Origin of the sequence: Paraburkholderia sp. J10-1 (assembly GCF_905220165.1) — a bacterium.
In the GTDB taxonomy this organism is placed as follows: Bacteria; Pseudomonadota; Gammaproteobacteria; order Burkholderiales; family Burkholderiaceae; genus Paraburkholderia.
Window position 1 is genome coordinate 1 of sequence record NZ_CAJMYW010000020.1, and the last position, 56,618, is coordinate 56,618.

Here is a 56,618-nt window from a genome sequence, read left to right on the forward strand (position 1 = left end):
TGCGAAGGGGGCGAATCTTAGCGCCCCCGCCGGCGCCGCGCAAGGGGTGGCGAAAAATAATTCCGACCGCCGCTCGCAGCGGTCGAATCCCGCCGCGTCGTTACTTGTTCTTGAACGCGGGCTTGCGCTTTTCGACAAATGCCGCCATCCCTTCTTTTTGATCTTCCGTTGCGAAGAGCGAATGAAACAGGCGACGCTCGAAATGCACGCCCTCTGCGAGCGTGGTTTCGTAGGCGCGGTTGACCGACTCCTTCGCCATCATGACGGCGGGCAGGGAGAATTCGCAGATGGTCGCCGCGGCCGCGAGCGTTTCATTCAGCAAATCCGCAGCCGGAATGACTCGAGATACAAGCCCGGCACGCTCCGCCTCTTCCGCACCCATCATCCGCGCGGTCAGGCACAGATCCATTGCCTTGGCTTTCGATACCGCGCGCGGCAGACGCTGCGTACCACCCGCCCCAGGAATCACGCCCAACTTGATCTCGGGCTGACCGAACTTCGCCGTATCGGCGGCGAAGATCATGTCGCACATCATGGCCAGCTCACAGCCGCCACCTAGCGCGAAGCCGGCAACCGCCGCAATGATCGGCTTGCGAATCGAGCGGATCGTCTCCCAGTTGCGCGTGATGTAGTCGCCTTTGTACACATCCATGAAGGTGTAGGTCGCCATCATCCCGATGTCCGCGCCGGCCGCAAACGCCTTTTCGCTACCCGTGATGACGATCGCACCCACGCCCTCATCGGCGTCGAACGCCTTGAGCGCTGCGCCCAGTTCGTCCATGAGCGCATCGTTAAGCGCATTGAGCGCCTTTGGCCGGTTCAGCGTGACCAGACCGACCTTGCCGCGCGTCTCGACCAGGATGTTTTCGTACCCCATAGCTCCTCCTTCCATCTAAAGAAAGTCCCCAAAAAAATTTTTTACGCCGAACTTTGACTAATGCTAACATTGCCCAACCAACCGGTCGGTCAATTAATTGATGCGGGCCCTGTCCACCCTCTCTACCAACGTTGAGCCATGACACATTCGCTGTTCGCCAAGCATGAGGGCGCGCTTCAAAAAGCGCTTGCCGCCATTGAGACCCGTGGCTACTGGAGCCCGTTCGCCGAAATGCCTAGCCCCAAAGTGTACGGGGAAACCGCTAGCGCAGATGGCGAAGCCGCGTTCAAGGCCCACCTGAATCGCGCCTTCGTACTCGACCAGCCGTCGACCGGCGAAACTGTCGGCAGCGAGGCCTCGCCGTTCGGTTTCGCGCTCGGCGCGCGCTATCCGAAATCGACGCCTGATCAGTTGATCGAAGCCGCCCAGAACGCCCAGCGCAACTGGCGTGCAGCGGGCCCGCAAGCATGGGCTGGCGTGAGCCTCGAAATTCTCGAGCGCCTTAACCGCGCAAGCTTCGAGATCGCCTTCAGCGTGATGCACACGACCGGCCAGGCGTTCATGATGGCGTTCCAGGCCGGCGGCCCGCACGCTCAGGACCGGGCGCTCGAAGCCGTCGCTTACGCATACGACCAGTTGCGCCGCATTCCCGCCGACGCGCACTGGGAAAAGCCGCAGGGCAAGAACCCGCCGCTCGCGATGCAAAAGCGCTTCACCATCGTGCCGCGTGGCACCGGCCTCGTGCTTGGCTGCTGCACGTTTCCGACCTGGAACGGCTACCCCGGCCTCTTTGCCGATCTCGCGACCGGCAACACCGTTATCGTCAAGCCGCACCCGGGCGCGATCCTGCCGCTCGCGATCACCGTGCGCATTGCGCGTGACGTCCTGCGTGAAGCCGGCTTCGATCCGAACATCGTGACCCTGCTCGCCACCGATCCCAACGACGGCGCGCTCGTGCAAGCGCTCGCGCTGCGCCCCGAGATCAAGCTGATCGACTTCACCGGCAGCACGCAAAACGGCGACTGGCTCGAGCGCAATGCGCACCAGGCGCAGGTCTACACAGAAAAGGCCGGCGTGAACCAGATCGTGATCGACTCCGTGGACGACCTGAAGGCCGCCGCCCGCAACATTGCCTTCTCGCTCTCGCTTTACTCGGGCCAGATGTGCACGGCTCCGCAGAACATCTATGTGCCGCGTGACGGCATCCGCACTGCTGAAGGCCAGGTGAGCTTCGAGGCCGTCGCTCAGGCAATTGCCGGCGCCGTGCAGAAGTTCGTGTCCGACCCGGCGCGCGCCGTCGAAGTGCTCGGCGCGATCCAGAATGAAGGTGTGACCGCTCGCATCGACGAGGCCCGCAAGCTCGGCACCGTGCTCGCCGACAGCCAAACGCTGGAACACCCGCAGTTCACCGGCGCTCGTGTACGCACGCCGCTCGTGCTTTCGCTCGACGCAGCCCGCGACGCCGCCCAGTTCACACGCGAGTGGTTCGGCCCGATCTCGTTCGTGATCGCCACGGATTCGACCGCCCAGTCGCTCAAGCTGGCCGGCGAGACCGCTCGCGACCACGGCGCGCTCACGCTCTCCGTCTACAGCACGGACGACGCCGTGATCGAAGCGGCTCACGAAGCCGCCATCACCGGCGGCGTGGCGCTCTCGATCAACCTGACGGGCGGCGTGTTCGTGAACCAGTCGGCTGCGTTCTCGGACTTCCACGGCACCGGCGCGAACCCCGCGGCGAACGCCGCACTCGCCGACGCCGCCTTCGTGGCGAACCGCTTCCGTGTGGTTCAGAGCCGCGTTCATGTTGAACCGAAAGCGGCCCCCGCGGTAGCCAGCTGAACGGTCTATGCCGTTCAGCCGAATAGCGCCCGCTTGCCCATCCCTCTAGCATGCAAGGCGTGAGTGCACTTCTGCGCTCGCGCCCCAGGAACCCGAGATGACCGAAGCCTATATCTGCGACGCGATTCGCACCCCGTTCGGCCGCTACGGCGGCGCCCTCAAAGACGTGCGCGCGGACGACCTCGCCGCCGTGCCCATCCGCGCACTCGTGGAGCGCAATCCCGGCGTGGACTGGAACGCGCTCGACGACGTGCTCTACGGCTGTGCCAACCAGGCCGGCGAGGACAATCGCAACGTCGCGCGCATGGCCGCGCTGCTCGCGGGCCTGCCCACCGACGCTCCGGGCGGCACGCTCAACCGCCTGTGCGGCTCGGGCCTCGACGCCGTGGGCAGTGCCGCACGCGCGATCAAGGCGGGCGAAGCGCGCCTCATGATCGCGGGCGGCGTGGAAAGCATGACGCGCGCGCCGTTCGTCATGGGCAAGGCTGCTTCGGCGTTCTCGCGTGAAGCGGCCATCTATGACACGACCATTGGCTGGCGCTTCGTCAACAAGCTGATGAAGCAACAGTACGGTGTCGATTCAATGCCGGAAACAGCGGAAAACGTCGCCGAGGAATTCAAGATCAATCGCGCCGATCAGGACGCGTTCGCGCTGCGCAGCCAGCAAAAAGCAGCGCGCGCGCAGAAGGACGGCACGCTCGCGCAGGAAATCGTAGCGGTCGAGATTGCGCAAAAGAAGGGTGACCCAGTTCGCGTGACGCTCGACGAACACCCGCGCGAGACTTCGCTCGAATCGCTCGCCAAACTCAAGGGCGTCGTGAAGCCGGACGGCACCGTCACGGCGGGCAACGCCTCGGGCGTCAACGACGGCGCCTGCGCCCTGCTGCTCGCCAATGAGGAAGCCGCAAAGCAATATGGCCTGCGTCGCCGCGCGCGCGTACTTGGCATGGCGACCGCTGGCGTCGCGCCGCGCATCATGGGCATCGGCCCCGCGCCCGCTACGCAAAAGCTGCTCAAGCAACTCGGCATGACGCTGGACCAGTTCGATGTGATCGAGCTCAATGAAGCATTCGCCTCGCAAGGTCTCGCCGTGCTGCGCGCACTCGGCATTGCCGACGACGATCCGCGCGTGAACCCGAATGGGGGCGCGATTGCACTGGGCCACCCGCTCGGCGCCTCGGGCGCACGGCTCGTTACAACGGCGCTCCATCAGCTGGAGCGCACGAATGGACGTTTCGCGCTTTGCACGATGTGCATCGGCGTCGGCCAGGGCATTGCCCTCGCGATCGAACGCATCGAGGCGTAACACGCGCAGTATCGACCGGCCGCCGGGCGATGCATTCGGCGGTCTCAGGCAGCAAACTGCTTTGCATTGAGCGGGACTCGGCGCTTAAGCGCCAGGCCCCGCCGACAGGAGACAACCGATGCCCTACGATGCGATCCGCGTCGAAATCGACGCATCCACCCGCGTGGCCACCATCACGCTCAACCGCCCCGACAAGCTCAACAGCTTCACGCGTGTCATGCACGCAGAGCTTGCCGCAGCACTCGACGAAGTCGTCGCAGCCGGCGCGCGCGCCCTTGTGCTGACAGGCGCGGGCCGCGGCTTCTGCGCGGGCCAGGATCTCGCCGATCTCGACTTCACACCGGGAGCGATGACCGACCTGGGCGACCTCATCGACGAGCATTTCAATCCGCTGATCAAGCGGCTGCAAGCGCTGCCGATGCCCGTGATCGCCGCTGTCAACGGCACCGCCGCCGGCGCAGGCGCAAATCTCGCCCTCGCCTGCGACCTCGTGCTCGCCGCACGCTCTGCCAGCTTCATCCAGGCGTTCGTGAAGATCGGCCTCGTGCCCGATTCCGGCGGTACGTGGTTCCTGCCCAAGCGCGTGGGCATGGCACGCGCACTCGGGCTCGCCATGACCGGCGAAAAACTCGGCGCGGAAAAGGCGGAGAGCTGGGGCCTCGTCTGGCAAGTGACCGACGATGCGGAACTCGCGCAAACGGCCGGCGCGCTCGCCGCACGCCTCGCGCAGCAACCTACGCGCGCCATCGTCGCCACGCGCGAAGCGCTGCGCGCATCGGCCACAAACACGCTCGACCAGCAACTCGATCTCGAACGCGATCTGCAGCGCGAACTCGGCGCGTCGTACGACTACGCGGAAGGCGTCCAGGCCTTCATCGAAAAACGCGCACCGCATTTCGAGGGCCGCTGAGATGTCCACGCAAGTCTCGCAACGGCCTGAGCACGACATGTCGCCCGACGAACTCGCCCGCGCGGCCGCGCTAGCGATGTACGAATCCGACGGCTGCACCCGCGCGCTCGGCATGGAACTCCTCGAAGTGCGCGCCGGTTACGCGCGCCTGCGCATGGCCGTGCGGCCCGAGTTCCTGAACGGCCATCAGACCTGCCACGGCGGGATGATTTTCTCGCTCGCGGATTCGGCGTTCGCCTTCGCGTGCAATTCATACAACATCAACACCGTAGCGGCCGGCTGCTCGATCGAGTTCCTGCGTCCCGTCCTGCGCGACGAGGTGTTGACCGCCGAAGCCGTCGAACAGGTGCTATCGGGACGTAACGGGGTCTACGACATCCGCGTGACGAACCGGGCAGGCGAAACCGTCGCGCTTTTCCGAGGCAAGTCCGCGCAGATTCGCGGCAATGTCATTCCAGTCGCAACGTGAAGCGGGTTTCCCCTTCTCGATTCCCTACGCGTCACGAGTAAAGTTCTTAAGATCCAGGAGACACCCATGAGTACCACGCTGCCGCTCGAATCCATCGAAAAGGCGAGCCGCGACGAGCTTGCTGCCCTGCAGCTCGAGCGCCTGAAATGGTCCCTGAACCATGCTTACGAGAATTCGCCGGTCTATCGCCGCAAATTCGACGAAGCAGGCGTGCATCCGTCTCAGGTGCAGTCGCTCGCCGATCTCGCGCGCTTCCCGTTCACCACGAAGAAGGATTTGCGCGATAACTACCCCTTCGGCATGTTCGCCGTGCCGCAAGACCAGATTTCGCGTATCCATGCGTCCTCGGGTACGACGGGCAAGCCGACCGTGGTTGCCTACACGGCGCGCGACATCGACACCTGGGCGAATCTCGTCGCGCGTTCGGTGCGCGCAGCGGGCGCACGGCGCGGCGATAAGGTACACATCAGCTACGGCTACGGACTCTTTACGGGTGGCCTTGGCGCGCACTACGGTGCCGAACGCGCGGGCCTCACGGTCATTCCGTTCGGTGGCGGTCAGACCGAGAAGCAAGTTCAGCTGATCCAGGACTTCCGTCCCGACATCATCATGGTCACGCCGAGCTATATGCTCGCGATCGCCGACGAAATGGAGCGCCAGGGCATCGATCCGCGCACCAGTTCGCTGCGCATCGGCATCTTCGGCGCGGAGCCGTGGACCAACGACATGCGCCGGGCGATCGAAGAACGCATGGGCATCACGGCGGTCGACATCTACGGTCTTTCGGAAGTGATGGGCCCGGGCGTTGCCTCGGAATGTGCGGAAACCAAGGACGGCCCGACGATCTGGGAAGACCACTTCTATCCCGAGATCATCAACCCGGAAACAGGCGAAGTGCTGCCTGACGGCGAATTCGGCGAACTCGTCTTCACCTCGCTCACCAAGGAAGCGCTGCCTATCATTCGTTACCGCACGCGTGACCTCACACGTCTGTTGCCGGGTACGGCGCGCACCATGCGCCGCATGGAGAAGATCACGGGCCGCTCTGACGACATGCTGATCATCCGCGGCGTGAACGTGTTCCCCACGCAGATCGAGGAACTGCTGCTCAAGCAGCCGGCGCTCGCGCCGCACTATCAGATCGTCCTGACGAAGGAAGGTCCGATGGACGTGATGGCGCTCAACTGCGAACCATGTCCGGAAACCGCGCCCGATTACGGCGCGCTCGACGCGGCAAGCAAGGCGCTCGCTTACGACATCAAGGCGCTGATCGGCGTGACGTGCAAGGTGAACGTGCTGGAGGTCAACGGCATCGAACGTTCGGTCGGCAAGGCGAAGCGCGTGATCGACAAGCGGCCGAAGTGAGCGCGGTTCGCAACGCGTAGCAAAAGAAAAAGCCGGCTGCCGCCGGCTTTTTCGCTTCACGCTACGTGCGCGCTGAAAACGCTGCGGCACTCACGAGTTCGGGAACAGTAGCCACATTCGGCCGCCCTGCTTCATCTTGCCGGCCAGATCGCCGGCGTCGTCGCCAAGACCCCAGAAGTAGTCGGCGCGCACGCCGCCCTTGATTGCCGAGCCCGTATCTTGCGCGAACACGAGCCGGTTGAGCGGCGTGTTCGTGAGTGGCCGCGTGGTCTGCAGAAACACCGGCGTGCCAAGCGGAATCGAAGACGGATCGACGGCAATCGAGCGTTCCGGCGTGAGCGGCACGCCGAGCGCACCGATCGGGCCATCCGACCCACCCTGCGCGTCGCCCTCGGAGCCGCCCATTTCGCGGAAAAACACGAAGCGCGGATTGGTGTCGAGGAGCGCGTCCACGCGCGTGGGGTTCGCGCGCGCCCACGCCTTGATGCCCTGCATGGTCGCCTGCGCGGGCGTGAGTTCACCGCGGTCGAGCAGCCAGCGCCCAATCGACTTGTACGGCTGGTTGTTGGTGCCGCCAAAACCCACGCGCATCACGCTGCCGTCTTCCATCACGACGCGCCCCGAGCCCTGCACCTGCAGGAAGAACGCTTCGATCGGATCGTCGACCCACACGAGCTCGTTGCCGTTGAGCACGCCCGAGCGTTCGAGTTGCGCGCGCGCCGGCATCGCGGCGCCCGGACGATAGGCGGACGGCCAGCGATACAGCGCGGTCTGGTAGATGCCGTGACGCGTGCGCGAACCATGCAGCAGCGGCTCGTAGTAGCCGGTCACGAGGCCGTCTAGCGTGCCGTCGGTGTTGGCGAACTGATAGGGGGTGAAATACGTTTCGAAGAATGCCCGAGCGCTCGATGCATCGAGGTCGTCGAGTTGCGAGGCGGCCGAGCACGCGCGCTGCCAGCGGGGATCGCGCGCGAGGCGCGTGCAGTTCGCGCGCAGCGCCGCGGTCACGCCGATCAGCGAGTCGTCCTGCCAGCCCGGCACCTGCTGCCACGCGACCGCCGTGAGACGCTGCGCGGCGAGTTGTGACGGCAGCGTGGGCGCACCCTTGGGCGGGGCGTTACGCACGTAGCTCGGGCCACCGCATGCGGCAAGCAAGGCCGCCAGCGAAACGGCACCCAACCAGCCGCCTAACCGGCCACCCAATCGGACCACTCCGCGCCGAAGCGCTGACCCCGCGCGATATTCCGCCTTTGTGAATCCCGGCATCACCGGGTCATTACGACCTGAATCGACGTCAAAATCACGCCTACAATACTGGCTCTCGATGGATGCCGCCATGTCAGAACTGCTCGACGAATACCCGATGCTCATGTTTGGTCTGGAAGCGCTCCTTGCGCTGTTCCTGCTGATTTTCATCGTTGTGTGGACCGCGTCGGGCAGGAAGAAACAAGCCTCGCTCGACGACCGGCGTCAGGACTAGCAGACCCCGAATTCGCGCCGCGGTTCAATGCAGCGTGCGCGGCATGCGCAACACGAACTCGGGCACGGGCGCCTCGAAACGCTCGGCGTCCTCGGCCACACAGAAGTACTCGCCGCGCATGGTGCCCACCGGGGTCGCGATCACGGCCCAGCTCGTGTACTCGAACTGCTCGCCCGGTTTCAAGAGCGGCTGATGGCCGACCACGCCGAGCCCCTTCACTTCCTGCACCTGATTTTCGCTGTCGGTGATCACCCAGTGGCGTGCAATGAGCTGGGCGCTCACCTGACCGGTATTGCGAATGGTCAGCGTGTACGCGAAGGCATATTGCCGGCGCTCCGGGTCCGATTCTTCGGGCAGGTAGCGCACCTGCGACGTCACGCTGAATTCGTACTGGCTCATCCTTGTTCCATTCGCCCGGGTGCGGCTGAGTGCGTTGACTGAGACGCCCGCGCAGCAAGGCGCTCGCGAGCGCGCCGCGAGGCGCGGCACATGGTTTGGCATTCTGCTTGATGCAACGGGCACCCGCAACCCGGCGCAGCCCGTGGCGGCCGCCGCGAACGGCTCTCCTACTGACGGTAAAATACGGTTTTTCCGACAGTTTTTCGATGGCCGCCATGACGCAATTCCGCATCGCCCCCAGCATTCTCTCCGCCGACTTCGCGCGTCTTGGCGAGGAAGTCCGCAATGTCGTCGCCGCCGGCGCCGACTGGATCCACTTCGACGTGATGGACAACCATTACGTGCCGAACCTCACTATCGGCCCGCTGGTGTGCGAGGCGATTCGCCCGCACGTGAACGTACCTATCGACGTGCATCTGATGGTGCGCCCGGTCGATCGCATCGTGCCCGACTTCGCCAAGGCCGGCGCGAACCTCATCAGCTTCCACCCGGAAGGCTCGGACCATATCGACCGCACGCTCTCGCTGATCCGCGACCACGGCTGCAAGGCGGGCCTCGTGTTCAACCCGGCCACGCCGCTGAACTATCTCGACCACGTGATGGACAAGGTCGACCTCGTGCTCATCATGTCGGTGAATCCTGGCTTCGGCGGCCAGTCGTTCATTCCGGAGGCGCTCAACAAGCTGCGTGAGGCCCGCGCGAAGATCGACGCCTACACGGCGCGCACGGGCCGCGAAATCCACCTCGAAGTGGACGGCGGCGTGAAGGTGGACAACATCGCCGAAATCGCGGCGGCAGGCGCAGACACCTTCGTGGCGGGCTCGGCGATCTTCGGCAAGCCGGACTACAAGGCCGTGATCGATCAGATGCGCGCGCAGCTCGCAAGCGTTGCCAACGCCGCAACCGCGAAATGAACGCCCCTGTCCGATTCACCGCGCCGCGCATCGAAGCGGCGCTGATCGACCTGGACGGCACGATGGTCGACACCGCCGACGACTTCGCCGCCGGCCTGAACGGCATGCTCGCGCAGCTCGACGCCGAGGAAACCACGCGCGAGGAAGTGATGGGCTACGTGGGCAAGGGCTCGGAGCACCTGATCCGCAGCGTGCTTGCGCCGCGCTTTGCGGCCGACAACGTGGAGGCACGCTTCGACGAAGCGCTCGCGCTCTACCAGGACGAGTACGCGAAGATCAACGGCCGCCATACGCATCTGTACCCGGAAGTCGTTGCGGGCCTCGCTGCGCTGCGCGACCAGGGCATCAAGCTCGCGTGCGTGACCAACAAGCCGCACCGCTTCGCCGTTGAGCTTTTGCAGCAATACGGCCTCGCGGCGTACTTCGAAGTGGTGATCGGCGGCGACAGCCTGGCGAAGAAAAAGCCGGACCCGCTGCCGATGCTCACGGCGTGCGAGCGCCTGGGCGTTGCGCCCGCAGCGGCGGTGGCGATCGGCGATTCGGAGAACGATGCGATTGCTGGCCGCGCGGCCGGTATGGCCACGCTCACGGTGCCCTACGGCTACAACCACGGCCAACCTGTACAAAAAATTGAATCGGATGGTATAGTTGCCTCGCTGCTCGACGCCGCCAAGGCGGTCGCAGCGCACAATGATCTGACTTAAGTTCTCAACTGAACGTCAACTATCCTCATGTTTCTGAATAAAAAACGGAGTCTGAGCACGATCGACCGGGGAGCCTGGCCCTGGCGTCGCTGGTCGCGCTAACCTCACCCGAGGTTCGCTGAAGTTGCGTATTCGTTCGTCTTCAGCACCGTTTTTTACTTCGCTGCGCACTCGCGCGTGTCTCGACTCTAAACTGTTGCAGTAACCCGTCGGCTGGTCTCGCCGTTGGCTTTCGTGGTCCTTGCGTATTGTTTCGCCGTTCGTGGCGAAGTGCGCGAGGCGCGAGCGGCTACGCCTCACCTTCCGTCGATGTACTGCACGCCGGCCCGGCAGGCGCTTTAATGCGCTTATCGGGCAGCACGAGCGAGCGCCAGCGGCCATCTAGCACTCAAAAACAAACGCCTCGCGCTCACCGCGCGCCCCGTTTTGAGCCGCACTGGGCCCGCACCCGCCGCGACCGGCAGCACGAACAGGATCGGAACATGACCGAACTCGAATTTCAGTCCCTCGCCAACGAGGGCTACAACCGCATCCCGCTGATCGCCGAAGCGCTCGCCGATCTCGAAACGCCGCTTTCGCTGTACCTCAAGCTCGCGCAACCCGAGCGCGGCGGCGCCAATTCTTTCCTGCTGGAGTCCGTGGTGGGCGGCGAGCGCTTTGGGCGCTACTCGTTCATCGGCCTGCCCGCGCGCTCGCTGATCCGCACGCGCAATGGCGTTTCGGAAGTCGTGCGCGACGGCCAGGTGATCGAGACGCATCACGAAGATCCGCTCGAATTCATCGCGAAGTACCAGGCGCGCTTCAAGGTCGCGCAGCGCCCGGGCTTGCCGCGCTTCTGCGGCGGCCTCGCGGGCTACTTCGGCTACGACGCGGTGCGCTACATCGAGAAAAAGCTCGCCGACACCTGCCCGACCGACGACCTCGGCCTGCCCGACATCCAGTTGCTGCTGACCGAAGAAGTCGCCGTGATCGACAATCTCGCGGGCAAGCTCTACCTGATCGTCTACGCCGACCCGCAAACGCCCGAGGCCTACACCAAGGCCAAGCATCGCCTGCGCGAACTCAAGCAGCGCCTGCGCACCACGGTTCAGCCACCGGTGACGAGCGCGAGCGTGCGCACCGAAACGTTCCGCGAATTCAAGAAGGACGACTACCTCGCCGCCGTGCGCAAGGCGAAGGAATACATCGCGGCGGGCGAACTGATGCAGGTTCAGGTGGGCCAGCGCCTCACGAAGCCGTATCGCGACAATCCGCTTTCGCTCTACCGCGCGCTGCGTTCGCTGAACCCGTCGCCGTACATGTACTACTACAACTTCGGCGAATTCCACGTGGTGGGCGCGTCGCCGGAAATTCTCGTGCGCCAGGAAAAGCGCGGCGAGGACCGCATCGTGACGATCCGGCCGCTCGCCGGCACTCGCCCGCGCGGCAACACGCCCGAGCGCGACGCCGAACTCGCGACCGAACTGCTCAACGACCCGAAGGAAATCGCCGAGCACGTCATGCTGATCGACCTCGCGCGCAACGACGTGGGCCGCATCGCCGAAATCGGCTCGGTGAGCGTGACCGACAAGATGATCATCGAAAAGTACTCGCACGTGCAGCACATCGTGAGTTCGGTGGAGGGCAAGCTCAAGCCCGGCATGAACAACTTCGACGTGCTGCGCGCCACCTTCCCGGCCGGCACGCTCTCGGGTGCGCCGAAGGTGCGCGCGATGGAACTCATCGACGAACTCGAACCGGTGAAGCGCGGCCTGTACGGTGGTGCCGTGGGCTATCTCTCGTTCAACGGCGAAATGGACCTCGCGATCGCGATCCGCACCGGCCTCATCCACAACGGCAATCTGTATGTGCAGGCCGCCGCGGGCGTGGTTGCGGATTCGGTGCCCGAGTCCGAATGGCAGGAAACCGAGAACAAGGCGCGCGCCGTGCTGCGCGCCGCCGAGCAGGTGCAGGACGGCCTCGACAGCGACTTCTGAGCGGAGAAAAGACCATGTTGCTCATGATCGACAACTACGATTCGTTTACCTACAACATCGTCCAGTACTTCGGCGAGCTTGGCGAAGACGTTCATACGTACCGTAACGACGAAATCACCATCGACGAAATCGCGAAGCTCAATCCTGCGCGCATCTGCCTCTCGCCGGGACCGAGCAACCCGCAGCACGCGGGCATCACGCTCGACGTGCTGCGCGAATTCGCGGGCAAGACGCCGATTCTCGGCGTGTGCCTCGGTCATCAGGCGATTGGCGAAGCGTTCGGCGGCCGTGTGGTGCGCGCGAAGACCATCATGCACGGCAAGGTGAGCCAGATCGAAACCGACTGCAAAGGCGTGTTCGCCGACCTGCCGAAGCACTTCAACGTCACGCGCTACCACTCGCTCGCCATCGAGCGCGAATCGCTGCCCGACTGCCTGGAAGTATCGGCGTGGACCGACGACGGCGAAATCATGGGCGTGCGTCACCGCGAACTTGCAGTGGAAGGCGTGCAGTTCCATCCGGAGTCGATTCTCTCGGAGCACGGCCACGCGCTGTTCGAGAACTTCCTGAAGCAAACCAAGAGCGCCTAACCCGGAGGCCACCCACATGATTACCCCGCAGGAAGCGCTCCAACGCACGATCGAGCATCGCGAGATTTTTCACGACGAGATGCTCCATCTCATGCGCCTCATCATGCGCGGCGAGCTTTCGCCCGTGCTTTCGGCCGCCATCATCACCGGCCTGCGCGTGAAGAAGGAAACGATCGGCGAGATCACCGCCGCCGCGACCGTGATGCGCGAGTTCGCGAATCACGTCGAGGTGAAGGACAACTCGAACTTCATCGACATCGTCGGCACGGGCGGCGATGGTTCGCACACCTTTAATATCTCCACGGCTTCGATGTTCGTCGTCGCCGCGGCGGGTGCAAAAGTCGCCAAGCACGGCAATCGTGGCGTATCGAGCAAGTCGGGCAGCGCGGATGTACTCGAGGCGCTCGGCGTGAACATCGACCTGCAGCCGGATCAGGTGGCCGCATCGATCGCCGAAACGGGCATGGGCTTCATGTTCGCGCCCAATCATCATCCTGCGATGAAGAACATCGCCGCCGTGCGCCGCGAGCTTGGCGTGCGCACGATCTTCAACATCCTCGGGCCGCTCACGAATCCGGCCGGCGCGCCGAATCAGCTGATGGGCGTGTTTCACCCGGACCTCGTCGGCATTCAGGTGCGCGTGATGGAGCGTCTGGGCGCCAAGCACGTGTGCGTCGTGTACGGCAAGGACGGCATGGACGAGGTGTCGCTCGGTGCGGCCACGCTCGTGGGCGAGTTGAAGGACGGCCAGATTCGCGAGTACGAGATCCACCCCGAAGACTTCGGCATGCAGATGGTCTCGAACCGTTCGCTCAAGGTCGAAAACGCCGACGAATCGAAAGCGATGCTGCTCGGCGCGCTCTCGAACGAAGCGGGCACCGCGCGCGAGATCGTCGCGTTGAACGCGGGCACGGCGCTCTACTCGGCGAACGTGGCCGACTCGATCGCCGAAGGCATCGCGCTGGCGCGTGAGACCCTCGCCAGCGGCCGCGCGCGCGCCAAAGTCGACGAACTGGTACGCTTCACGCAACAGTTCAAACGCTGATCCAGCACCGTTTTTTGCCTCCGAATATCATGAGTGACATCCTCGAAAAGATCATTGCGGTCAAGCGCGAAGAAGTGCGCGCCGCCGAGCAGAGCGCCCCGCTCGAAGAACTGCGTCTGCAGGCCAGCACGCGCGACTTGCGCGATTTCGTCGGCGCCTTGCGCGCGAAGCACGAGAACGGCCAGGCGGCCGTGATCGCCGAAGTGAAGAAGGCCAGTCCGTCGAAAGGCGTGCTGCGCGAAAACTTCCAGCCAGCCGAAATCGCGCGCTCGTACGCCGAAGGCGGCGCGGCCTGCCTCTCCGTGCTCACCGACGTGCAGTTCTTCCAGGGCAGCGTGGCGTACCTCGAAGCCGCGCGCGCCGCGTGCAATCTGCCGGTGCTGCGCAAGGACTTCATCGTCGATCCGTACCAGATCGTCGAAGCACGCGCGATGGGCGCCGATGCGATCCTGCTGATCGCCGCCGCGCTGCAGCCCGGCGAAATGCGCGACCTCGAGGCGCTTGCGCATTCGCTCGGTCTCGCGGTGCTGGTCGAGGTGCACGACCGCGAAGAACTCAAGCACGCGCTCACGCTGAAGACGCCGCTCATCGGCATCAACAACCGCAATCTGCGCACGTTCGAAACCACGCTGGATACGACCATCGGCATGCTCGACGACGTGCCCGAAGACCGAATCGTCGTGACCGAGTCGGGCATTCTCTCGCGCGCCGATGTCGAGAAGATGCGCTCACTCTCCGTGCACACGTTCCTCGTGGGCGAAGCGTTCATGCGCGCCGAACATCCGGGCGCGGAACTCGCCCGCATGTTCTTCTGATTGCGCTGCACGATGGGTATCGAACGCGAAATCAAGCTCGCGCTGCCGCGCGGCCAGGTGGACGCGGCGCTGCGTCTGTTCGAGACGCGCGCCGGTATGCCCGGTCGTGCCATCAGGCTCGAAAACGTCTACTTCGACACGCCGGCGCTCGCACTCGCGGGCGCAAAGAGCGCGCTGCGCCTGCGCCGCGCGCCCGAAGGCTGGCTGCAGACGTTCAAGACCGTGGGTGTAGCGCAAAACGGGCTGCACGCGCGGCACGAGTGGGAAATGCCGGTGGCGGGCGAAGCGCTCGAAATCGACCGGCTGCTGCATGAGTGCGATGAGGCCGGCGTGTCGACGGCGCTCTCGGATGCCGCCGCGAACCTGATCCCGCTCTTTCGCACCGACTTCACACGCACGCTGTGGACGCTCGACGTCGACGGCGCACAGGTGGAAGCGGCCATCGATCAGGGCGAAATCGTCGCGGACGTGAACGGCGAAACGCGCCGCGCGCCGATCTGCGAAATCGAGCTTGAACTGAAGGCGGGCGACGAAGCGGCATTGCACACGCTTGCTGCCGAACTTGCCAAGGCGCTGCCAGGCCTCGCGCCGGACGACATCAGCAAGGCCCAGCGCGGGTACAAGCTGCGCGAAGGCTGAGAACGACGCGGCGCAACCTCGAAGCGCCGCGCAAACACCCCAAAAAAAGAGCGCTGTTAGTTGCATCATCAGCGCCGAAGCCGCAAAATGCCGCGCCGCCGCGCCCGCGCCGGATTGAATCGCCGCGCAATTGCTGCGACACTTGCCGCCCATGACCTCCACGAAACGCCCGCGCGTCGCGATGCCGGTGCAAGCGTCGCTGTTCGACGACGATCTGACCGACACCGCGCAAGCCACGCTCGACGAGCCGCCGCTGCCCGAAGTCGATCCGCGTCAGATCACGATCTTCTCGCTGTTCGACGCCGACGAATTCCCCGCGCCCGCCCGCACGCACGCCGCGATGATTGCCAATACGTCCGCATTCGACATGTCCAACGAACCCGCCGCGCCGCAGGCCGGAATCGACACCACGCGACTCGAAGACCAGTTCGACGCGCTGCCCGCCGCCTGGCGCGAATTGCTCGCGCCGTTCATCGCGAGCGACGTCTACGCGCCGTTGTGCCGCTTCGTCGATGACGAGCGCGCCGCCGGCAAGACCGTCTATCCCGCCGACGTGTTCCGCGCGCTGCGCCTCACCTCGCCCGACGACGTGAAGGTCGTGATCCTCGGCCAGGACCCGTACCACGGCGACGATCGGGGCACGCCGCAGGCGCACGGCCTGGCGTTCTCGGTGCCGCCCTCGGTGCGCCCCCCGCCTTCGCTGCGCAACATCTTCAAGGAGATCGCGGCGAGCCTCGGCATTCAGGCGCCCGCGCACGGCTGTCTCGACGCCTGGGCGCGCCAGGGCGTGCTGCTGCTGAACACGGTGCTCACCGTCGAGCGCGCCAGCGCCGCGAGCCACGCGAAGCGCGGCTGGGAGCGCTGCACCGACACGCTGATCCAGCAACTCGCCGCACGCCACGAGCATCTCGTGTTCATGCTGTGGGGCGCGCACGCGCAGAACAAGCGTGCGCTGCTCTCGGGTGCGCATTGCGTGCTGGAAGCGCCGCATCCGTCGCCGCTTTCTGCGCATCGCGGCTTTCTCGGCTGCGGGCATTTTGCGCAGGCCAACGCATATCTGGAGGCGCAAGGCCGCCAGCCGATCGACTGGCGTTTGCCGGAGGAAGGCCTCGTGCTCGCTTGAGCGACGCGACACAACGCGACGCAACGCGACGCAACGCGAAGCGACACACAATGAAAAAACGCCACGAGATCGCTCTCGTGGCGTTTTTTCTTTTACAGCCGTCAAGCAGCCGTCAAGCGCGGACTTTACGCCGCAGCGATCGCCTCACGCGCGCCCGCGAGCGCTGCGCTGGCTGCGTCCGGGCCCATGTTCAGGCCTTCGGCGTAGATGAAGTTCACGTCGGTCATGCCGAGGAAGCCGAGGAACGACTTCAGGTACGGCGTCTGGCTGTCGTGCGGGGTGCCTTGATACTTGCCGCCGCGCGCCGAAACGATATGCACCTTCTTGCCGTTCACGAGACCTTCCGGGCCGTTCGCGGTGTAGCGGAACGTGATGCCGGCACGCGCGATCCAGTCGAAGTACGTCTTGAGCTGCGACGAGACGCCGAAGTTGTACATCGGCGCGCCGATCACGATGACGTCCGCTGCCTGCAGTTCTGCGATCAGCGCTTCGCTGCGTGCCGCGATAGCCTGCTGCTCCGGCGTGCGCTGCTCGGCCGGCGTGAAGAACGCGCCGAGCACGGCGTCGTCGAGGTGCGGCAGCGGATCGGCTTGCAGGTTACGCGTAACGACTTGCGCACCCGGATTCGCTTGTTGCAGCTTGGCCGTCAGTTCGTTGACGAGCAGCGTCGACTGGGCGCCTTGCGAGCGGGCGGCGGAATTGATTTGCAGGATCGTGGTCATGGTGGCTCCTTCGGGTCTCAGTTGCGCAACGTTGCGCGAGTGAAGGCATTGTGTTTTTTTACCGCCCCCCGAAAAAGTAGTCCGCCGATGACGGATTGTTGCAGCGATAGAACAATCCCCGGCATGAAAAAACGGCGTGGGGCCAGGCACCCACGCCGTTTCTGGCACTGCCGTGCGGCTTACGCCGCCAGCCAGCGGTCCCGCAAGCCGCGCGCTGGCGCGCGCTTGTCGGATGCGGCGAGCTTGTAGCGCGCGACTTCAGGCGCATCGAGGGTCAGACGCGCCACGCGAAGCTCGTCGCGGCGGAACGCGTGGATCTCGACCTTCGTGCCCGGCTGGTAGCGCGAGAGCAGCGCGTCGAGATTCGAGCCCGTCACGCGCAGGCCGTCGAGCGCGACGAGCGCGTCGCCGGCCGAAAGTCCCGCCTTCTGCGCCGCGCCGCCTTCGTAGACCACCGCGAGCGTTGCGTCCGCGCCGCCACGCAGCCGCGCGCCGAGCGAGGGCTTCGCGCCGCGCTCCGGCTCCCCTTCGAGCGTCACGCCGAACGGCTCGAACAGCGTCGCGAGCGGCAGGTCGCGCGTACCGCGCACGGCGTCGCTAAAGAGCACGCCCAGTTCCACGCCGGTCGCTTCGGCAATCAATGCCTCGACGTCGTCCTCGCCCACGCCCACCGGCTTGCCGCGATAGAAGTCGCGGCCATAGCGCTGCCACAAGAGGCGCATGACGTCGTCGAGCGATTTACGGCCATTCGTCTGCGCGCGAATCGACAAATCGAACGCCAAAGCCACGAGCGAGCCCTTCGTGTAGTAGCTCACGATCGCATTCGATGCGTTCTCGTCCTGGCGGTAGTACTTCACCCACGCGTCGAACGAGCTTTCCGCGACGCTCTGCTTCAGGCGCCCCGCGCCGCGCAGCACGCCAGCGATCGTCTTGCCGAGGAGACCGAAGTATTCATCCGAGGAAATGAGCCCGCTGCGCACGAGCATGAGGTCGTCGTAGTAGGACGTAAAGCCTTCGAATAGCCACAAGAGCGAGGTGTAGTCCTCACGCGTGAGGTCGTACGGCACGAATGCGGCCGGCTTGATGCGCTTCACGTTCCAGGTGTGGAAGTACTCGTGGCTGCACAGGCCGAGATAGGTGCGATAGCCGTCCGACGTCTCCGGCTTGCCCTTCACCGGCAGATCCGTGCGATTGCAGATGAGCGCCGTCGACGCGCGATGCTCGAGGCCGCCGTAACCGTCGCTCACGGCTTGCGTCATGAACACGTAGCGTTCCATCGGCGCGCGCTTCGTGCGCGGCTCGAACAGCGCGATTTGCGCCTCGCAGATCTTCTTCAGGTCGGCGGCGAGACGCTCGGTGTCGAGCGCGACCACGCGGCCCGCGATCACGATGTCGTGCGGCACGCCGTGCGCCTTGAAGCTCGCGAGCGTGAACTCGCCGAGCGTCACGGGATGATCGATCAGTTCGTCGTAATTCGCGGCGGTGTACTCGCCGAAGCCGTAACGCTTCGTGCCGCGCGCTTCCGTGAGCGCCGTGCCCACGCGCCAGTGGCGATACGCGTGACCGTCCGGACGCTGGATATCGACCGCGTGCTGCGCGTCCTCATGGCCGAGCGCCGCGAGAAACACGCTCGTGCCGTTGAAGAAACCCACCGTGTCGTCGAGGTGCGCCGCACGCACCGACATATCCCATGCGTAGACCTCGTAGCGCAGCGTGAGCGCGCCCTTCACCGGCGCGGCCTGCCACGAGTGCTTGTCGGTCTTCGTCACGCGCACCTTGCGGCCTGCGTCGTTGAAGGCGCGCAGCGTGACGATGTTGCGCGCGAACTCGCGCACCATGTAGCTGCCCGGAATCCATACGGGCAGCATGAAGCGTTGACCGTCCGGCGCGGGGTCTTCCACGGTAAGCGTCACCTCGAACAGATGCGCGGCGGGATTCTTCGGGACGATGGTGTATCGGATCGGCTTCATCGGTGGGATCGGTGAGAGATTCGGTCAGCAGACGCTGCAATGCAATTTCAGTATGCCCGGCGCGCAAGAGCGGACAAAAAGCGCCGGGCAAAAAAAGCACCGGCCGCGAAAGCGGCCGGCGGGTTCGGGCGAGGCGTCAGTGCGCGCCGTTCAGTCCGCGTTCGAGCCGGTCGGCGCTGACCGCGCCGGGCAGGCGCGTACCGTCGGCGAGGATCACGGTGGGCGTGCCGGTCACGTTCATCTTCTGGCCGAGCGCGAGATTGCTGTCGATAGCGGCCGTGTCGCACGTGCCGGCAGCCGTGGGCGCCTTGCGGTCGACCATCCACGACTCCCACGCCTTCGCGCGGTCAGACGAGCACCAGATCTGCTTGGCCTTCGCCGTCGAATCCGGCGAGAGCACCGGATACAGGAAGGTGTAGACCGTCACGTTGTCCACGGCCTTCAGCGTGTTTTCGAGTTGATGGCAGTACGGGCAATTCGGGTCGGAGAACACGGCCATCTTGCGCTTGCCGTCGCCCTTCACGACCTTGACCGCGTTTTCGAACGGCAGCTTCGCGAAATCGACCTTGTTGATTTCGTTCAGGCGCGCCTCGGTGAGATTGCGGTGCGCCTTGGTGTCGATGAGTTCGCCGTTGAGCACGTAGTCGCCAGTGGCGTCGCTGTAGACGATTTGCGTGCCGAGGTTGATCTCATAGAGGCCCGGCATCGGCGCCTTCGTGATGCCCTTGATGTCGCTGGCGTCGATGCCGAGGCGCGTCTGCAGCGCCGACCGGATCTTGTCGGTAGTCTGGTCGGCCTGAGCCGAGCAGCCGAGCGCCGAGGTGGCTACCGCGATCACGAGCGCGGCAATTCGAATACGCGTTTGCATGGGATGCATTCCTGATTCGCCCGCGCCGCGAGAGGGGCGACGCGCGCTGAGTTCCGTTGAGTGGCCGGGGCGGCATGCGCTGCGGCCGCGGCCAATACGGCCATTCTAAGCTGCACGGGCCTCAAGCAACCGAAATGCCTGCTCGAGGGGTCAATGAGCGCTAAAGCCTGAGAATATTAGCCGAGCGCCGAGGCCACGAGCCAGCGCTTGAGCAGCGGCTGCGCGCCCACGAACGCCATGCCCGTGTTGCGCACCGCGCGCGCCAGCGTGCCGGGGAACGAGAAGAGCCGCTGCAGGCCGTCGGTGGCGACGACGAGCTTCTGGATGTCCTCGCGGCGGCTGCGTTCGTAGCGGCGCAGCAGCACGATGTCGCCGAGATCGCGGAACGCCTCTTTCTTCGTGACGACGTCGACGAGCGCGGCAACGTCGCGCAAACCGAGGTTCACGCCCTGGCCCGCAAGCGGGTGAATCAGATGCGCGGCGTCCCCGACCAGGGCAACGCGCGGCGCCACGAGCCGATCCACGGTTTGCAGCGAAAGCGGAAACCCGCGCGCAGCCGTGACGCACTCGAGCTCACCGAGCTGGCTTTGCGAAACGCGCTCGACTTCAGCGGCAAGCTGCTCCGGCTCGAGCTTGAGCAGCGCGTCGGCGTGTTCGGTCTGTGCCGACCAGACGAGCGAGACGTGCTGATCCGGCAGCGGCAGCAAGGCGACGATCTCGCCCTCGCGGAACCACTGGTACGCCGTTTCGCAGTGCGGCTTTTGCGCGCGGAAATTGGCGACCACGCCGGTTTGGCGGTATTCGCGCCGCTCGACCTTCGAGCCGATCTGCGCGCGCACCCACGAATGCGCGCCATCCGCGCCGATTGCGAGGTCGGCTTCGATCGTGCGGCCATTGGCGAGGCCGATCACGGCCGCGTCGGATTTCACGTCCAGCGTCTCGGCGCGCGTGTCGATCCACGCGAGATTGGGCTGGAAGTTCAGCGCGGCGTCGAGCGCGCGCTCGATGACCGACGACTCGGCAATCCACGCGAGTTGCGCAACCGACGCCTGATACGCCGAGAAGTGCAGCTCCGCCGCAGCGTCGCCGAACACGCGCATGTCGTAGACGGGCGTGAGGCGCGCGGCGTCGGCGGCCTGCCAGACCCGCAGCCGCTCGAACAGCGCCTGCGAACTGCGCGAGAAGGCGTACACGCGCGCGTCGAACACGGCGCCCGCGGGCAGCGGCGCGCACGGCTGCGCGAGCAGCGCCACGCGCAGGCCGCCCTGGGTCAGCGCGAGCGCCGCCGACTTGCCGACGAGCCCGCCGCCGATCACGGCGACATCAAAGGTCTGGTTGCTTGCTGTCATGCGCGCATTATAGCCGCGGGTGCTTGTCTGACAGGGCCGGAAGGGCACGGATGTTGCGGCGCAGCAAGTCGTCGCAGGACGCCATCCCACGGGCACGGCGACGCCTGCGGCTAACCCTCACCCGGACGAGGTTACAATTACGGTTTTCGTGACTCCGCGCGAGCCGGCGTCACGCCCCCCGACGTGCCCCCTGCGCCGCCCCGCCCGCCGCTCCCGCTTTCGCGAGACGCCCGGCCCCGAGCCCTTCGCGCGCGGCGAGCCGCACGTCACCACCCTGACATGCAGAGATTTTCATGAGCCTCCAATGCGGCATCGTCGGCTTGCCTAACGTCGGCAAGTCCACCCTTTTCAACGCGCTGACCAAGGCGGGCATCGCGGCCGAGAACTACCCGTTCTGCACGATCGAGCCGAATGTCGGCGTGGTCGAAGTGCCGGATCCGCGTCTGAAGGCGCTCTCGGAAATCGTCAAGCCAGAGCGCGTCGTGCCGGCCGTGGTCGAGTTCGTCGACATCGCGGGTCTGGTCGCGGGCGCGAGCAAGGGTGAAGGCCTGGGCAACCAGTTCCTCGCCAACATCCGCGAAACCGATGCGATCACGCACGTCGTGCGCTGCTTCGAGGACGAAAACGTGATCCACGTGGCGGGCAAGGTCGACCCGATCTCCGACATCGAAGTCATCAACACCGAACTCGCACTCGCCGACCTCGCTACCGTCGAAAAGTCGCTTACGCGCTACTCGAAGGCCGCGAAGTCGGGTAACGACAAGGAAGCCGCGAAGCTCGTCGCCGTGCTGGAAAAAGTGCGCGCGCAGCTCGACCAGGCCAAGCCCGTGCGAGGGCTCGACCTGAACGAAGACGAGCAGGCGCTCCTCAAGCCGTTCTGCCTCATCACCGCGAAGAAGACGATGTACGTCGCGAACGTGAAGGACGACGGCTTCGAGAACAACCCGTACCTCGACGCCGTGCGCAAGCACGCCGAAGCCGAGGGCGCGCCGGTCGTGGCCGTGTGCGCGGCGATCGAAGCCGAAATCGCCGACCTCGACGACGAAGACAAGATCGCCTTCCTCGCCGACATGGGCATGAACGAGCCCGGCCTCGACCGCGTGATCCGCGCGGGCTTCAAGCTGCTCGGCCTGCAAACGTATTTCACGGCTGGCGTGAAGGAAGTGCGCGCGTGGACGATCCATGTCGGCGACACGGCACCGCAGGCCGCCGGCGCGATCCACACCGACTTCGAGCGCGGCTTCATCCGCGCGCAGACCATCGCGTTCGACGACTACATCCAGTACAAGGGCGAAACCGGCGCGAAGGAAGCCGGCAAGATGCGCGCCGAAGGCAAGGAATACGTCGTGCACGACGGCGACGTGATGAACTTCCTGTTCAACGTCTAAGCGCAGTTGCGAGGCAATGCCAAAAAAGCCCGCTCGTGAGCGGGCTTTTTTACGGCTGAGCGCGCGAGAGCGCGGCGGCAGGCAAGCGTCACTCCCCCGCCGCCCACGCCCCGTACAATAGCGCTTTGCGCGTCACCCCAATTCGCGGTTCCGACGCGGCGTACGCCGCGTTCGAGACATACTTCCGCCCCTTTTTCCCGTTTCCAAAGACACTCTCATGGCCCAATACGTCTTCACCATGAACCGGGTCGGCAAGATCGTGCCGCCCAAGCGCCAGATCCTGAAGGACATCTCGCTGTCGTTCTTCCCCGGCGCGAAGATCGGCCTGCTCGGCCTGAACGGCTCGGGCAAGTCCACGCTCATCAAGATCATGGCCGGCGTCGACAAGGACATCGAAGGCGAAGCCACGCCGATGCCCAACCTCAACATCGGCTACCTGCCGCAGGAGCCGCAGCTCGACCCGGAAAAGACCGTGCGCGAAGCGGTCGAAGAAGGTCTCGGCGACGTGTTCAACGCGCAGAAGAAGCTCGACGAAATCTACGCGGCCTACGCGGAGCCGGACGCCGACTTCGACGCACTCGCCGCCGAGCAGGCAAAGTACGAGGCGATTCTCGCGACGACCGACGGCAGCGCGGAGCAACAGATCGAAATCGCGGCAGACGCCCTGCGCCTGCCGGCCTGGGACGCGAAGATCGGCAACCTCTCGGGCGGTGAAAAGCGCCGCGTGGCGCTGTGCAAGCTGCTGCTCGAAAAGCCCGACATGCTGCTGCTCGACGAACCGACCAACCACCTCGACGCCGAATCGGTCGAGTGGCTCGAGCAGTTCCTCACGCGCTTCCCGGGCACCGTGGTCGCCGTGACCCACGACCGCTACTTCCTCGATAACGCCGCCGAGTGGATTCTCGAACTCGACCGCGGCCACGGCATTCCCTGGAAGGGCAACTACTCCAGCTGGCTCGACCAGAAGGAAGAGCGCCTGAAGCAGGAAGAAGCGACGGAATCCGCGCGCCAGAAGGCGATCAAGAAGGAACTGGAGTGGGTGCGCCAGAACCCGAAGGGACGTCAGGCGAAGTCGAAGGCGCGTATCGCCCGCTTCGAGGAACTGTCGAGCTCGGATTACCAGAAGCGCAACGAAACGCAGGAAATCTTCATTCCGGCGGGCGAGCGTCTGGGCAACGAAGTCATCGAGTTCAAGAACGTCAGCAAGTCTTACGGCGACCGTCTGCTGATCGACGACCTGAGCTTCAAGATTCCGGCGGGCGCGATCGTCGGCATCATCGGCCCGAACGGCGCCGGTAAGTCGACGCTCTTCCGCATGCTCACGGGCAAGGAACAGCCGGATTCGGGCGAGATCGTGCAAGGCCCGACGGTCAAGCTCGCGTATGTCGACCAGAGCCGCGACGCGCTGGCCGCCAACAAGACCGTGTTCGAAGAGATCTCGGGCGGCGCGGACGTGCTGACGGTGGGCAAGTACGAAACGCCTTCGCGCGCGTACATCGGCCGCTTCAATTTCAAGGGCGGCGATCAGCAGAAGATTGTTGGCAACCTCTCGGGCGGTGAGCGTGGTCGCCTGCATCTGGCCAAGACGCTCATTTCGGGCGGCAACGTTCTGCTGCTCGACGAGCCGTCGAACGACCTCGACGTCGAAACGCTGCGCGCGCTCGAAGACGCCCTGCTCGAATTCGCGGGCTCGGTCATGGTGATTTCGCACGATCGCTGGTTCCTCGACCGTATCGCCACGCACATCCTCGCTTTCGAAGGCGACTCGCAGGTCACGTTCTTCGACGGCAACTATCAGGAGTACGAGGCCGACAAGATCAAGCGTCTCGGCGAAGAAGCCGCGCGTCCGAAGCGTCTGCGCTACAAGCCGATCAGCCGCTAAGCGTGCTGGATCGATAGCAAACAACGGCGGCCCGCGGGCCGCCGTTGTCATTCTGGCGGCGCGCGCGGCATGGCGGTTGCTCGAAAGCCGCTACGCTTGGGGTCACTTCGCGTCACTCAAGGCCTGAACTCCGGTCCTCCCCCGAAAGGAATTCCGTATGGCGACGCCGCTGCGCAACCGTGTTCTCCTGATCGTCGCGATCGTCGTCGCGCTGCTCGTGCTCGCGGCGCTCGGCACGCTCTACGCACTGCAGCGCGAGGCAAAGGCGTACGTGGAGCGCGCGCTCGCGCCCGTCGGCTCGGCAGCGAGCGTGAATGTGGCGTTCGATCTCTCGTCCGTCGAACTCACCGACGTGCGCCTGAAGCCCCCGCCCAACTGGCCCACCGCCGACACGCTGCGCGCCGCGCGAATCACGATCACGCCCGACCTGCGCGCGCTGCTCTCGCACCGCGTGCACATTCGCGACGTGAGCGTGAGCGACTTCACGATGACGGTGCTGCGCCAGCAAAACGGCTCGATCCAGATCCTGCCGAATCTGCGCGAAGAAATGACGCAAAGCGACGCGAGCGCCGCGCAGGGAGGCATCAGCCTGCCTCAGGAAAAGGTCATCGACCATATCGGCTTCGAAAACGGCACGTTCGACTTCTACGATCGCTCGGTGAGCAATCCGCCGTGGCGCGTCACGGTGAACCGCGCGCAAGCGAGCGTCGACAATGTCCATCTGCCCGCGCTGAGCGAGCCCACGCGCGTTTCGGTGACGGGCAATGTCGTCGGCCCGGAGCACACCGGACGCATGACGTTCAACGGCTGGATGCAGATTGCGAGCAAGGACTCGCAACTCCATACGACGTTGCGCGGCATGGATGTGCGCACGATCGATCCCTACCTGCTGAAAAAGGCTGGCGCGAAGGCTAACGTGACGGGCGGCACGCTCGACCTCGACCTGAATTCGACCGTGCGGGGCTATCACCTGCACGCGCCGGGCACGCTCACGTTGCATAACCTGCAACTCGCGGAAAGCGGCGACGCCGTGGACACCTTCTTGTCGATTCCGACGCGCGCCGCCGTGGCGGCACTGAAGGCGCACAACGGTGAGATCACGCTGCACTTCGTGCTCGAAGGCAACCTGCGCGACCCGAAATTCAAGCTCAACGAAAACCTGATGACGGAGTTGCGCGCAGGCTTCGCACAGGCGCTCGGCGTGAGCGCAGAAGGGGTGGCGAAGGGCGCCGGGCAAACCGCGAAGGGGATCGCCGACGCGCTGCGCAGCTTGCTGCAGCCGGTGGCGCCGGCGCCTGCATCGAAATAACGCGCAGGGGCGCGGACGCTAGCGCGGTTAGACCGGCAGGCCGAGTTCGCGCAGTTTCGCGTCGGTGGCGGCGTTGCTCGTGTGATGCACGCCATGCCAGCCGAGCGCGGTGGCGGCTTTGGCGTTGTGCGCGTTGTCGTCGATGAAAACGAGTTCCTCGGGCTTCACGCCAGGCAACTGCACGTCGATACGGCGAAACATCTCGTGGAAGATCGCCGGATCGGGCTTCACGAGCTTCACGCGGCCCGACACGACGATATCGCGGCAGCGGCGCAGGATGCCGAAGCGCTCCCACGCCCACGGAAACGTCTCGGCCGACCAGTTGGTGAGACCGAAGATCGGCACGCCCGCCGCTTCCAGGCGCTCGAAGGTGGCGACGCCGCCCTCCAGCAGCCCGGCGACCATCTCGTGCCAGCGATCGTAGAACGCCCGAATGAGCGCCTCGTGCTCGGGAAACTTCGCGACCAGTTCCTCGGTGCCGACGGCGATGGGCTCGCCGCCGTCCTGGCGGATCACCCAGTCCATCTTGCAGACGTTCGTGAGGAACCAGCGGCGCTCGTCGTCGTTGGGAATGAGCTTGCGATAGAGATGCTCGGGACTCCAGTCCACCAGCACCCCGCCGAAATCGAACACCACTGCCTTGATCGTCATGCGTTTGCGCTCCGCTTGAACACCCATTGATTACCAGAGGAAATCAGATCGGCTGCGTGCGCTTTTCGAGCCACGCGAGCGCATCGCCGCTCACGTGCGGCGCCACGCGCACACGCACCGTCTGGTGGTACGCATTGAGCCATTCACGCTCGTCCGCGCGCAAGAGCGCCAGATCAATGCAGCGCGTGTCGATCGGACAAAGCGTGAGCGTCTCGAAGTCGAGGAAGTCGCCGAATTCGGTCGTTTCGGCGCGCTGGTTCAGCACGAGATTCTCGATGCGCACGCCCCACTTGCCCGGCCGGTAGATGCCCGGCTCGACCGAAGTGATCATGCCCTCTTCCATCGCGGTCCAGGGCTCGGCCGGCGCGTAGTGCGATATGACCTGCGGACCTTCGTGCACGTTCAGGAAGTAGCCCACACCGTGGCCGGTGCCGTGGCCGTAGTCCGCACCCGCTTCCCAGATCGGCGCGCGCGCGATGGCGTCGAGCATCGGCGAGCGGATGCCGCGCGGGAACTTCGCGCGCGAGAGCGCCATCATGCCCTTGAGCACGAGCGTGAAGTCGCGCTTTTGCTCCGCGCTCGGTGTGCCCACCGGCACGACACGCGTGATGTCGGTGGTGCCGTCGAGGTACTGGCCGCCCGAGTCGATGAGCAGCAGGCCATTGCCTTCGATCACGCTGTGCGATTCGGGCGTGGCGCGGTAGTGCGGCATCGCGCCGTTCGCGTTGAAGCCCGCGATCGTCGCGAACGAGAGCGACTTGAAGCCCGCACGGCGCGCACGCGCGGCGGAAAGCTTTTCGTCGATGGTCAGTTCGGTGATGGTCTCGCGGCCAAGCGCGGCCTCGAACCACGCGAAGAATTCGGCGAGCGCCGCGCCGTCCTGCTCCATGGTCGCGCGCACGTGATCCGCTTCGGCGGCCGTCTTGCGCGATTTGAAGAACGTGCTCGGATTGACCGACTCCACGAGCTTCACCGCCGACGACACCGCCTGCAGCAAGCCGTACGTCACGCGGCGCGGATCGACGAGCAGCGCGGCCTTCGCGGGCAGCGCCGCGAGCGCGGCGGCGGCCTCGGCATAGGGCGCGACGCGCACCTTGTCTTTCGCGAGCGACTGCACGAGCGCCTCGCTCACCTTGCCGTCGGCGACGAAAAGCGTCGCCTCGTCCGGCCCGATCAGCGCGTGCGCGACGAACACCGGGTTGTAGTTGACGTCCGCGCCGCGCAGGTTGAAGAGCCAGGCGAGGTCGTCGAGCGTGGAGACGAAATGCCACTGCGCGCCCTTCTCCTGCATCGCGCGGCGCACCTGGTCGAGCTTGCCGGCGCGGCTCGTGTCGGCGTGCGGCGCGACGTGCTCGTACACGGGCTCGAGCGGCAGCGACGGGCGGCCCTGCCAGACGTCGTCGAGCAGATCGAGGTCCGTGCGCAGCGCGACGTCGCGCGCCTTGAGCGCATCGGCCAGCGCGCGCGCCGAGGCCACGCCGAGCACCGCGCCGTCCACGGCCACCGCGCCGCCCGCGCTCACGTTCTGCGCGAGCCAGTCGATGTGCGGTGCGCTCTGCTGGCCGCCCATCATCTTCATGAGCTGAATGCCGGTGCCGGCCAGTTGCTGCTCGGCTTGCACCCAGTAACGGCTGTCGACCCAGACGCCCGCAAAATCCTTCGTCACCACGAGCGTGCCTACCGAGCCCGTGAAGCCCGAGAGCCATTCGCGCCCCTGCCAGCGGCGCGGCAGGTATTCGGACAGATGCGGATCGGCGGACGGCACGAGCGCGGCATCCACGCCAGCGCGCGCCATCGCGGCGCGCAGGGCGGCAATGCGTTCAGGAATCGAGGAGGTTTCGGGGAGTCGGGCGTTCATGTTTTCACCTGCGAAGAATTCGAAGCGGAAGATCTGGGTTTGGCCTAAGGCGGCTGCGCGCGGCTAGCTGCGCCGCGCGCGCAGCGCCACGCACACACCCACGAAAACGAGCGCGAGTGCCGTGCAAAGCGGCCACTGGAGCAACTCGCCATCGTAGAAAAGACCGGTTGCACTGCCGGCCGCGTTCGCGAGCGCCGCACCGAGCACGCCGGCCACGACCGCCAGTGCGAGCGAGTGGCGTGCGGCACGGCGCTGGGGATGGAGCCACCATCCCGCACAGCCCACCACCAGACCAAGAATGACAATACCGGTCCAGCCCATTAAAGACTTGTCCTATAGGTTTTCGGATAAGTCTGATAGGACTGCCGAAGCACGAGAGCTAGCATTTGCAACTTGGTTAGTCTCTTTTAAAACTGGAAAACGGTCGGCTCGGCGCTTCCCGCGTAGCGGTTGAGTGTAGGGGGCAGGATGGCGCAAGGCAAGCGCATCCGGGCCGCTCCAGCCGCACTCTCTCGTATGCGAATCGCCCTTGTCGAACCAGACGCCGGTCAGGCCGAAACCCTCGTCCGCCTGCTCATTGCGGGCGGGCACGCATGCCAGCACTTCCCGCTTGGCGCCCAGCTCTTCGAAACCCTCGAAGACGAAACCTTCGACCTGTTGATCGCGGCATGGTGGTGCGGCGACGTCGGCGCTGACGACGTCATCCCCCAGGCGCGCAGGTTACTCCCCGGTCTGCCCGCCATCGCCCTGATGCTCGCGCCCCATGAAAGCGAGATCGTCGCGAGCCTGCAGGCCGGTGCGGACGATTGCATCGCCAAGCCCGTGCGCGGCCCTGAAATGCTCGCGCGCATCGACGCGCTCCTGCGCCGCGCCGGCGTACGCCGGCCACGCAACCGCGCCCGTCATGGCTTTGGGGACTACCTCTTCGATTCCGGGCGTTACGAAGTATCGTTTCGGGGTCACACTGTCACGCTCACGCCCAAGGAATACCGCTTCGCGCTGCTGCTCTTCACCAACGCATCGCGCCCCGTTTCGCGAGCGCGCATCCTCGAAACCGTGTGGAATTTGAACCGCGACGTTCGGTCGCGCACGCTCGACACACACGCCTCTCGCCTGCGCAGCAAATTGCAGCTCGGGCCCGAGTACGGCTGGCGTTTGACCACTTTGTACGGCTTTGGCTACCAGCTCGAAAGACTCCCCATATCACCTGCCGGAGTGTCGGACTCTGTCGACGCGAATGTCGGAAGCGAGGAAAAGTTATAATATCCGCCTAAATCTCGCCCCCATGGTATGCAGCTTCTAACGATCGGAATCAATCACCACACCGCGCCCGTCGCCTTGCGCGAACGCGTGGCGTTTCCGCTCGAACAGATCAAGCCCGCGCTCGCCCTGTTCAAGGAAGCGTGGTCCGGCAAGCGTTCGCTGAGCGCGCCGGAAGCCGCCATTCTCTCCACCTGCAACCGCACCGAGCTTTACTGCGCGACCGACGCGCAAAGCTCGCGCGACGCCGCCGTGAGCTGGCTTTCGCATTACCACGGCATCCGCGAAGAGGAACTTGCGCCGCACGTCTACACGCTGCCGCAGTCCGAAGCGGTGCGTCACGCGTTCCGGGTGGCTTCGGGGCTCGATTCGATGGTGCTGGGCGAAACGCAGATCGTCGGCCAGATGAAGACCGCGGTGCGCACCGCGACCGAAGCGGGCGCGCTCGGCACCTATTTGAACCAGTTGTTCCAGCGCACCTTCGCCGTGGCGAAGGAAGTGCGCAGCACGACCGAAATTGGCGCGCAATCGGTCTCCATGGCCGCCGCCGCCGTGCGCCTCGCGCAGCGCATCTTCGACAAGATCGCCAATCAGCGCGTGCTCTTCATCGGCGCGGGCGAGATGATCGAACTGTGCGCCGCGCACTTCGCCGCGCAGCAGCCGCGCGAACTGGTCGTCGCAAACCGCACCGCCGAGCGCGGGCGCTATGTTGCCGAACGTTTCGGCGGGCGCGCCATTCCGCTCTCCGACCTGCCTACGCGCATGCACGAGTTCGACATCATCGTCTCGTGCACGGCGTCCACGCTGCCTATCATCGGTTTGGGTGCCGTGGAGCGCGCGGTGAAGGCGCGTCGTCACCGCCCCATTTTCATGGTCGATCTCGCGGTGCCCCGCGACATCGAGCCCGAAGTCGCCCAGCTCGAAGACGTGTTCCTCTATACCGTCGACGATCTCGGCACGATCGTGCGCGAAGGCAATGCCTCGCGCCAGGCCGCCGTCGCGCAAGCGGAGACGATCATCGAGTCGCGCGTGGCGAACTTCATGCAGTGGCTCGACTCGCGCAGTATCGTGCCGGTCATCCGCCACATGCACACGCAGGCCGACGCGCTGCGTCGCACCGAGCTCGAACGCGCCCGCAAGATGCTTGCGCGCGGCGACGACCCGTCCGCCGTGCTCGAAGCGCTGTCGCAGTCGCTCACCAACAAGCTGATCCACGGTCCGACGCATGCGCTCAACACGTCGAGCGGCGATCAGCGCGACTCGCTCATCGAGCTGATGGGCGGCTTTTATCGCCACGGCCAACCGGCCAAGGCAACCGAAGTCTCGCAAAGCGCAACGGATGTCACGGGCGCCTCGCGCTCCGCCGACTCCTCTGATTCGTCCGGTTCCTCCGACCGTTAGCGACGCCCGGGCTCGGGCGCGCGCCATGCGCACCCTGCACAACCGGGCCGCACGCCCGCCTCTTCTCTCTCGCAGTCCTATCCGGAGTTCGCTCCGCACCGCCCGATGAAAACGAGCATGCAATCGAAGCTCGACCAGCTGACTACACGCCTGGCCGAGCTAAACGACCTGTTGAGCCGCCCCGACGTGACCTCGAACCGCGATCAGTACCGCAAGCTCACGCGCGAGCACGCGGAACTGGGGCCGGTGGTCGAGCACTACGGCCAATGGCGACAGGCCAAAGACGACGAGGCCGCGGCGAAAGACCTGCTCTCCGACGCCTCGATGCGCGACTTCGCCGAAGAAGAGGTGAAAGCCGCACGCGAGCGCATGGCGCAGCTCCAGCACGAATTGCAGATGATGCTGCTGCCGAAAGACCCCAACGATGACCGCAACGTGTTCCTCGAAATCCGCGCGGGCACGGGCGGCGACGAGTCGGCCCTCTTCGCGGGCGACCTGCTGCGTATGTATCTGCGCTACGCGGAGCGCAACCGCTGGCAGATCGAGATGATGTCGGCGAGCGAGTCGGATCTCGGCGGCTACAAGGAAGTGATCGTGCGCATTGCCGGCGAGGCGGCGTATTCGAAGCTCAAGTTCGAGTCGGGCGGCCATCGCGTACAGCGCGTGCCCGCCACCGAAACGCAGGGCCGCATCCACACGTCGGCCTGCACGGTTGCGGTGATGCCGGAAGCCGACGAGATCGGCGAAGTCGAGATCAATCCCACCGACCTGCGCATCGACACGTTCCGCGCCTCGGGCGCGGGCGGCCAGCACATCAACAAGACCGACTCGGCCGTGCGCGTGACGCACCTTCCGACCGGCATCGTCGTGGAGTGCCAGGACGACCGCTCGCAGCACAAGAACAAGGATCGCGCGCTCAAGGTGCTCGCCGCGCGCATCAAGGACAAGCAGTACCAGGAGCAGCACGCGAAGGAAGCGGCCACGCGCAAGAGCCTCGTGGGCTCGGGCGACCGCTCGGAGCGCATCCGCACCTACAACTTTCCGCAGGGGCGGCTCACCGATCACCGTATCAACCTCACGCTCTATCGCCTCGAAGCAATCATGGACGGCGACCTCGGCGAACTGATCGGCGCGCTCGTTTCCGAACATCAGGCCGAGCAGCTCGCGTCGCTGGGCGACGCGGATTGAGCGTGCATCAAACATGAGCGAAGCCGTTACCGCTGAGGCGCTGCTGCGCGCCTCGCCGCTGCCCGCGCTGGAGACGCGCATTCTGCTGATGCACGTGCTCGGGTGGCGCCGCACCGAACTCATCACGCGCGGCGACGAGGCGCTTGAAACGAGCGCCGTCGCGGCCTACCGCGACCTCGAAGCTCGCCGCGCGCACGGCGAGCCGATTGCGCAGCTCGTGGGCGCACGCGAGTTCTACGGCCTCGACTTCGACGTGACACCCGATGTGCTGATTCCGCGCCCCGATACCGAGGTGCTCGTGGAAACCGCGCTTGCGGCGCTCGAAGGCATCGCACAGCCGCGCGTGCTCGACCTCGGCACCGGCAGCGGCGCGATTGCGGTGGCGCTCGCCTCGGCAAGGCCCGATGCGCGCGTCTGGGCCGTCGACCGTTCGGCGGCCGCGCTCGACGTGGCGTCGCGCAACGCCGCGAAGCTGCTCGACGCGGGGCGCCCCGGCGGCCCGCTCGCGTTCGTCGCGGGCAGCTGGTACGACACGCTCGATCCGGCGCTGCGCTTCGAGGCGATCGTGAGCAATCCGCCCTATATCGCAAGCGGCGACCCGCATCTGGAGCAAGGCGACCTGCGCTTCGAGCCGCGCGGCGCGCTCACCGACGAAGCCGACGGCCTCACCGCCTTGCGCGCGATCGTCGCGGGCGCACCGGCCCGGCTCGCGCCGGGTGGCGTGCTCTGGATGGAACACGGCTACGACCAGGCGGCCGCTGTGCGGGCGTTGCTCGAAAGCGCCGGTTTCACGGACGTGCGCTCCGAGCGCGATCTCGCCGGGATCGAGCGCATCAGCGGCGGGCGTCTTCCGTTGCCGGCTGGCTGAGCGTAACCAGGCGCATCTGAGCACAACGCTGGCCACGCCCGGCCCGCTCAGGCGAAATCCGCTATCATTTCATCCTGCATTCCAACGTATTCAGCATCAATTCAATCGCAAGGTCAGTCATGGACACCCAACAACGCATCAAGCAGATCGTCGACGAAAACGCCGTCGTCCTCTTCATGAAGGGCAACGCGCAGTTCCCGATGTGCGGCTTCTCCGGTCGCGCGGTGCAGATCCTGAAAGCCTGCGGCGTCGATCAGTTCAAGACCGTCAACGTGCTCGAGGACGACGCGGTCCGCCAGGGCATCAAGGAATTCTCGAACTGGCCGACCATTCCGCAGCTCTACGTGAAGGGCGAGTTCATCGGCGGCTCGGACATCATGATGGAGATGTACCAGAACGGCGAGCTGCAGCAGCTCTTCGCCGCGGCGTAATTGCCGGCAACGGGGCGGCATCGGGCGCATTGCGTGGCGCCCGCGCCGTCCCGAGCGCACGGCGCGCTACGCCGGCGCTAGTCTTGAGGCGCCTTCGCCTCGACCTCACCTCGCCTTCGCTTCGACTCCCGCCTGACCGCCTGACGTGAATACTGCCTCCCAAGCCTCGCCTGCTATCGCACAACTGCCGCAACGCCGGCTGATCGTCGCGATCACGGGGGCCACGGGCGCGATTTACGGCGTTCGCATGCTCGACATGCTGCGGCAGCTGGGCGGCGTCGAAACGCACCTGCTCGTTTCCGCCGCGGGCTGGCTCAACATTCAGCACGAGCTGCAGCTCACGAAAGACGACCTGCACGCGCGAGCCGATGTCGTGCATTCAGTACGCGATGTCGGCGCGACCATCGCTTCGGGTTCGTTCGCGACCGACGGCATGATCGTCGCGCCCTGCTCGATGAAAACGCTCGCGAGCGTCGCCCATGGCCTCTCCGACAATCTGATTGCGCGCGCCGCCGACGTCACGCTCAAGGAACGCCGCCGTCTCGTGCTGCTCGTACGCGAAACGCCGTTCAACCTCGCGCATCTGCGCAACATGACGGCAGTGACCGAAATGGGCGGCGTGATCTTCCCGCCGCTGCCGGCCTTCTACAACCAGCCGGCTTCGATCGACGAGATGGTCGATCACACGGTCGCGCGCGTGCTCGACCTGTTCGCGCTCGGGCCCGCACTCTCGCCCGCCTGGCCGGGGCTGCGCGGCGGCGACGAGTAAGCGCCCGCCGCATCTTTCTGCGCCGCTTCGATTATCAATATCGGCGACACAATCAATTCCCTTTCGCCCCGTTTAATTCGCGACGGTTGGGTCTTATATTGATCGCAATACGATACTTTCGGACCGCCCCGGCGCGGCCAGCTCACGATCATGACCACCCGCACGCCTTCCCTTTTCCTCTCGCACGGTGCGCCTACGCTGCCGATCGACCCGTCGCTGCCTTCTGGCGGCTTTACCGCGCTCTCGCAGCATTTGCCGCGTCCGCAGTCGGTGCTCATGCTTTCCGCGCATTGGGGCACGATGCGCCCCGCGGTGAGCACCGCCTCGCAGCCTGAAACCATCCACGACTTCTACGGCTTTCCGCGCGCGCTGTACGAAATCCAGTACCCCGCGCCGGGCGCGCCCGAGATGGCGCAGCGCGCAGCGGCGCTGCTGCGCGAGCAAGGCATTCCTGTCGATGAGCAAGCGCATGGCCTCGACCATGGCGCGTGGGTGCCCATGCTGCTGATGTTCCCCGACGCCGACGTGCCCGTCGCGCAGCTTTCGGTGCAGCCACGCGCCAACGCCGCGCATCACTTTGCGCTGGGCCGCGCGCTGCGCTCGCTGCGCGACGAAGGCGTGATGGTGATCGGCTCGGGCCAGATCACGCATAACCTGCGCGAGGCGGACTTCTCGGCGCGCCCGGAAGATGCCGATCCGCGCGTGGCCGAGTTCACGCAGTGGTTCGAGAATCACCTCGCCGCGCGCGACATCGACGCATTGCTCGACTACCGCCAGCGTGCACCGCACGCCGTGCTCATGCACCCGACCGACGAGCATCTGCTGCCCGTGTTCGCGGCGCTAGGCGCAGCCGACGACGACTACACACTCGGTGTGCAGTCGCTCGGCACCTACCAGCGCGCGCTCGCGATGACGAACTACGTGTTCGGCAGCGCGGTGCAATAACGCCGCGGCGAGCCGCCACGCAGGCTCGCGTTTGCTCAAAAGGCAAAAAAGCCCGCCTGAATCGCTTCAGGCGGGCTTTTTGTATTGCGCGACGCTTGCTTTGATACTTAGTGCGCGCCGATACCTTCGAGGACTTCGTCGTGCTCCTCGCGTTCCGCAAGGTACGGCGAGCGGTAGCCCGAATTCACGCCCCAGTAATAGAACACGAGCGAGATCAGCGCGACGACGAGCATGTCCCAACCGTAGGGAAGCAGACCGCTGCCGCCGAACTGCTTGCTGCCGAGCAGCGAGAGGAGCGCCATGATCGGCAGGTACGCGCACAGCCACCATGCAGCCTTCAGATCCTGGCCCCAGCCTTCATAGCCCTGCTTGCCCTGGAAGTAGAAGTACACCGGCAGCGCGACGACCATCAGCAGAATGATTTCGCCGGTCAGCGGCCACTTCGCCCAGTACAGGATCATCGAAGCGCAGACGAACGCGAACGGCGCGATCACCTTCATGAACGGCACGTTCAGCGGGCGCTCGATGTCCGTGGCGGCGCGCTTGAGCGCCATCAGGCTGATCGGGCCGGTCAGGTACGAAATCACCGTCGCCACCGAGATCACTGCCGCGAGCGAGCTCCAGCCGCGGAAGAAGAACATGAAGATGAACGAGACGAGCAGGTTGAACCACATCGCGTTGCGCGGCACGCCGTAGAACGGGTGCACGTTGCCGAACATCTTCGGCATCGTGTTGTTGCGCTCCATCGCGTAGATCATGCGCGAGGTCGTCGCCATGTAGGTCGTACCGGTGCCGCTCGGGCTCACGAACGCGTCCACATACAGCAGGATCGCGAGCCAGTTCAGGTTCAGCGCGATCGCGAGTTCCGCGAACGGCGACTTGAAGTTGAACGTGTTCCAGCCCTTCGCGACGTCAGCCGGATTGACCGCGCCGATATACGCGATCTGCAGCAGCACGTAGATCACGAGCGCGCAGAGGATCGAGCCAATGACCGCAAACGGCACGCTCTTGGCCGGGTTGCGCGCTTCGCCCGCGAGGTTGATCGGGCTCTGGAAGCCGTTGAACGCGAACACGATGCCGCTGGTGGCAACCGCCGTGAACACCGCCGACCAGCCATACGGCGCGAACGTGGTCGTCTGGCCGAAATTCTCGTGGTGGAAGCTTCCAGCCATCAGGCCAATGATCGTCAGACCCGGGATGATGAACTTGAAGATCGTGATCGCGCTGTTGGCACGTGCGAACAGCTTCACACCCCAATAGTTGAGCATGAAGTAGATGATCACGAGAATCGCCGAAAGGCCGAGCCCTGAATGTGTCAATGACCCGTCGACGAAGAGCGCGTGCGCCCAGTCATAGGGCCAGGTACTCATGTACTGGATCGAGGCTTCGGCTTCGATCGGGATGACCGAGACAATGGCGATCCAGTTGGCCCACGCGCTGATGAAGCCCACCAGTGCGCCGTGCGAGTAGCGGGCGTAACGGACCATACCGCCCGACTCCGGGAACATCGCACCGAGTTCGGCGTAGGTGAGCGCGATGGCCAGAATGACCACGGCGCCGATGATCCAGGCGCAAACGGCCGCCGGGCCTGCAATCTTCGCCGCCTTCCACGCGCCGAACAGCCAGCCCGAACCGATAATCGACCCGAGGCCGGTGAACATCAGCGCGAACGGGCCGATGTTCCGTTGAATAGAACTTTTCACGTCTTCTCCTGTTTCAAGAGCAGCTCGACAACGCGTTTATCCCGTCTGTTGTGCGGGCGGGTTTCCCGCAGTTGTCGTACCTCCACACGAAAGATTGCGCCTGTAGGCGCAACTTCAGCGCGGCGCGTAGTTTAACCGGTTGCACCACGGAAGGGCGCCAAAAACGACGGCCTAATACAAAAAAGTCATTTGCTTATCAAGGTTTGTAAGGGTCAGTTTCGACCCTGTAGCAAAAAAATACGAACTTTCCCGGGGACCTAGTTGACCTTCCTGGCGTTTAGCCGTATAAAGTTCGGGCAGGATTTCAAGCGGCGAGTGTGAATAGGTCTTTCGTAGTTCGCCCATCAACGGTACTCCGGCTGGTCCCATACCCCTTCCTTGATTTTCGTGCACCTCTCGGGCTTCGGCCTTCATTCATTTTTAGGAAAGTAATATGGAAACCGGTACCGTCAAGTGGTTCAATGACGCTAAGGGCTTTGGCTTTATCACTCCGGACGGCGGCGGCGAAGACCTGTTCGCGCACTTCTCGGAAATCAAGGTTGACGGCTTCAAGACGCTGCAAGAGAACCAAAAGGTTCAATTCGAAGTCCGCACGGGCCCGAAGGGCAAGCAAGCTGCCAACATCAAGCCGGTCTAAGTACTGCGCTTATTGGTCTGCTAAGGCATTTAGGATCTGAACGCAGCTTCTGCGAAGTTCCTGACTAGCAAGCTTACCGAAAAACCCCACGCTTCTTCTCGAAGGTGGGGTTTTTTCTTGCCCGCGTTTTTCAGAACGGATTTTCAACGGGGATTAGCTTCCCCGCGCGTTCAGCCGTGCATTGAGACGCGCATTCAGCCGCACATTCAGCCGCGCATTCAGCCGAACAGGCGCTGCGCGTGAATGCCCAGGCCCGTCGCCACGCTGGCAAGACGGTCGCCGAACACGGCCTGCGACTGCGGAAACGCCTCCGCCAGCGCCTGCGTGAGGAATACGAGGCCGGTGGAGCCGCCCGTGAAGTAAAGCGCGCTCACCTGCCCGGGCGCCACACCCGCCGCCTGCACCGTTTCACGTGCGGCCTGCACGATGCGCCGCGTCTCCTCGCGGCCCGCCTCGACGAGTTGCGCGTCGCCGAATGCAAGGCGCAGATCCGTCTCGACCGCCTCGAGGTCGATCATCGTCTCCCCGCCCGCGGAAACGCCGATCTTCGCCTCCTCGGCGCGCGCCGTGAGCGCGTGCCCCAGCCGCTCGTCGACCACGCGCATCAGCCGGTCGTGTTGACGCGTGTTCGGGTACAGATGGCGCATGAGCTTCAGCTCGGTCGCGCGCTTGGGAGTGTAGATCGTGTTGATGAGGTGCCAGGTCGCCAGATCGAAATAGATGCGGTTCGGCACTTCGCGGCCCTCGGGGTCGAGCGACTGGTAGCCCAGTTCGCGCAGGATGGTCGCGAGTTCGACGCGGCGGTCGAAGTCGGTGCCCGCCACGTGCACGCCGTGGTGCGCGAGCACGTCGTCCTTGCGCTCGAGGCGCGACATACGATCCGGCCCCACACGCACGAGCGAGAAGTCCGACGTACCCCCGCCAATGTCGGCCACGAGCACGAGCCCTTCTTGCGCGAGGCGCGACTCGTAGTCGAACGCCGCCGCGATCGGCTCGTACTGGAACTCGATTTCCCGAAAGCCCACGCGGCGCGCCGCCGCTTCGAGCTGGTCCTGGGCGAGCCGGTCGGCGCGCGGGTCTTCGTCGACAAAGAAGACGGGGCGGCCCAGCACAGCACGCGTGATGGGCGCACCCGAGCAGCGCTCGGCACTGCGCTTCAGGTGCTCCAGGAAGATCGTGATGATCTCGGTATAAGGAATCGCGCTGCCGTCGCCGAGATCGGTCGTGCTCTCGGCGAGCGGCGAGCCGAGGATGCTCTTCATCGAGCGCATCAGCCGGCCGTCGAAGCCGTCGATATAGGACGCAAGCGCCGCACGCCCGAATTCGCGCGTGTGTTCGTCGACGTTGAAGAACACCGCCGTGGGCAAGGTGGTGTGCGCGCCTTCCACCGGCGCGAGGCGCATCGCGCCGTCGGCCGCTGCCGGGAGCGCCACCGCCGAATTGGAAGTTCCGAAGTCAATCGCGCAGAAGCTGGTCATGGCAAGAGCGCGCCGCAGCGAATGCGCGCGCAAGAGAGGAAAGGTCGGGGGGATCGGCTTTGTAGCACGAAAGCGCGGCGCGCGGCAACCGCAGGCCCATGATGCGGCCCCGGGAAGTAAAAAACGCGCGGCCCGCGCCGCGCGTTTTTGCTCGGTTCGATAACCCGCTGCCCGCATGGGCGTTGGGCTATGTCCGGCTCAGCCCTTGAAGGGGTGCTTCCAGCCGTTTTCGTAGGCGATCTCGCCCACCGCCGAACGCGTGCGCTCCGCCTTCTCGCGATCGCGCAGCACCGGTTCCAGCTTCTCGGCTTCGCCGTAGTGGCCGATCGAGATGATCGACAGCGGCTCAACGTCGTTCGGCAGCGCAAATTCCTTGCGGAACGCCTGCACGTCGAAACCGCTCATCTGGTGCGCAGCGAGGCCCAGCGCGTGCGCCTGGAGTACGAGCGACATCGCCGCCGCGCCTGCGTCGTATTGCGCTGTGCGGTTCACTTCCCCCTTCGCGTTGAGCGTCTGCGCCGTCACGGCGATCAGCACCGGCGCCGGCGCGTTCCACTGCTGGTTGAACGGCACGAGCGTCGAGAACGCGCGCTTGAACGCGATTTCGTCGGCGCTACGGTCGAACACGATAAAGCGCCACGGCTGCAGGTTGTAGCCCGAGGGCGCCCAGCGCGCCGCCTCGATCACCGCGTGCAGCGCCTCGCGGCTCACCGGCTCGCTCGAATAGGCGCGCGGGCTCCAGCGGCCGGCGATGAGTTCGTGAATGGGCACGGCTGTCGGTGCGGGTTTGTGCTTCGTCATGCCTTGTGTGTCCTTGGGGTGGCGGGCGGCTTGCCCGGGGGTCACTAGAATAACCGCAGCGCGTGAAATACGCTCAAACGCAACGGGCGACGCTCATGCGTCGCCCGTTGGAATACGTCGAAGTGCGAACCGGCGCGTTCAAGTCGCGGTGCGCGTGCGCCTCGTCAGGCCGTTTGCACGCCCACGGCGCGCGGCCCGCGGTTGATGCGCAGCACGAGGAACGACGCGACGAGACACAGGCCCCCCGAAATCATTGACGCCACCGTGTAGGTGCCGAGACTCGCGCGCAACAGGCCCGCGCCGAACGCCGCGAATGCCGCGCCTAGCTGATGACCCGCCACGACCCAGCCGAACACGATCGGCGCGCGCTCCTTGCCGAAAACGTCGGTGGCGAGGCGCACCGTAGGCGGCACCGTCGCGATCCAGTCGAGGCCGTAGAACACAGCGAAAATCGGCAGCCCGAAGAAGTCGATGCCGAAGGCATGCGGCAGATAGATCAACGAAAGTCCGCGCAGCCCGTAGTACCAGAACAGCAGCACGCGGCTGTTGAAGCGGTCCGAGAGCCAGCCCGAGAGCGTCGTGCCGAACAGGTCGAAAATGCCCATCGTGGCGAGCAGCGAGGCGCCCTGCACTTCGGTCATGCCATAGTCGCCGCACATGGCGATGAGGTGCGTGCCCACATAGCCGTTCGTGCTCGCGCCGCAAATGAAGAAGCTGAAGAAGAGCAGCCAGAAGTCGCGCGTGCGGCTCGCCGAAAAGAGCGCGTCGAACGCGATCTTCAGCGGATTTTGATGCGGCGCCGGCGGCGCGACGGGGGTGCTTTCGTCCTCGCCGAACGGACGCAGATTCACGCTCGCGGGCCGCTCGGGCAGCAGGAACAGCACGAGCGGCAGCACCGCGGCGGCGGCCACGGCAACCACGAGCACCACCGACTGCCAGCCGTGCTTCTCCACGATCGCCGCGAGGAGCGGCAGGAACACGAGTTGGCCCGTGGCCGAGCTCGCCGTGAGGATGCCCATGGCAAGCCCGCGGTGCGAGTGGAACCAGCGCGTGACGACCGTGGCCGAAAGCGAAAGCGCCGCTACGCCGGTGGCGCCGCCTACCATCACGCCCCAGATCAGGATCATCTGCCACGGATGCGTCATCAGCGCGGAAAGCGCCACGCCCGCCGCCATCGTGCCGAGCGCCGCGAGCAGCGTGGGACGCACGCCGAAACGCTGCATGGCCGCCGCCGCAAACGGGCCCATGAGGCCATAGAGCGCGATGTTCACCGAGATGGCGAGCGAGATGGTCGCCCGGCTCCAGCCGAATTGATGCTCGAGCGGCACCATCATCACGCTGGGCGTCGCACGCGTGCCGGCCGCCGCCAGCAGCACCAGAAACACCACTGCCACGACGAGCCATCCGTAGTGGAAACGCCCGCCTATTCGCTTCGCTGCCCAGTTCATTGGTGCTCCTGTCACGGCGCGCCGGGTTTCGACATGCCTATGTTTTCGTTGGTATGACCGCTAGCTGCGACGATTCGCCATCGTTCGATTGTTACCGATCGGTCACAAGTGTGTTGCGATAGTAGTTACCGCTCGGTAACATGTCAAGCAATCACCCTGATCGCGAGATGCCCTCATGAAACACGAAGGCCACGCCGAAACGTCAACCGCCTCTGCGCGCAAGCCCCGCCCCCGCGCGCAAACGACCGGGGCGCGCGCCCACGAGCACCTGCTGCGCGCCGCCGACGAGCTGTTCTACCGCGAGGGCGTGCGCGCGGTCGGCATCGAGGCTGTGGTCGAGCGCGCCGGCGTCAACAAGATGAGCTTGTACCGGCAGTTTTCGTCGAAGGACGATCTCGTCGTCGCCTACCTGCAGCGCTGCGATGTGCGCTTTTTCGAGCGCTTCGACGCCAGTCTCGCGAAGCATCCGGGCGAGCCAGCGAAGCAGTTGATGCAGTATTTCGAGGACCTCACGCGCCGCGCCTCGGCGCCGGGCTATCGCGGTTGCCCGTTCGTGAACGTTGCGACCGAATTCCCCGAGGCCACGCATCCCGCGCGGCGCAGCGTCGACAACAACAAGACGAAGCTCATGGCGCGGCTCACCACGCTTGCGCAGGAAGCTGGCGCCAGCGATCCGGCCGCGCTTGCGGAGGAACTCGCGCTGCTCGTCGAAGGCATCTACGCCGCAAGCCAGACTTACGGCCCCGGCTGCGGCCCGATTCTCGCGGCGCCGCGCATGGCAAAGCTGTTGATCGAAGCGGCATGTCCACAGCGCTAGCCGCCCGTAAAATGACACGATGAACGAACCCGCTGCCCTGTCCCCCGACCACGCCGCCATTCTCGAAGCGACCCGCCACTGGCTCACGCGCGCTGTGATTGGCTTGAATCTCTGCCCGTTCGCGAAGAGCGTGTACGTGAAAAACCAGATTCGCTACGTGATTAGCGAGGCGACCGATCTCGAAGGTGTCCTCATCGATCTCGAGCGCGAGCTGCAAACACTCGCCCAAGCCGACGCCGCGGAGATCGACACGACACTGCTGATCCTGCCCCGTGCGCTCGCCGACTTCGCCGATTTCAACGACGCAACCTGGTTCGCCGAGCGCCTCGTGCAACAGTTGCGGCTGGAAGGCACGCTGCAGGTCGCAAGCTTTCACCCGCAATTCCAGTTCGAGGGCACCGAGCCCGACGACATCGAGAACTACACGAACCGCGCGCCGTATCCGATCCTGCATTTGCTGCGGGAGGCGAGCATCGAGCGCGCGGTCGAGGCATTCCCCGACGCCGCCGACATCTACGAACGCAACCAGGAAACGCTGCGCAAGCTCGGCTTCGACGGTTGGCAAGACTGGATGAACAAGCGCGACTGACGCCGCGCCGCCCACACGCTCAACCCTCGGTTGCCGCCTCCGGGGCCGCCTCGCCTTCGTCGGCGAAAAAGCGCTCGCGCAGGTCCGCGAGCCCAAAGGTATCGAGAATCTCGTTCAGCCGCTGCGCCGGACGGCGCCGCGGCAAATCCTTGTACTGGGCGATGATGAGTTCGTTCTTCATCGAGTGCTCCCAGCCCACCAGTTCCGTCACGCTCACCTGATAGCCGTGCGCCTCGAGCTGCAGGCAGCGCAGCACGTTGGTGATCTGGCTCCCGAATTCGCGCGTATGCAGCGGATGACGCCAGATCTCCGTGAGCGCCTGCCCGAGCGACTTGCCCTTATTGCGGCGCAGCACGCCCGCCACCTCGGCCTGGCAGCACGGCACGACCACGATGTAGCGCGCACGCTTCTTCAGTGCGAAGCGCAGGGCGTCGTCGGTGGCCGTATCGCAGGCGTGCAGCGCTGTGACAATGTCGATGGTGTCAGGCAGTTGCGGCGACGTAATCGAGTCGGCTACCGAAAGGTTCAGGAACGACATGCCGCCGAAGCCCAGCCGTTTGGCCAGCTCCTGCGAATGCTGCACGAGTTCGTCGCGCGTTTCGATTCCATAAATGTGTGACCTGTCGCGCTGATCCTTGAAGAACAGGTCGTAGAGAATAAAGCCCAGATAGGACTTGCCCGCACCGTGATCGACGAGGGTCACGTCGCGGCCATCCTGCTTGAGATCCTTGAGCAGCGGCTCGATGAACTGGAACAGGTGATAGACCTGCTTCAGCTTGCGGCGGCTGTCCTGGTTCATTTTCCCGTCGCGCGTCAGGATGTGGAGCTCCTTGAGGAGTTCGACAGACTGGTTCGGACGGACTTCGTAGGTCTTGCTGGACATCGGCGTGGTCACAGGAAAGGCGTGGCATGTCGCGAAACGTGCGACAGGCGACAGAAGGGTTGCGGTATTCCTGTCATTTTACGAAAAAAGCTAGTCAAGGCTGCCGAACCCATAAGAGCAGCGAGTGTCGTAATAGCGTCCAGGCACGCTGACCCACGTGCGGACAGGAGGGAGGGGTTGAGTAGAAGAGACACGAGGATTTTCGTCCCCGATGCCCAAAAAAGGACCAAAACGTAGCGCGACCAGCCGGCAACGAATCGACAGGCGCGCATTGGGAGGTCGCTCCGGGAGTGCCGGTTGCGATGAATCAGGCTGGCGCAGTCCTCGCTGCGCGAAGAGCGCACGACGCTGTATGGCCTTGCATGGGGCATGCAATGAATACGATACCTGACGGAAACGCAGAGCAAAAATTCCAGGAACTGCTTACGAAACTCATCACGGTTCCCGACTGGACGGAAAAGCAGCAACTGGAACTGGAAATGGCGCGCGACATCTCGGTGGAGATGCTGCGCGTTGCGGAAAGCATGCGCGACGGCCCATCGGATCTCGAAACCTGCCTGATCCTGCTGAAGTACGCGAAGGTGCTCGATTTCGTGATGTCGGCGTTGGCGTCGCGCCGCGATATCAAGCCGCAAACGCTGCGCGTGATTTTCAAGCTGGCAGGCCTCAAGGTCGACGAGGCCTATCCCGGGTGAAGCCGATGTGAACCTGACGTCAATCCGGCGCGGCGGCCTAACGCCGCCGACGCCGATGCTCGACTCCCATACGGGCCGTTAGCGGCCCGTACTCTTCTTTTTTGCCAACGATTTTGCCCGCCGCCGGCTCACTGCGCGCGCACCTTGAGGCGCCACAGCGAAGTCAGCTCGGCCACGCGCGCGCGATACAGCGCATCGCTGGGATCCGAGGCTTTCGGGTGCCGCGGACGAATGTCCTCCCGGCCCACCACTTCGAGTCCAGCCTCCACGATCATCTCGACGAGCGATTCGCGCGTGCGCAGCCCGAGATGTTCCGCGAAATCGGACAGGATCAACCACCCCTCGCCGCCCGGCTCGAGATGGTCCTTGAGACCGCCGAGAAAACCGCGCAGCATGCGGCTCTCCGGATCGAACACGGCGTATTCGATGGGCGACGCGGGACGCGCCGGCACCCACGGCGGATTGCAGACGACGAGCGGCGCGCGCCCCGGCGGAAACAGGTCTGCCTCGACGACCTCGACCTGGGCGGCATAGCCGAGGCGCTCGAGGTTCTCGCGCGCGCACGCCAGCGCGCGCGCGTCCTGATCGGTGGCGACGACGCGCTTCACACCGCGCGAGGCGAGCACGGCGGAGAGCACGCCCGTGCCCGTGCCGATATCGAAGGCCTTTTCGAGCGACGGCAGCGCCGTGCGCGCGACGAGATCGACATATTCGCCGCGCACCGGCGAAAACACACCGTAGTACGGATGAATGCGCTCGCCATTCAGCGCAGCGATCTCGACGCCCTTCTTGCGCCATTCGTGCGCGCCAACGAGACCGAGGATTTCACGCAACGACACCGCAGAAGCTTCACCATCGGGCGCGCCCCACGCCTCTTCGCACGCAAGGCGAACGTCGGGCGCGCGGCGCAGGTTGATGCCGTAATCGCCCTCGAGCGGAATCAGCACCATGGCGAGCGTGCGGGCGCGCTGCGCCTGCGCCTGGCGGTGCAAATGAAACGCTTCGAGCGGTGAGGCGGGCGCCTTGGGCGGCGCAGCCTTGCGAGGCTTGCGCTCCGCGCGGCGTGCCATGGCCAGCAGCAACTGACGCGCGTTCTGGAAGTCGCCGCGCCACAACAGGGCGGTGCCTTCGCAGGCGAGGCGGTACGCGGTGTCCGCGGTCGTGCGATCGTCGGCGATGACCACGCGTTTGGGCGCCGGCACGCCCGCCTCGGAGCGCCAGCGCACCGTGCGCGGGCCTTCGGTGTCGGGCCAGGTGAGAGTGGGATGTTCGGTCATAGGTCGGATAGTCGATGCGGCGGGCCAGTTCGTCGATGCGTTGCCGGACCGCCGGTTGGCGCCCCGGGGCGCCTTACGCGGCGCCATCATATAGCACGGCGACGCGGCACGTTCCGCCGCATCGCCTTTGCACCGATCATCGCTCAGACGTGCGGGCGCGTCGACTCGGCCAGACGGCATAGGACGAAACGCACGCGGGCGGCAGTAAAATGTGCGCCGACCGCGCCTCGCCACGCCACGCCCACCCGCTCGAGACCATGCCAGAAACCACCCAGCCGACACGCCGCGCGCGCAAACCGCGCACGCGCCGCGCCAGCGCCGGAGGTGGGCTCGACGAGGGGTTTTACGCCGAACTGCTGCATATCGTGGGACTGCGGGAGAACGTTTCCGGCGCAGGGCGCACCGTGACGCGACTCGCGCCGGACGCGCGATTGCGTGGCGCACTGATCGAACTCGCGCTAGCGCGTCTTGCCGCGCGCGAGGTCGAGAGCCAGAACGAACGGACGGAGGCCGACCGCTTCGAACTTGCGCTGCGGCTTTGCATCGCCTGGATCAGCCGCCTGGTTTTTCTCAAGGTACTCGAAACACGTCTGCTAACGCTCCACGGCGGCGATGCGCCGTACGCGTTTCTGAACGTGCGGCACATCCGCTCGTTCAGCGATCTCGACGCACTGTGCGACGCCGTACTCCATGGCGATGAAGCCGCGCCCCCCGCTCGCTTCGCTCACCTCCCCCGCTTCGACGGTTCGCTTTTCGAGCCGCAAGACCTGGACCCAAGCCTGCTCGGCATGGGCGCGCTCGACGAGAGCGCCGCGCTACCGCTTTTCGCCACAACCGTGCTCACCGATGCGGGCGGCGAGCGGCACGTGCTCGGGTATCTGCTCGATTTTCTTGGCGCGTTCGACTTCTCCGCCGGTTTGCTCGCGCACGAGCCAGCCGCGGCGAACGCGCGTTGCCTCGACGGCTCTTCGCTCGGGCTCGTCTTCGAAAAGCTCAATGGCTACCGCGATGGCGCGTGGTACACGCCAGGCAGCGTCGCGATGCAACTCGCCCGTCCCGCCATCACGAATGCGGCGCTGAATCGACTGAATCGCGCCAACGGCTGGCACTGCACGAACATCGATCAGCTATCCGAATTGATCGACGACCGAGACGAAGCTCGGGCGATTCTGGACTCGCTGCGCATCTGCGATCCCGCCGTGGGCTCAGGGCATCTGCTCGTTTCAGCGCTCAACGAGTTGCTCGTGCTGAAAGTCCGCCTTGGCTTGCTGAACGCGTGTGACCTCGAAGCGCTTAGCGCCTGCCGCATCGACGTAACTGCGGACCGGCTTTGCGTCACGCACGCGAACGGCGAGCCGCTCACACACGAGCGCGATGGCGAGGCCATCCGCAAGATCGAAGCCGCGCTCTTTCGTGTCAAGCGGGACATCGTAGAGCGCTCGCTCTTTGGTGTGGACATCCATGCCGATTCGGTCGGCATGGCGCGTTTGCGGCTGTGGATCGAACTGCTCGAACACGCGGACTTCACCGCTTCGCTGCCAAACCTCGAGACCAACCTCAAGCAAGGCAACGCCACGCTCAGCCGTTTTGACTTCGATACGCCCATTCGCGAGTACGCAGCGCTAATCGCGAACTATCGTGCGAGTGCAGCAAAACTGCGGACGACCAACACACGCGCCGCAAGACGCGCCGAAGCCGCTCGATTCGCCCAACTGCGCGACACGTTGCGCAACGCGCTTGCAAATATCCCGGCCCAAACGCCGCCCAAAGAGGCCACGGCGTTCGAATGGCGCATCGAGTTCGCCGAGCTACTCACCGACGAAGGCCACTTCGAGCGTTTCGACGCCGTTATTGCGAATCCGCCCTATATCGATTCCGAGCGCATGATCAACCAGGGCCAGCGCGCGCTGCGCGAGCGCCTCGCGCAGCGCTGGCCGAGCGCGAGGGGCAACTGGGACCTGTACATCGTGTTCATGGAGCTAGGCCTCGCGCTCCTCAAGCCTGGTGGCGCAATGGCGTATCTCACGCCCGACAAGTGGCTCTCGAAGCCCTTCGGCAACGCGCTGCGCGCGCGGCATCTGGACAAGATCGAACGCATCGTCGGGCTCGGGCGCGGTGTGTTCGAACAGGCGCGCGTAGATTCGATCATCACAGTCTTTCGCGAGTCGGGCACGCCCGCCATCGCGACTGCGCGCATCGAGGGCGAAACGCTTCGCGAGCTGGCGCAAACCGACAAACGCACGCTAGAGGCGCCGTGGCCGCTCGACGCGCTGCTCTCGCCACATGCCGCGTTCGTGCAGCGGATCGGCCGCGCGCACCCCACGCTCGGCGGTTTGCTGCCCTGCGAAAACGCATGCGCGACATCGGACGCCTACCGGCTCGCGCCCCTCGTCGAAGAGGCCGAAGAGCATGCGCTCGCTGACCATCACTACCGCGTGGTGAACACCGGCACGCTCGGGCGCTACGTCTCGCGCTGGGGCAGCAAGCCGATGACCTACCTCGGGCGACGCTACAACGCACCCGTGGTCGAGCGCGAGCGTTTCGCCTCAACGTTCTCGAACGGCTACGGCGCGAAAGCCCATGCGAAAAAAGTGATCGTGAAAGGCCTCACGCGGCTCGACGCGACACTCGATCTCGCCGGCGACACCATCCCCGGCAAAACTACGCTTATCCTGCGCTCAGACGACGAGCCCGTGCTCAAGCTCACGGCGGCGCTCCTCAACTGCCCGCTCTCGATTTTCCTGATTCGCGCGAAGTACGGATCGTCAAGCTACAACGGCGGCGTGGCATTCACGAAAGCGATGATCGACGCGTTGCCCGTGCCAGGCTGCGCTTCGGTGCGCGACGAGATCGCCGACTGCGTAACCCGGTTGCTGCGCGCTCACGAGTCCGGATGCGGCGCCCCGGAAGTGGAAGACATCGCGCGCGAGATAGATCGACGCCTTTACGCGGCTTTTGGCTTGTCGGGGCAGGAGATCGACCTCGTGGAAGGCCGCACCGGCCCGATCGCGCACGAAGCAAGCTGACCGGGCAGCCGCACGACGGCGTCACGGCGAGTCGGCTAGTCTTGCTCATCCTCGCGCGAGAGCAGACATCATGGAACGGCTACGATTCTTCAGTCCCTCCGACGAGAGCAGCGTGCTGACGTTATCAATCGCCACGACGTTGGTGATCGCCCTCATCGGCATCCTGTTCGGCCTGATCTCCGGCTCGTTTTCCATTGTGTTCGACGGCGTGTATTCGCTCGTCGACGCGAGCATGAGCGCGCTCGCACTCGCCGTCGTGCGGCTCATCACCTCCTACGCGGTCAACGTCGACCTGCCGCGTAAATGGCGCGAGCGCTTCACCATGGGCTTCTGGCATCTCGAACCCATGGTGCTCGGCCTGAACAGCACGCTGCTCGTGGGCGTGGCCGTCTATGCGCTGATCAACGGCGTGACGAACCTGCTCTCCGGCGGCCACGAACTGCACTTCGGCCCGGCGCTCGTCTACGCCGTGCTCACCGTGAGCGCATGCGCAGCGATGGCGGTGTTCGAATCACGCGCGAACCGTCGAATCCACTCGGATTTCGTGCGCCTCGACATCAAGTCGTGGATCATGTCCGCGGGCATCACGGCCGCGCTGCTGATCGCGTTCAGCGTCGGCTATGCGATTCAGGGAACGGCGTGGGAGCACCTCACGCCCTACGTCGACCCGGCGGCGCTCGTGGTGGTATGCGCGGTGATTATTCCGATTCCGCTCGCGGAAATCCGCCAGGCCCTGCTGGACGTGCTGCTCGTCGCGCCCGCGGATCTCAAGCAGCATGTCGATGCCGTCGCGAAACGCTTCGTCGAGCGCTACGCCTTTGAGTATTACCGCGCCTACGTCGCGAAAGTGGGGCGTTCGCGCGAGATCGAGTTGTATTTCGTCGTGCCGCCCGACATGCCGCCAAAGCGCATTGCCGAGTGGGATGCGATCCGCGACGAAATTGGCCGGGCCATAGGCGGAGACGAGTCGCACCGCTGGCTCACGATCATGTTCACGAGCGACCCCGAATGGGCGGAGTGAGCCCAGAAAGCACAAAGGGTTACGTGAATTTCACGTAACCCTTTGTCTTGACGCTTTACTTCGAATTTGGTGCCGGCTGCAGGACTCGAACCCGCCACCTGATGATTACAAATCAACTGCTCTACCAGATGAGCTAAGCCGGCATAGCCCGCTATTCTACTTCATTTCACGATCTTGAGGTGACCCTTGCCGCCCTTGTTGCCGCCTTCGTCATCTTTGTCGGCAGCGCGCGACGCGACGGGCGCGAGCGGTGCGGCAGATTCCTCGGCAGGCTCGTCGCGCACTTCGTGCGCTTCGGCTTCTTCGTGGTCCTCGGAGGACAGCACGTCGTCGGCGTCGCCCGCCGGCGACTCGACCGGGAACGCCATGCCCTGGCCGTTCTCGCGCGCGTAGATCGCGAGAACGTTCGACACCGGCACCTCGATCTTGTGCGACTTGCCCGAGAAGCGCGCGTGGAACTCGATCATCTCGTTGCCCATCTGCAGCTGGCTCGTCGCCTCGAAGCTGATGTTCAGCACGATCTCGCCGTCACGCACGAACTGGCGCGGCACGCGCGTGCGGTTGTCGACCCGCACCGCGATATGCGGCGTGAAGCCGTTATCGGTGCACCACTCGTACAGCGCGCGCAGCAGATACGGCTTGGTGGAAATCTCTTGCATCAACAATCCTTTCACGAGGCGGCATCCACACGCACGCTGTGCACGCCGCCTCTGTTACCTGCTACCGCCAGGATACTACTTAACGACGCATGACCTTTTCAGACGGCGTGAGCGCTTCGATGTACGCCGGACGGCTGAAAATGCGCTCGGCGTACTTCATGAGCGGCGCGGCGTTCTTCGACAGTTCGATGCCATAGTGGTCGAGGCGCCACAGCAGCGGCGCGATCGCGACGTCGAGCATCGAGAACTCTTCGCCCAGCATGTACTTGTTCTTCAGGAAGATCGGCGCGAGCTGCGTGAGGCGGTCGCGGATCGCGAGGCGCGCCTTCTCGTGATTCTTCTCGGCGGCCTTGCCCTTCTCGTTCTCGAGCGTGCTCACGTGCACGAACAGTTCCTTCTCGAAGTTGAGCAGGAACAGACGCGCGCGGGCGCGCTGGACGGGGTCGGCCGGCATCAGCTGCGGATGCGGGAAGCGCTCGTCGATGTACTCGTTGATGATGTTCGATTCGTACAGGATCAGGTCGCGCTCGACCAGAATCGGCACCTGACCGTACGGATTCATCACGGCGATGTCTTCCGGTTTGTTGAACAGGTCGACGTCGCGGATTTCGAAGTCCATGCCCTTTTCGAACAACACCAGCCGGCAGCGCTGGGAGAACGGGCAGGTAGTGCCGGAGTACAGAACCATCATGATTTACATTTCCTCAATAAACCCAAAAGGCCAGCGGGCGAAAAAACCGCCTGACGGTCCCTGAACCGTCAGACGGCATCTCGTCGCACCGGCCCCACGTCGGTCAGGACGTGCCTATTTGATATCTTTCCAGTACGCGGCGTTCAATCGCCACGCGAAAAAGCTCAAGACGCCGAGGAACAGAAGCACCCACACGCCAAGCTGCCTGCGGGTTTTCTGCTCGGGTTCGGCCATCCAGCCGAGGTAGGCCACCAGGTCGGCCACGTCGGCATCATAATCCACAGGCGTTAGCGTTCCGGGCGTGACCTGCTGGAACCCGGCAAAGCGACGGACTTTTTCCCCGGTTTCCTCATCAGTCGTGTCCTCGAACTTCGCCGTGCGTATGCCCTGCAACTGCCACAGCACGTGCGGCATGCTCACGTTTTCGAACACCAGGTTGTTCCAGCCAGTCGGCCGCGTGTCGTCGCGGTAGAAGGTGCGCAGGTACGTGTACAGCCAGTCGCGCCCTTTCGCCCGCGCTTCCACGGAGAGGTCCGGCGGCGCCACGCCGAACCACGCCTTTGCGTCGTCCGGGCGCATCGCGATGGACATCGTGTTGCCGACCTTGTCGGTCGTAAACAACAGATTATCTTCGATTTGCTTCTGCGGAATGCCGAGATCCTGCAACCGGCTGTAGCGCATCAAGTTCGCACTATGGCAATTCAGGCAATAGTTTACAAACAATTTGGCGCCGTGTTGCAGCGAAGCAAGATTTTCGCCGTTATCGGGAGCGCGGTCGAGCGGAAAGTTTTCCTGCGCCGCCACAGATCCGACCCCGAATACACATGAGAGCGCCAGCGCGGCCAAGCCGGCCCGGACGCCGGCAGCCCGTATGCTCACCTTCGCGAGCGTCGAAAAAAGAGATTTTCTCGTCATATCTTCCTCGCTCGTCATTTAATGGGGCTTGAACCGCACGCGTTCGGGCGGCTGCTTGAACGTGCCAAGCGGCGTCCAGAACGGCATGCCGAGGAAGAAGGCGAAATAGACGAGCGCGCAGATCTGGGCGATCAGCGTGGCCGCCGGCGATGGCGGTTTCGTGCCGAGGAACGCGAGCGTCAGGAACGCCAGCACGAAGATGCCGAGAAACACCTTGTGGAAGAACGGCCGGTAGCGGATCGATTTCACCGGCGAGCGATCGAGCCACGGCAGGAAGAAGAGCGAGACTACCGCCGTGCCCATGACCACCACACCCCAGAACTTCGACTCGGTGAAGTACATGGCGAGGATCACGAGCACCGCCAGCACCGGCAGCCCGGCGCGCCATTTGCCGCGGGCGCGCACGAGCGCGAGCAGGCCGAGCAGCGCGATCACGATCATCAGCACGATCTTGAACGGGTCGGTGGTGGCACGCAGCATCGCGTAGAACGCCGTGAAGTACCAGACCGGCGCGATTTCGGGCGGCGTTTGCAGCGAGTTGGCCGGCACGAAGTTATTCGCCTCGAGGAAGTAGCCGCCCATTTCCGGCGCGAAGAACACGATCGCCGCGAAGATCATCAGGAAGATGCACACGCCCATGAAGTCGTGCACCGAGTAGTACGGATGAAACGGAATGCCATCGAGCGGCACGCCGTTCGCGTCCTTCTTCTCCTTGATCTCGATGCCATCCGGGTTGTTCGAGCCCACTTCGTGCAGCGCGATGATGTGGCAGATCACGAGCCCGACCAGCACGAGCGGAATGGCGATCACGTGGAACGCGAAGAAGCGGTTGAGCGTGACGTCCGACACCACGTAATCGCCGCGAATCCACAGCGAGAGATCCGGCCCGATGAAGGGGATCGCCGAGAACAGGTTCACGATCACCTGCGCGCCCCAGAACGACATCTGGCCCCACGGCAGCAGGTAGCCGAAGAACGCCTCGGCCATCAGGCACAGGAAAATCGCGCAGCCGAAAATCCACACGAGTTCGCGCGGCTTGCGGTACGAGCCGTAAAGCAGCCCGCGGAACATGTGCAGATACACGACCACGAAGAACATGGAAGCGCCCGTGGAGTGCATGTAGCGGATCAGCCAGCCCCACGGCACCTCGCGCATGATGTACTCGACCGAGGCGAACGCGAGCGTCGCATCGGGCTTGTAGTTCATGGTGAGGAAAATGCCGGTGATGATCTGGTTCACCAGCACGAGCAGCGCAAGCGAGCCGAAGAAGTACCAGAAGTTGAAGTTCTTCGGCGCGTAGTACTCGGTCAGGTGCGCTTTCCAGGTCGAGGTCATCGGAAAGCGCTTGTCGATCCAGCCCTGCAGGCCGGCCGTCTCCCCCGCATCCTTTTCGGTTCCCGTCGTCATCACGCTTCTCCTTTTTCGTCCTTGCCGATCACGATCTGCGTCGGGGACGCGAACATGTAGCGCGGAATGTCGAGGTTTTGCGGTGCCGGCTTGTTCTTGAACACGCGGCCGGAGAGATCGTAGGTGGAGCCGTGGCACGGGCACAGGAAGCCGCCCGGCCAGCTGTCGGGCAGGTTCGGCTGCGGGCCTTCCTGGAAGCGCGGCGTCGGCGTGCAGCCCAGATGGGTGCAGACGGCAACCGCCACGAGAATGTTCTGATGCTCGGCGCGCGAACGGAATTCGTTCATGCAGTACTCCGGCATCGGCATCGAGAACGGATGCTCGGAGTTCGGATCGGCCAGGTCGGGATCGGCCTTCTTCACGTCGGCCATCATGCGATCCGTGCGGTACAGGATCCACACGGGCTTGCCGCGCCAGGCCACGGTCATCATCGAGCCGGGCTGCAGATTCGTGATATCGGCTACGACGGGCGCGCCGGCGGCACGCGCTTTTTCGGATGGTGCAAAGGAACCTACGAAGGGTACGACAGTGGCCACGCCTCCAATGCCACCTGCTACGGACGTCGCAATCAGCCAGGTTCGGCGGCTGCCATCGACGCGGTCATTCTCGTTGTCTCGCATCACATCGCCCCACTTCTGAGTTGGATTTTTCCGTCACGCCAGCTTACCCGCGGTGCTGCCGAACGCTAGTTTGCTCGAATGGAGTTGGCATTTACAAGGGGCGTTCTCGAAAAAGCTTCGGAAGTCCTTGATATCTCGGGGTTTTCCCGCAGAAAAGAGGGCCACTTTCTTTTCAGCTTGTAAATGCCCGATGAATAAAACGATGCTGCACCACGACAATTTTCGCCATGCGAACGCCGGCATGCGCATGGAAAAGTTCGTTTAAACGGGATTGTCGATGTCGATGAAAAGATGCTCGATGTTGAACGCTTCCGAGAGGTGCGCGCCCACCGCCTGCACGCCGAAACGCTCGGTTGCGTGGTGGCCCGCCGCGAGAAACGCCACCCCGCTTTCCGCCGACGTGTGCGTGGTCTGCTCGGAGATCTCGCCGGTGAGGAAGACGTCGGCGCCGGCGTCGATCGCGGCGTCGAAGTAGCTTTGCGCGGCGCCCGTGCACCAGGCCACGCGGCGCAGCTGCCAGTCGGGGTCGCCCAGCACGAGCGGCGCGCGGCCGAGCGTTTGCGTGACCTCGGCGGTGAAGTGCGCAAGCGTGATCGGCATGGGCAGCGTGGCCATCCAGCCGAGATCCTGCTCGCCGAAGCGTTGTTCGCCGATCCAGCCGAATCTGGCGCCCAACTGCGCGTTATTGCCCAGTTCCGGATGGCTATCGAGCGGCAGGTGGTACGCGAACAGGTTGATATCGTTCGCGAGCAAGGTCTTCAGGCGCCGGTATTTGCGGCCCGTGATTTGCGGCGCTTCGTTCTTCCAGAAGTAGCCATGGTGCACGAGCACGGCGTCGGCGCCCCACTCGAGCGCGGCTTCCAGGAAGGCGAGTGAAGCGGTCACGCCCGTGGCGATCTTCTCCACGCGACGCCGCCCTTCGACCTGCAAACCATTGGGGCAGTAGTCCTTGAACCGCGCGGATTCCAGAAGATTGTTCAGATACAATTCCAGTTCGATCCGATCCATATAATCCTCTAATCTTCAGATGCTTAGACGCTTTTGGCTGTTCTTCGCCCAGGCGGTGACGGTCCTGCTGGCGTTGATGTTCATCATCGCCACGCTCAAACCGCAGTGGCTGCAGCACCAGGGGCAGTTCGGCAAGCAGCTTGCCGAACCGATCGTCGCACTGCGGGAGGTGGCGCCAGGCATCGGTGGAGGCACCACCCAGGGCTCCTATGCGGACGCCGCCCAGAAGGCAATGCCCGCGGTCGTCAACGTGTTCTCGAGCAAGGATGGGTCGCTGCCGCCCGACCCCCGCCAGAACGACCCGCTATTTCGCTACTTCTTCGGCGATCGCAACAAAAACCACAAGCAGCAGGAGCAGCCTGCCGCCAACCTCGGTTCGGGCGTCATTGTCAGTCCGGACGGTTACATTCTAACGAACCAGCACGTGATCGACGGCGCGGACCAGATCGAAATCGCGCTTTCCGACGGCCGCACCACCAACGCGAAGGTGATCGGCATCGACCCGGAAACCGATCTCGCTGTGCTCAAGATCAACCTGCCGAACCTGCCCACCATCACGCTCGGCCGCATGGACCAGACGCGCGTGGGCGACGTCGTGCTCGCCATCGGCAACCCGTTCGGGGTGGGACAAACGGTCACGATGGGCATCATCAGCGCGCTGGGCCGCAATCACCTCGGCATCAACACGTTCGAAAACTTCATTCAGACCGACGCGCCAATCAATCCGGGCAACTCGGGCGGCGCGCTCGTCGACGTGAACGGCAACCTGCTCGGCATCAACACGGCCATCTACTCGCGCTCGGGCGGCTCGCTCGGCATCGGCTTCGCGATTCCCGTCTCCACGGCGCGCAGCGTGCTGGAGAGCATCATCACCTCGGGTTCGGTCACGCGCGGCTGGATCGGCGTAGAACCGCAGGACGTGACGCCCGAGATCGCCGACTCGTTTGGGCTCAAGGAGAAGTCTGGCGCGATCGTCGCAGGCGTGCTGCAGGGCGGCCCCGCCGACAAGGCCGGCATTAAGCCCGGCGACGTTCTGACCTCGGTGAACGGCGAGGCCATCACGGACACCACACGCCTTCTGAACGTGATCGCGCAGATCAAACCGGGCACCGACGCGAAGATCCACCTCGTGCGCAAGAACAAGGACATGGATCTCGACGTGCTGATCGGCAAGCGCCCGCCGCCGCCGAAGCAGCCGGCCCAGGAAGACGGCGAAGGCGACGACGACGGGGGCTGATCCGTCACAGGCCGGGCGTCGCGCCCTGCCCGTTTCCAGAATGCGAAAAGGCCGCGAACTCAAGTTCGCGGCCTTTTCGTTTGCCTGCGGCTTTTCCGCGCAGCGCCAGCGAGGTTAGCTCGCCGGCTGACTCTCGTCCGCGGGTTTCTTCTCGCCGGTGCCAATGAAGATACGCGCCGCGATGATGCCCAGCTCGTACAGCACGATGAGCGGCAACGCGAGAATGAGCTGCGAGAACACGTCCGGCGGCGTCACGACGGCCGCGACGATGAACGCGCCAACGATCACGTAGGGCCGGACCTGCTTGAGCTTCTTCACGGTGACCACGCCCATGCGCACGAGCAGCACCACGATGATCGGCACCTCGAAGGTCACGCCGAACGCAATGAACATGGT

52 protein-coding genes, 1 tRNA gene and 1 pseudogene (1 of these 54 running past the window's edge) are annotated in these 56,618 nt (G+C 64.7%); 30 read left to right on the plus strand and 24 right to left on the minus strand.

Annotated elements, in window-relative coordinates; translation table 11 throughout:
* Window positions 1–100: 100 nt before the first annotated feature.
* Window positions 101–877 (minus strand): enoyl-CoA hydratase, encoded by a 777-nt coding sequence (locus U5A65_RS35085; RefSeq protein WP_321915839.1) that lies wholly within the window; start codon window positions 875–877, stop codon window positions 101–103.
* A 138-nt stretch (window positions 878–1,015) separates the two neighbouring features.
* Here U5A65_RS35085 and paaN point away from each other — a divergent pair, with 138 nt between their 5' ends.
* The 5 genes from paaN to paaK all read left to right on the plus strand — a co-directional run bounded on the left by paaN (window position 1,016) and on the right by paaK (window position 6,766).
* Window positions 1,016–2,716 (plus strand): phenylacetic acid degradation protein PaaN, encoded by a 1,701-nt coding sequence (paaN, locus tag U5A65_RS35090; RefSeq protein WP_321938304.1) that lies wholly within the window; start codon window positions 1,016–1,018, stop codon window positions 2,714–2,716.
* A 97-nt stretch (window positions 2,717–2,813) separates the two neighbouring features.
* Window positions 2,814–4,022 (plus strand): 3-oxoadipyl-CoA thiolase, encoded by a 1,209-nt coding sequence (gene pcaF / locus U5A65_RS35095; RefSeq protein WP_321915841.1) that lies wholly within the window; start codon window positions 2,814–2,816, stop codon window positions 4,020–4,022.
* 118 nt (window positions 4,023–4,140) lie between these two features.
* Entirely contained in the window at window positions 4,141–4,932 is a 792-nt protein-coding gene (gene paaG / locus U5A65_RS35100; RefSeq protein ID WP_321915842.1) for a 2-(1,2-epoxy-1,2-dihydrophenyl)acetyl-CoA isomerase PaaG, read from the plus strand.
* Between the two features lies 1 nt (window position 4,933).
* The gene (gene paaI, locus U5A65_RS35105) at window positions 4,934–5,401 is read left to right on the plus strand and encodes a hydroxyphenylacetyl-CoA thioesterase PaaI (RefSeq protein ID WP_321915843.1); all 468 of its coding nucleotides are present in this window, start codon (window positions 4,934–4,936) and stop codon (window positions 5,399–5,401) included.
* 66 nt (window positions 5,402–5,467) lie between these two features.
* Window positions 5,468–6,766, plus strand: a complete 1,299-nt coding sequence (paaK, locus tag U5A65_RS35110) for a phenylacetate--CoA ligase PaaK (protein WP_321915844.1) — start codon at window positions 5,468–5,470, stop codon at window positions 6,764–6,766.
* Window positions 6,767–6,856: 90 nt separating this feature from the next.
* Here paaK and U5A65_RS35115 read toward each other — a convergent pair whose 3' ends face one another.
* Both U5A65_RS35115 and apaG read right to left on the minus strand, forming a co-directional pair.
* Complete coding sequence (locus tag U5A65_RS35115) at window positions 6,857–8,182, minus strand: murein transglycosylase A (protein WP_415766177.1); 1,326 nt, start codon at window positions 8,180–8,182, stop codon at window positions 6,857–6,859.
* 88 nt (window positions 8,183–8,270) lie between these two features.
* Window positions 8,271–8,645, minus strand: coding sequence for a Co2+/Mg2+ efflux protein ApaG (gene apaG, locus U5A65_RS35125; protein WP_321915846.1), 375 nt, complete (start codon window positions 8,643–8,645; stop codon window positions 8,271–8,273).
* A gap of 215 nt (window positions 8,646–8,860) precedes the next feature.
* On the opposite strand from apaG, the gene rpe reads away from it, so the two are divergent.
* From rpe to U5A65_RS35165, 8 genes are all read left to right on the plus strand, one after another.
* Window positions 8,861–9,559 (plus strand): ribulose-phosphate 3-epimerase, encoded by a 699-nt coding sequence (gene rpe, locus U5A65_RS35130; protein ID WP_321915847.1) that lies wholly within the window; start codon window positions 8,861–8,863, stop codon window positions 9,557–9,559.
* Window positions 9,556–10,263 (plus strand): phosphoglycolate phosphatase, encoded by a 708-nt coding sequence (locus U5A65_RS35135; protein ID WP_321915848.1) that lies wholly within the window; start codon window positions 9,556–9,558, stop codon window positions 10,261–10,263. The genes rpe and U5A65_RS35135 overlap by 4 nt, the downstream gene beginning before the upstream one ends.
* Before the next feature lie 482 nt (window positions 10,264–10,745).
* Window positions 10,746–12,239 (plus strand): anthranilate synthase component I, encoded by a 1,494-nt coding sequence (trpE, locus tag U5A65_RS35140; RefSeq protein ID WP_321915849.1) that lies wholly within the window; start codon window positions 10,746–10,748, stop codon window positions 12,237–12,239.
* Window positions 12,240–12,253: 14 nt separating this feature from the next.
* Window positions 12,254–12,829: an aminodeoxychorismate/anthranilate synthase component II gene (locus U5A65_RS35145; RefSeq protein ID WP_069269170.1), complete on the plus strand. Its 576-nt coding sequence runs from the start codon at window positions 12,254–12,256 to the stop codon at window positions 12,827–12,829.
* Between the two features lie 16 nt (window positions 12,830–12,845).
* A complete protein-coding gene (gene trpD, locus U5A65_RS35150) occupies window positions 12,846–13,874 on the plus strand; it encodes an anthranilate phosphoribosyltransferase (RefSeq protein ID WP_321915850.1) in 1,029 nt (342 codons plus the stop codon).
* A gap of 29 nt (window positions 13,875–13,903) precedes the next feature.
* Window positions 13,904–14,689 carry an indole-3-glycerol phosphate synthase TrpC gene (gene trpC, locus U5A65_RS35155; protein ID WP_321949160.1) on the plus strand — a complete coding sequence of 262 codons (786 nt, stop codon included), beginning with the start codon at window positions 13,904–13,906 and terminating at the stop codon, window positions 14,687–14,689.
* A gap of 12 nt (window positions 14,690–14,701) precedes the next feature.
* The gene (locus tag U5A65_RS35160; RefSeq protein ID WP_321938299.1) at window positions 14,702–15,328 is read left to right on the plus strand and encodes a CYTH domain-containing protein; all 627 of its coding nucleotides are present in this window, start codon (window positions 14,702–14,704) and stop codon (window positions 15,326–15,328) included.
* Between the two features lie 151 nt (window positions 15,329–15,479).
* Window positions 15,480–16,451, plus strand: a complete 972-nt coding sequence (locus tag U5A65_RS35165) for a uracil-DNA glycosylase (protein WP_321949161.1) — start codon at window positions 15,480–15,482, stop codon at window positions 16,449–16,451.
* Between the two features lie 125 nt (window positions 16,452–16,576).
* On the opposite strand, the gene U5A65_RS35170 is transcribed toward U5A65_RS35165, so the two are convergent.
* From U5A65_RS35170 to U5A65_RS35185, 4 genes are all read right to left on the minus strand, one after another.
* Window positions 16,577–17,173 carry an FMN-dependent NADH-azoreductase gene (locus U5A65_RS35170; protein ID WP_321915854.1) on the minus strand — a complete coding sequence of 199 codons (597 nt, stop codon included), beginning with the start codon at window positions 17,171–17,173 and terminating at the stop codon, window positions 16,577–16,579.
* 179 nt (window positions 17,174–17,352) lie between these two features.
* Entirely contained in the window at window positions 17,353–19,143 is a 1,791-nt protein-coding gene (locus U5A65_RS35175; protein WP_321915855.1) for a PDZ domain-containing protein, read from the minus strand.
* A 136-nt stretch (window positions 19,144–19,279) separates the two neighbouring features.
* A complete protein-coding gene (locus tag U5A65_RS35180; protein ID WP_321938294.1) occupies window positions 19,280–20,011 on the minus strand; it encodes a DsbC family protein in 732 nt (243 codons plus the stop codon).
* 176 nt (window positions 20,012–20,187) lie between these two features.
* Window positions 20,188–21,360, minus strand: a complete 1,173-nt coding sequence (locus U5A65_RS35185) for a UbiH/UbiF family hydroxylase (protein ID WP_321949162.1) — start codon at window positions 21,358–21,360, stop codon at window positions 20,188–20,190.
* 293 nt (window positions 21,361–21,653) lie between these two features.
* Between U5A65_RS35185 and ychF the strand changes: the two genes are divergently transcribed.
* From ychF to U5A65_RS35200, 3 genes are all read left to right on the plus strand, one after another.
* Window positions 21,654–22,748, plus strand: a complete 1,095-nt coding sequence (ychF, locus tag U5A65_RS35190) for a redox-regulated ATPase YchF (RefSeq protein WP_321915858.1) — start codon at window positions 21,654–21,656, stop codon at window positions 22,746–22,748.
* 217 nt (window positions 22,749–22,965) lie between these two features.
* Window positions 22,966–24,630: an energy-dependent translational throttle protein EttA gene (gene ettA / locus U5A65_RS35195; protein ID WP_028218401.1), complete on the plus strand. Its 1,665-nt coding sequence runs from the start codon at window positions 22,966–22,968 to the stop codon at window positions 24,628–24,630.
* Window positions 24,631–24,787: 157 nt separating this feature from the next.
* Window positions 24,788–25,939 (plus strand): DUF748 domain-containing protein, encoded by a 1,152-nt coding sequence (locus U5A65_RS35200; RefSeq protein WP_321938290.1) that lies wholly within the window; start codon window positions 24,788–24,790, stop codon window positions 25,937–25,939.
* Between the two features lie 27 nt (window positions 25,940–25,966).
* Here U5A65_RS35200 and U5A65_RS35205 read toward each other — a convergent pair whose 3' ends face one another.
* The 3 genes from U5A65_RS35205 to U5A65_RS35215 all read right to left on the minus strand — a co-directional run bounded on the left by U5A65_RS35205 (window position 25,967) and on the right by U5A65_RS35215 (window position 28,769).
* On the minus strand, window positions 25,967–26,590 hold the full coding sequence (locus U5A65_RS35205) for an HAD family phosphatase (protein WP_321915860.1): 624 nt from the start codon (window positions 26,588–26,590) through the stop codon (window positions 25,967–25,969).
* Between the two features lie 43 nt (window positions 26,591–26,633).
* Window positions 26,634–28,448, minus strand: coding sequence for an aminopeptidase P family protein (locus U5A65_RS35210; RefSeq protein ID WP_321949163.1), 1,815 nt, complete (start codon window positions 28,446–28,448; stop codon window positions 26,634–26,636).
* 63 nt (window positions 28,449–28,511) lie between these two features.
* A complete protein-coding gene (locus tag U5A65_RS35215; protein ID WP_321915862.1) occupies window positions 28,512–28,769 on the minus strand; it encodes a hypothetical protein in 258 nt (85 codons plus the stop codon).
* Between the two features lie 195 nt (window positions 28,770–28,964).
* On the opposite strand from U5A65_RS35215, the gene U5A65_RS35220 reads away from it, so the two are divergent.
* The 7 genes and pseudogenes from U5A65_RS35220 to U5A65_RS35250 all read left to right on the plus strand — a co-directional run bounded on the left by U5A65_RS35220 (window position 28,965) and on the right by U5A65_RS35250 (window position 35,310).
* Entirely contained in the window at window positions 28,965–29,711 is a 747-nt protein-coding gene (locus U5A65_RS35220) for a response regulator transcription factor (RefSeq protein WP_321915922.1), read from the plus strand.
* 27 nt (window positions 29,712–29,738) lie between these two features.
* A pseudogene (gene hemA, locus U5A65_RS35225) lies at window positions 29,739–31,025 on the plus strand (glutamyl-tRNA reductase); the annotation flags it as partial.
* Between the two features lie 189 nt (window positions 31,026–31,214).
* A complete protein-coding gene (prfA, locus tag U5A65_RS35230) occupies window positions 31,215–32,297 on the plus strand; it encodes a peptide chain release factor 1 (protein WP_321949164.1) in 1,083 nt (360 codons plus the stop codon).
* A 13-nt stretch (window positions 32,298–32,310) separates the two neighbouring features.
* Complete coding sequence (gene prmC, locus U5A65_RS35235; RefSeq protein WP_321949165.1) at window positions 32,311–33,165, plus strand: peptide chain release factor N(5)-glutamine methyltransferase; 855 nt, start codon at window positions 32,311–32,313, stop codon at window positions 33,163–33,165.
* Window positions 33,166–33,284: 119 nt separating this feature from the next.
* Window positions 33,285–33,596 carry a Grx4 family monothiol glutaredoxin gene (grxD, locus tag U5A65_RS35240; protein WP_158758724.1) on the plus strand — a complete coding sequence of 104 codons (312 nt, stop codon included), beginning with the start codon at window positions 33,285–33,287 and terminating at the stop codon, window positions 33,594–33,596.
* 145 nt (window positions 33,597–33,741) lie between these two features.
* Window positions 33,742–34,365, plus strand: a complete 624-nt coding sequence (locus tag U5A65_RS35245) for a UbiX family flavin prenyltransferase (RefSeq protein WP_321949166.1) — start codon at window positions 33,742–33,744, stop codon at window positions 34,363–34,365.
* A 150-nt stretch (window positions 34,366–34,515) separates the two neighbouring features.
* Window positions 34,516–35,310, plus strand: coding sequence for a class III extradiol ring-cleavage dioxygenase (locus U5A65_RS35250; protein WP_321915865.1), 795 nt, complete (start codon window positions 34,516–34,518; stop codon window positions 35,308–35,310).
* Window positions 35,311–35,417: 107 nt separating this feature from the next.
* Here the strand turns inward: U5A65_RS35250 and U5A65_RS35255 are convergent, their stop codons facing one another.
* Window positions 35,418–37,013: an APC family permease gene (locus U5A65_RS35255; RefSeq protein ID WP_321915866.1), complete on the minus strand. Its 1,596-nt coding sequence runs from the start codon at window positions 37,011–37,013 to the stop codon at window positions 35,418–35,420.
* 433 nt (window positions 37,014–37,446) lie between these two features.
* On the opposite strand from U5A65_RS35255, the gene U5A65_RS35260 reads away from it, so the two are divergent.
* A complete protein-coding gene (locus tag U5A65_RS35260) occupies window positions 37,447–37,650 on the plus strand; it encodes a cold-shock protein (RefSeq protein ID WP_027797379.1) in 204 nt (67 codons plus the stop codon).
* A gap of 218 nt (window positions 37,651–37,868) precedes the next feature.
* Here the strand turns inward: U5A65_RS35260 and U5A65_RS35265 are convergent, their stop codons facing one another.
* The 3 genes from U5A65_RS35265 to U5A65_RS35275 all read right to left on the minus strand — a co-directional run bounded on the left by U5A65_RS35265 (window position 37,869) and on the right by U5A65_RS35275 (window position 41,377).
* Complete coding sequence (locus tag U5A65_RS35265) at window positions 37,869–39,128, minus strand: Hsp70 family protein (protein WP_321915867.1); 1,260 nt, start codon at window positions 39,126–39,128, stop codon at window positions 37,869–37,871.
* Between the two features lie 198 nt (window positions 39,129–39,326).
* Window positions 39,327–39,929 carry a nitroreductase family protein gene (locus U5A65_RS35270; protein WP_321915868.1) on the minus strand — a complete coding sequence of 201 codons (603 nt, stop codon included), beginning with the start codon at window positions 39,927–39,929 and terminating at the stop codon, window positions 39,327–39,329.
* Between the two features lie 164 nt (window positions 39,930–40,093).
* Complete coding sequence (locus tag U5A65_RS35275) at window positions 40,094–41,377, minus strand: MFS transporter (RefSeq protein WP_321938283.1); 1,284 nt, start codon at window positions 41,375–41,377, stop codon at window positions 40,094–40,096.
* A gap of 175 nt (window positions 41,378–41,552) precedes the next feature.
* Here U5A65_RS35275 and U5A65_RS35280 point away from each other — a divergent pair, with 175 nt between their 5' ends.
* Together U5A65_RS35280 and U5A65_RS35285 are read left to right on the plus strand one after the other, a co-directional pair.
* A complete protein-coding gene (locus tag U5A65_RS35280) occupies window positions 41,553–42,194 on the plus strand; it encodes a TetR/AcrR family transcriptional regulator (protein ID WP_321938282.1) in 642 nt (213 codons plus the stop codon).
* A 19-nt stretch (window positions 42,195–42,213) separates the two neighbouring features.
* Entirely contained in the window at window positions 42,214–42,783 is a 570-nt protein-coding gene (locus U5A65_RS35285; RefSeq protein WP_321915871.1) for a DUF1415 domain-containing protein, read from the plus strand.
* Window positions 42,784–42,802: 19 nt separating this feature from the next.
* Here U5A65_RS35285 and U5A65_RS35290 read toward each other — a convergent pair whose 3' ends face one another.
* Complete coding sequence (locus U5A65_RS35290) at window positions 42,803–43,666, minus strand: SAM-dependent methyltransferase (RefSeq protein WP_321915872.1); 864 nt, start codon at window positions 43,664–43,666, stop codon at window positions 42,803–42,805.
* A gap of 374 nt (window positions 43,667–44,040) precedes the next feature.
* On the opposite strand from U5A65_RS35290, the gene U5A65_RS35295 reads away from it, so the two are divergent.
* Window positions 44,041–44,361: a DNA-binding protein gene (locus tag U5A65_RS35295; RefSeq protein ID WP_233883048.1), complete on the plus strand. Its 321-nt coding sequence runs from the start codon at window positions 44,041–44,043 to the stop codon at window positions 44,359–44,361.
* A gap of 128 nt (window positions 44,362–44,489) precedes the next feature.
* Here the strand turns inward: U5A65_RS35295 and U5A65_RS35300 are convergent, their stop codons facing one another.
* Entirely contained in the window at window positions 44,490–45,638 is a 1,149-nt protein-coding gene (locus U5A65_RS35300; protein ID WP_321949167.1) for a class I SAM-dependent methyltransferase, read from the minus strand.
* A 257-nt stretch (window positions 45,639–45,895) separates the two neighbouring features.
* On the opposite strand from U5A65_RS35300, the gene U5A65_RS35305 reads away from it, so the two are divergent.
* On the plus strand, window positions 45,896–48,664 hold the full coding sequence (locus U5A65_RS35305) for an Eco57I restriction-modification methylase domain-containing protein (protein WP_321949168.1): 2,769 nt from the start codon (window positions 45,896–45,898) through the stop codon (window positions 48,662–48,664).
* 70 nt (window positions 48,665–48,734) lie between these two features.
* A complete protein-coding gene (locus U5A65_RS35310) occupies window positions 48,735–49,685 on the plus strand; it encodes a cation diffusion facilitator family transporter (RefSeq protein WP_321949169.1) in 951 nt (316 codons plus the stop codon).
* A 67-nt stretch (window positions 49,686–49,752) separates the two neighbouring features.
* Here the strand turns inward: U5A65_RS35310 and U5A65_RS35315 are convergent.
* The 7 genes from U5A65_RS35315 to U5A65_RS35345 form a co-directional block, all read right to left on the minus strand.
* Window positions 49,753–49,828 (minus strand) — tRNA-Thr (locus U5A65_RS35315).
* Between the two features lie 18 nt (window positions 49,829–49,846).
* Window positions 49,847–50,344, minus strand: coding sequence for a ClpXP protease specificity-enhancing factor (locus U5A65_RS35320; protein WP_321915876.1), 498 nt, complete (start codon window positions 50,342–50,344; stop codon window positions 49,847–49,849).
* A 79-nt stretch (window positions 50,345–50,423) separates the two neighbouring features.
* Window positions 50,424–51,035 carry a glutathione S-transferase N-terminal domain-containing protein gene (locus U5A65_RS35325; RefSeq protein ID WP_027797364.1) on the minus strand — a complete coding sequence of 204 codons (612 nt, stop codon included), beginning with the start codon at window positions 51,033–51,035 and terminating at the stop codon, window positions 50,424–50,426.
* A 114-nt stretch (window positions 51,036–51,149) separates the two neighbouring features.
* Entirely contained in the window at window positions 51,150–51,950 is an 801-nt protein-coding gene (locus U5A65_RS35330) for a cytochrome c1 (RefSeq protein ID WP_415766189.1), read from the minus strand.
* A gap of 18 nt (window positions 51,951–51,968) precedes the next feature.
* Window positions 51,969–53,357, minus strand: a complete 1,389-nt coding sequence (locus tag U5A65_RS35335) for a cytochrome bc complex cytochrome b subunit (protein ID WP_321915877.1) — start codon at window positions 53,355–53,357, stop codon at window positions 51,969–51,971.
* Window positions 53,357–53,977 carry a ubiquinol-cytochrome c reductase iron-sulfur subunit gene (gene petA / locus U5A65_RS35340; RefSeq protein WP_321915878.1) on the minus strand — a complete coding sequence of 207 codons (621 nt, stop codon included), beginning with the start codon at window positions 53,975–53,977 and terminating at the stop codon, window positions 53,357–53,359. The genes U5A65_RS35335 and petA overlap by 1 nt, the downstream gene beginning before the upstream one ends.
* A 261-nt stretch (window positions 53,978–54,238) precedes the next feature.
* Window positions 54,239–54,985 carry a Nif3-like dinuclear metal center hexameric protein gene (locus U5A65_RS35345; protein ID WP_321915879.1) on the minus strand — a complete coding sequence of 249 codons (747 nt, stop codon included), beginning with the start codon at window positions 54,983–54,985 and terminating at the stop codon, window positions 54,239–54,241.
* A gap of 19 nt (window positions 54,986–55,004) precedes the next feature.
* Here U5A65_RS35345 and U5A65_RS35350 point away from each other — a divergent pair, with 19 nt between their 5' ends.
* Entirely contained in the window at window positions 55,005–56,222 is a 1,218-nt protein-coding gene (locus tag U5A65_RS35350; RefSeq protein ID WP_321915880.1) for a Do family serine endopeptidase, read from the plus strand.
* A 114-nt stretch (window positions 56,223–56,336) separates the two neighbouring features.
* Here the strand turns inward: U5A65_RS35350 and tatC are convergent, their stop codons facing one another.
* On the minus strand, window positions 56,337–56,618 hold the 3' end of the coding sequence (gene tatC / locus U5A65_RS35355) for a twin-arginine translocase subunit TatC (RefSeq protein ID WP_321915881.1). 501 nt of this gene lie beyond the right edge of the window; the window shows 282 of its 783 coding nt (coding positions 502–783); the start codon falls outside the window, past its right edge — the gene reads right to left on this strand; its stop codon occupies window positions 56,337–56,339.

Coding starts and splice junctions, on each gene's coding strand:
- U5A65_RS35085 (WP_321915839.1), bottom strand. CDS start 877: ATGGGGTACGAAAACATCCTGGTCGAGACGCGCGGCAAGGTCGGTCTG.
- paaN (WP_321938304.1), top strand. CDS start 1,016: ATGACACATTCGCTGTTCGCCAAGCATGAGGGCGCGCTTCAAAAAGCG.
- pcaF (WP_321915841.1), top strand. CDS start 2,814: ATGACCGAAGCCTATATCTGCGACGCGATTCGCACCCCGTTCGGCCGC.
- paaG (WP_321915842.1), top strand. CDS start 4,141: ATGCCCTACGATGCGATCCGCGTCGAAATCGACGCATCCACCCGCGTG.
- paaI (WP_321915843.1), top strand. CDS start 4,934: ATGTCCACGCAAGTCTCGCAACGGCCTGAGCACGACATGTCGCCCGAC.
- paaK (WP_321915844.1), top strand. CDS start 5,468: ATGAGTACCACGCTGCCGCTCGAATCCATCGAAAAGGCGAGCCGCGAC.
- U5A65_RS35115 (WP_415766177.1), bottom strand. CDS start 8,182: ATGAAAATCAGCAGGAACAGCGCAAGGAGCGCTTCCAGACCAAACATG.
- apaG (WP_321915846.1), bottom strand. CDS start 8,645: ATGAGCCAGTACGAATTCAGCGTGACGTCGCAGGTGCGCTACCTGCCC.
- rpe (WP_321915847.1), top strand. CDS start 8,861: ATGACGCAATTCCGCATCGCCCCCAGCATTCTCTCCGCCGACTTCGCG.
- U5A65_RS35135 (WP_321915848.1), top strand. CDS start 9,556: ATGAACGCCCCTGTCCGATTCACCGCGCCGCGCATCGAAGCGGCGCTG.
- trpE (WP_321915849.1), top strand. CDS start 10,746: ATGACCGAACTCGAATTTCAGTCCCTCGCCAACGAGGGCTACAACCGC.
- U5A65_RS35145 (WP_069269170.1), top strand. CDS start 12,254: ATGTTGCTCATGATCGACAACTACGATTCGTTTACCTACAACATCGTC.
- trpD (WP_321915850.1), top strand. CDS start 12,846: ATGATTACCCCGCAGGAAGCGCTCCAACGCACGATCGAGCATCGCGAG.
- trpC (WP_321949160.1), top strand. CDS start 13,904: ATGAGTGACATCCTCGAAAAGATCATTGCGGTCAAGCGCGAAGAAGTG.
- U5A65_RS35160 (WP_321938299.1), top strand. CDS start 14,702: ATGGGTATCGAACGCGAAATCAAGCTCGCGCTGCCGCGCGGCCAGGTG.
- U5A65_RS35165 (WP_321949161.1), top strand. CDS start 15,480: ATGACCTCCACGAAACGCCCGCGCGTCGCGATGCCGGTGCAAGCGTCG.
- U5A65_RS35170 (WP_321915854.1), bottom strand. CDS start 17,173: ATGACCACGATCCTGCAAATCAATTCCGCCGCCCGCTCGCAAGGCGCC.
- U5A65_RS35175 (WP_321915855.1), bottom strand. CDS start 19,143: ATGAAGCCGATCCGATACACCATCGTCCCGAAGAATCCCGCCGCGCAT.
- U5A65_RS35180 (WP_321938294.1), bottom strand. CDS start 20,011: ATGCAAACGCGTATTCGAATTGCCGCGCTCGTGATCGCGGTAGCCACC.
- U5A65_RS35185 (WP_321949162.1), bottom strand. CDS start 21,360: ATGACAGCAAGCAACCAGACCTTTGATGTCGCCGTGATCGGCGGCGGG.
- ychF (WP_321915858.1), top strand. CDS start 21,654: ATGAGCCTCCAATGCGGCATCGTCGGCTTGCCTAACGTCGGCAAGTCC.
- ettA (WP_028218401.1), top strand. CDS start 22,966: ATGGCCCAATACGTCTTCACCATGAACCGGGTCGGCAAGATCGTGCCG.
- U5A65_RS35200 (WP_321938290.1), top strand. CDS start 24,788: ATGGCGACGCCGCTGCGCAACCGTGTTCTCCTGATCGTCGCGATCGTC.
- U5A65_RS35205 (WP_321915860.1), bottom strand. CDS start 26,590: ATGACGATCAAGGCAGTGGTGTTCGATTTCGGCGGGGTGCTGGTGGAC.
- U5A65_RS35210 (WP_321949163.1), bottom strand. CDS start 28,448: ATGAACGCCCGACTCCCCGAAACCTCCTCGATTCCTGAACGCATTGCC.
- U5A65_RS35215 (WP_321915862.1), bottom strand. CDS start 28,769: ATGGGCTGGACCGGTATTGTCATTCTTGGTCTGGTGGTGGGCTGTGCG.
- U5A65_RS35220 (WP_321915922.1), top strand. CDS start 28,965: ATGCGAATCGCCCTTGTCGAACCAGACGCCGGTCAGGCCGAAACCCTC.
- prfA (WP_321949164.1), top strand. CDS start 31,215: ATGAAAACGAGCATGCAATCGAAGCTCGACCAGCTGACTACACGCCTG.
- prmC (WP_321949165.1), top strand. CDS start 32,311: ATGAGCGAAGCCGTTACCGCTGAGGCGCTGCTGCGCGCCTCGCCGCTG.
- grxD (WP_158758724.1), top strand. CDS start 33,285: ATGGACACCCAACAACGCATCAAGCAGATCGTCGACGAAAACGCCGTC.
- U5A65_RS35250 (WP_321915865.1), top strand. CDS start 34,516: ATGACCACCCGCACGCCTTCCCTTTTCCTCTCGCACGGTGCGCCTACG.
- U5A65_RS35260 (WP_027797379.1), top strand. CDS start 37,447: ATGGAAACCGGTACCGTCAAGTGGTTCAATGACGCTAAGGGCTTTGGC.
- U5A65_RS35265 (WP_321915867.1), bottom strand. CDS start 39,128: ATGACCAGCTTCTGCGCGATTGACTTCGGAACTTCCAATTCGGCGGTG.
- U5A65_RS35270 (WP_321915868.1), bottom strand. CDS start 39,929: ATGACGAAGCACAAACCCGCACCGACAGCCGTGCCCATTCACGAACTC.
- U5A65_RS35275 (WP_321938283.1), bottom strand. CDS start 41,377: ATGAACTGGGCAGCGAAGCGAATAGGCGGGCGTTTCCACTACGGATGG.
- U5A65_RS35280 (WP_321938282.1), top strand. CDS start 41,553: ATGAAACACGAAGGCCACGCCGAAACGTCAACCGCCTCTGCGCGCAAG.
- U5A65_RS35285 (WP_321915871.1), top strand. CDS start 42,214: ATGAACGAACCCGCTGCCCTGTCCCCCGACCACGCCGCCATTCTCGAA.
- U5A65_RS35290 (WP_321915872.1), bottom strand. CDS start 43,666: ATGTCCAGCAAGACCTACGAAGTCCGTCCGAACCAGTCTGTCGAACTC.
- U5A65_RS35295 (WP_233883048.1), top strand. CDS start 44,041: ATGAATACGATACCTGACGGAAACGCAGAGCAAAAATTCCAGGAACTG.
- U5A65_RS35300 (WP_321949167.1), bottom strand. CDS start 45,638: ATGACCGAACATCCCACTCTCACCTGGCCCGACACCGAAGGCCCGCGC.
- U5A65_RS35305 (WP_321949168.1), top strand. CDS start 45,896: ATGCCAGAAACCACCCAGCCGACACGCCGCGCGCGCAAACCGCGCACG.
- U5A65_RS35310 (WP_321949169.1), top strand. CDS start 48,735: ATGGAACGGCTACGATTCTTCAGTCCCTCCGACGAGAGCAGCGTGCTG.
- U5A65_RS35320 (WP_321915876.1), bottom strand. CDS start 50,344: ATGCAAGAGATTTCCACCAAGCCGTATCTGCTGCGCGCGCTGTACGAG.
- U5A65_RS35325 (WP_027797364.1), bottom strand. CDS start 51,035: ATGATGGTTCTGTACTCCGGCACTACCTGCCCGTTCTCCCAGCGCTGC.
- U5A65_RS35330 (WP_415766189.1), bottom strand. CDS start 51,950: ATGACGAGAAAATCTCTTTTTTCGACGCTCGCGAAGGTGAGCATACGG.
- U5A65_RS35335 (WP_321915877.1), bottom strand. CDS start 53,357: ATGACGACGGGAACCGAAAAGGATGCGGGGGAGACGGCCGGCCTGCAG.
- petA (WP_321915878.1), bottom strand. CDS start 53,977: ATGCGAGACAACGAGAATGACCGCGTCGATGGCAGCCGCCGAACCTGG.
- U5A65_RS35345 (WP_321915879.1), bottom strand. CDS start 54,985: ATGGATCGGATCGAACTGGAATTGTATCTGAACAATCTTCTGGAATCC.
- U5A65_RS35350 (WP_321915880.1), top strand. CDS start 55,005: ATGCTTAGACGCTTTTGGCTGTTCTTCGCCCAGGCGGTGACGGTCCTG.